This window comes from Pseudohongiella sp. O18 (assembly GCF_021729085.1).
Taxonomy (GTDB): domain Bacteria; phylum Pseudomonadota; class Gammaproteobacteria; order Pseudomonadales; family Pseudohongiellaceae; genus Pseudohongiella.
Genome location: NZ_JAJSAR010000002.1, coordinates 288,358 through 346,028, shown reverse-complemented (window position 1 = coordinate 346,028; position 57,671 = coordinate 288,358). Strand labels below are relative to the sequence as shown.

The 57,671-nt window shown below is 55.9% G+C and carries 51 protein-coding genes and 1 tRNA gene (1 of these 52 running past the window's edge); 11 read left to right on the top strand and 41 right to left on the bottom strand.

Annotated elements, in window-relative coordinates:
• On the top strand, positions 1–65 hold the 3' portion of the coding sequence (locus LVD14_RS08760) for a hypothetical protein (RefSeq protein ID WP_237134635.1). It extends 1,915 nt beyond the left edge of the window; only the last 65 of its 1,980 coding nucleotides appear in the window; its start codon lies off the left edge, out of view; the stop codon is at positions 63–65.
• A 15-nt stretch (positions 66–80) separates the two neighbouring features.
• Here the strand turns inward: LVD14_RS08760 and LVD14_RS08755 are convergent, their stop codons facing one another.
• The 4 genes from LVD14_RS08755 to LVD14_RS08740 form a co-directional block, all read right to left on the bottom strand.
• Complete coding sequence (locus tag LVD14_RS08755; protein WP_237133710.1) at positions 81–1,196, bottom strand: PepSY-associated TM helix domain-containing protein; 1,116 nt, start codon at positions 1,194–1,196, stop codon at positions 81–83.
• A gap of 40 nt (positions 1,197–1,236) precedes the next feature.
• Positions 1,237–3,369 carry a TonB-dependent siderophore receptor gene (locus LVD14_RS08750; protein ID WP_237133709.1) on the bottom strand — a complete coding sequence of 711 codons (2,133 nt, stop codon included), beginning with the start codon at positions 3,367–3,369 and terminating at the stop codon, positions 1,237–1,239.
• 429 nt (positions 3,370–3,798) lie between these two features.
• Entirely contained in the window at positions 3,799–4,377 is a 579-nt protein-coding gene (locus LVD14_RS08745) for a YceI family protein (RefSeq protein ID WP_237133708.1), read from the bottom strand.
• Positions 4,378–4,540: 163 nt separating this feature from the next.
• Positions 4,541–5,590: an alpha/beta fold hydrolase gene (locus LVD14_RS08740; RefSeq protein WP_237133707.1), complete on the bottom strand. Its 1,050-nt coding sequence runs from the start codon at positions 5,588–5,590 to the stop codon at positions 4,541–4,543.
• 242 nt (positions 5,591–5,832) lie between these two features.
• On the opposite strand from LVD14_RS08740, the gene LVD14_RS08735 reads away from it, so the two are divergent.
• Positions 5,833–6,273, top strand: coding sequence for a TerB family tellurite resistance protein (locus LVD14_RS08735; protein ID WP_237133706.1), 441 nt, complete (start codon positions 5,833–5,835; stop codon positions 6,271–6,273).
• 95 nt (positions 6,274–6,368) lie between these two features.
• Here the strand turns inward: LVD14_RS08735 and guaA are convergent, their stop codons facing one another.
• Positions 6,369–7,949, bottom strand: coding sequence for a glutamine-hydrolyzing GMP synthase (gene guaA, locus LVD14_RS08730; RefSeq protein ID WP_237133705.1), 1,581 nt, complete (start codon positions 7,947–7,949; stop codon positions 6,369–6,371).
• Between the two features lie 105 nt (positions 7,950–8,054).
• The gene (gene guaB / locus LVD14_RS08725) at positions 8,055–9,524 is read right to left on the bottom strand and encodes an IMP dehydrogenase (protein WP_237133704.1); all 1,470 of its coding nucleotides are present in this window, start codon (positions 9,522–9,524) and stop codon (positions 8,055–8,057) included.
• Between the two features lie 64 nt (positions 9,525–9,588).
• Here guaB and xseA point away from each other — a divergent pair, with 64 nt between their 5' ends.
• Positions 9,589–10,854: an exodeoxyribonuclease VII large subunit gene (gene xseA / locus LVD14_RS08720; protein WP_237133703.1), complete on the top strand. Its 1,266-nt coding sequence runs from the start codon at positions 9,589–9,591 to the stop codon at positions 10,852–10,854.
• Positions 10,847–11,542, top strand: a complete 696-nt coding sequence (locus LVD14_RS08715; RefSeq protein WP_237133702.1) for a DsbA family protein — start codon at positions 10,847–10,849, stop codon at positions 11,540–11,542. Before xseA ends, LVD14_RS08715 begins: the two co-directional genes overlap by 8 nt.
• 12 nt (positions 11,543–11,554) lie before the next feature.
• Here LVD14_RS08715 and LVD14_RS08710 read toward each other — a convergent pair whose 3' ends face one another.
• Together LVD14_RS08710 and rodA are read right to left on the bottom strand one after the other, a co-directional pair.
• Positions 11,555–13,222 (bottom strand): methyl-accepting chemotaxis protein, encoded by a 1,668-nt coding sequence (locus LVD14_RS08710; RefSeq protein ID WP_237133701.1) that lies wholly within the window; start codon positions 13,220–13,222, stop codon positions 11,555–11,557.
• 96 nt (positions 13,223–13,318) lie between these two features.
• Positions 13,319–14,464 carry a rod shape-determining protein RodA gene (rodA, locus tag LVD14_RS08705; RefSeq protein WP_237133700.1) on the bottom strand — a complete coding sequence of 382 codons (1,146 nt, stop codon included), beginning with the start codon at positions 14,462–14,464 and terminating at the stop codon, positions 13,319–13,321.
• A 153-nt stretch (positions 14,465–14,617) separates the two neighbouring features.
• Between rodA and LVD14_RS08700 the strand changes: the two genes are divergently transcribed.
• Complete coding sequence (locus LVD14_RS08700) at positions 14,618–15,058, top strand: DoxX family protein (protein ID WP_237133699.1); 441 nt, start codon at positions 14,618–14,620, stop codon at positions 15,056–15,058.
• Here the strand turns inward: LVD14_RS08700 and LVD14_RS08695 are convergent.
• The 12 genes from LVD14_RS08695 to iscR form a co-directional block, all read right to left on the bottom strand.
• On the bottom strand, positions 15,055–16,074 hold the full coding sequence (locus tag LVD14_RS08695; protein ID WP_237133698.1) for an MBL fold metallo-hydrolase: 1,020 nt from the start codon (positions 16,072–16,074) through the stop codon (positions 15,055–15,057). The two genes, LVD14_RS08700 and LVD14_RS08695, sit on opposite strands and share 4 nt — an antisense overlap.
• 33 nt (positions 16,075–16,107) lie before the next feature.
• On the bottom strand, positions 16,108–17,379 hold the full coding sequence (locus LVD14_RS08690; protein WP_237133697.1) for an alpha/beta hydrolase: 1,272 nt from the start codon (positions 17,377–17,379) through the stop codon (positions 16,108–16,110).
• Between the two features lie 33 nt (positions 17,380–17,412).
• Entirely contained in the window at positions 17,413–18,873 is a 1,461-nt protein-coding gene (der, locus tag LVD14_RS08685; protein WP_237133695.1) for a ribosome biogenesis GTPase Der, read from the bottom strand.
• Positions 18,874–18,920: 47 nt separating this feature from the next.
• Positions 18,921–20,069: an outer membrane protein assembly factor BamB gene (gene bamB / locus LVD14_RS08680; protein WP_237133694.1), complete on the bottom strand. Its 1,149-nt coding sequence runs from the start codon at positions 20,067–20,069 to the stop codon at positions 18,921–18,923.
• Positions 20,070–20,097: 28 nt separating this feature from the next.
• Positions 20,098–20,766 carry a YfgM family protein gene (locus LVD14_RS08675; protein WP_237133693.1) on the bottom strand — a complete coding sequence of 223 codons (669 nt, stop codon included), beginning with the start codon at positions 20,764–20,766 and terminating at the stop codon, positions 20,098–20,100.
• A gap of 96 nt (positions 20,767–20,862) precedes the next feature.
• The gene (gene hisS / locus LVD14_RS08670) at positions 20,863–22,155 is read right to left on the bottom strand and encodes a histidine--tRNA ligase (protein ID WP_237133692.1); all 1,293 of its coding nucleotides are present in this window, start codon (positions 22,153–22,155) and stop codon (positions 20,863–20,865) included.
• Positions 22,156–22,189: 34 nt separating this feature from the next.
• Complete coding sequence (gene ispG / locus LVD14_RS08665; protein WP_237133691.1) at positions 22,190–23,317, bottom strand: flavodoxin-dependent (E)-4-hydroxy-3-methylbut-2-enyl-diphosphate synthase; 1,128 nt, start codon at positions 23,315–23,317, stop codon at positions 22,190–22,192.
• Between the two features lies 1 nt (position 23,318).
• The gene (locus tag LVD14_RS08660; RefSeq protein ID WP_237133690.1) at positions 23,319–24,188 is read right to left on the bottom strand and encodes a RodZ domain-containing protein; all 870 of its coding nucleotides are present in this window, start codon (positions 24,186–24,188) and stop codon (positions 23,319–23,321) included.
• A gap of 83 nt (positions 24,189–24,271) precedes the next feature.
• On the bottom strand, positions 24,272–25,432 hold the full coding sequence (gene rlmN / locus LVD14_RS08655; RefSeq protein ID WP_237133689.1) for a 23S rRNA (adenine(2503)-C(2))-methyltransferase RlmN: 1,161 nt from the start codon (positions 25,430–25,432) through the stop codon (positions 24,272–24,274).
• A gap of 35 nt (positions 25,433–25,467) precedes the next feature.
• Complete coding sequence (gene ndk / locus LVD14_RS08650; RefSeq protein ID WP_237133688.1) at positions 25,468–25,896, bottom strand: nucleoside-diphosphate kinase; 429 nt, start codon at positions 25,894–25,896, stop codon at positions 25,468–25,470.
• A gap of 62 nt (positions 25,897–25,958) precedes the next feature.
• Positions 25,959–27,125, bottom strand: a complete 1,167-nt coding sequence (locus LVD14_RS08645; protein ID WP_237133687.1) for an IscS subfamily cysteine desulfurase — start codon at positions 27,123–27,125, stop codon at positions 25,959–25,961.
• Positions 27,126–27,162: 37 nt separating this feature from the next.
• A complete protein-coding gene (gene iscR / locus LVD14_RS08640) occupies positions 27,163–27,636 on the bottom strand; it encodes a Fe-S cluster assembly transcriptional regulator IscR (protein ID WP_237133686.1) in 474 nt (157 codons plus the stop codon).
• A 125-nt stretch (positions 27,637–27,761) separates the two neighbouring features.
• On the opposite strand from iscR, the gene LVD14_RS08635 reads away from it, so the two are divergent.
• Entirely contained in the window at positions 27,762–28,628 is an 867-nt protein-coding gene (locus LVD14_RS08635) for a PHP domain-containing protein (protein WP_237133685.1), read from the top strand.
• On the opposite strand, the gene LVD14_RS08630 is transcribed toward LVD14_RS08635, so the two are convergent.
• From LVD14_RS08630 to leuA, 5 genes are all read right to left on the bottom strand, one after another.
• Positions 28,629–29,015, bottom strand: coding sequence for a zf-TFIIB domain-containing protein (locus tag LVD14_RS08630; protein ID WP_237133684.1), 387 nt, complete (start codon positions 29,013–29,015; stop codon positions 28,629–28,631). It lies immediately after the preceding gene.
• Between the two features lie 159 nt (positions 29,016–29,174).
• Positions 29,175–30,242 carry a hypothetical protein gene (locus LVD14_RS08625; RefSeq protein ID WP_237133683.1) on the bottom strand — a complete coding sequence of 356 codons (1,068 nt, stop codon included), beginning with the start codon at positions 30,240–30,242 and terminating at the stop codon, positions 29,175–29,177.
• On the bottom strand, positions 30,242–30,925 hold the full coding sequence (locus LVD14_RS08620) for a zf-HC2 domain-containing protein (RefSeq protein WP_237133682.1): 684 nt from the start codon (positions 30,923–30,925) through the stop codon (positions 30,242–30,244). The genes LVD14_RS08625 and LVD14_RS08620 overlap by 1 nt, the downstream gene beginning before the upstream one ends.
• Entirely contained in the window at positions 30,922–31,497 is a 576-nt protein-coding gene (locus tag LVD14_RS08615; protein WP_237133681.1) for an RNA polymerase sigma factor, read from the bottom strand. The genes LVD14_RS08620 and LVD14_RS08615 overlap by 4 nt, the downstream gene beginning before the upstream one ends.
• Before the next feature lie 198 nt (positions 31,498–31,695).
• Positions 31,696–33,381 carry a 2-isopropylmalate synthase gene (leuA, locus tag LVD14_RS08610; RefSeq protein WP_237133680.1) on the bottom strand — a complete coding sequence of 562 codons (1,686 nt, stop codon included), beginning with the start codon at positions 33,379–33,381 and terminating at the stop codon, positions 31,696–31,698.
• A gap of 377 nt (positions 33,382–33,758) precedes the next feature.
• Between leuA and LVD14_RS08605 the strand changes: the two genes are divergently transcribed.
• Complete coding sequence (locus tag LVD14_RS08605; RefSeq protein ID WP_237133679.1) at positions 33,759–34,235, top strand: Lrp/AsnC family transcriptional regulator; 477 nt, start codon at positions 33,759–33,761, stop codon at positions 34,233–34,235.
• 26 nt (positions 34,236–34,261) lie between these two features.
• On the opposite strand, the gene LVD14_RS08600 is transcribed toward LVD14_RS08605, so the two are convergent.
• The 4 genes from LVD14_RS08600 to queA all read right to left on the bottom strand — a co-directional run bounded on the left by LVD14_RS08600 (position 34,262) and on the right by queA (position 38,299).
• Entirely contained in the window at positions 34,262–35,083 is an 822-nt protein-coding gene (locus LVD14_RS08600; protein ID WP_237133678.1) for a LytR/AlgR family response regulator transcription factor, read from the bottom strand.
• On the bottom strand, positions 35,070–36,137 hold the full coding sequence (locus LVD14_RS08595; RefSeq protein ID WP_237133677.1) for a sensor histidine kinase: 1,068 nt from the start codon (positions 36,135–36,137) through the stop codon (positions 35,070–35,072). Before LVD14_RS08595 ends, LVD14_RS08600 begins: the two co-directional genes overlap by 14 nt.
• Before the next feature lie 56 nt (positions 36,138–36,193).
• On the bottom strand, positions 36,194–37,174 hold the full coding sequence (locus tag LVD14_RS08590; RefSeq protein WP_237133676.1) for a malate dehydrogenase: 981 nt from the start codon (positions 37,172–37,174) through the stop codon (positions 36,194–36,196).
• Positions 37,175–37,240: 66 nt separating this feature from the next.
• The gene (gene queA, locus LVD14_RS08585; protein WP_237133675.1) at positions 37,241–38,299 is read right to left on the bottom strand and encodes a tRNA preQ1(34) S-adenosylmethionine ribosyltransferase-isomerase QueA; all 1,059 of its coding nucleotides are present in this window, start codon (positions 38,297–38,299) and stop codon (positions 37,241–37,243) included.
• A gap of 131 nt (positions 38,300–38,430) precedes the next feature.
• Between queA and LVD14_RS08580 the strand changes: the two genes are divergently transcribed.
• Positions 38,431–38,517: transfer RNA gene (locus tag LVD14_RS08580), tRNA-Leu, on the top strand.
• Positions 38,518–38,550: 33 nt separating this feature from the next.
• Here the strand turns inward: LVD14_RS08580 and LVD14_RS08575 are convergent.
• Together LVD14_RS08575 and LVD14_RS08570 are read right to left on the bottom strand one after the other, a co-directional pair.
• Positions 38,551–39,372: a crotonase/enoyl-CoA hydratase family protein gene (locus LVD14_RS08575; RefSeq protein ID WP_237133673.1), complete on the bottom strand. Its 822-nt coding sequence runs from the start codon at positions 39,370–39,372 to the stop codon at positions 38,551–38,553.
• Between the two features lie 41 nt (positions 39,373–39,413).
• The gene (locus LVD14_RS08570; RefSeq protein ID WP_237133672.1) at positions 39,414–39,953 is read right to left on the bottom strand and encodes a YaeQ family protein; all 540 of its coding nucleotides are present in this window, start codon (positions 39,951–39,953) and stop codon (positions 39,414–39,416) included.
• Between the two features lie 272 nt (positions 39,954–40,225).
• Here LVD14_RS08570 and LVD14_RS08565 point away from each other — a divergent pair, with 272 nt between their 5' ends.
• Positions 40,226–43,366: a TonB-dependent receptor plug domain-containing protein gene (locus LVD14_RS08565; protein ID WP_237133671.1), complete on the top strand. Its 3,141-nt coding sequence runs from the start codon at positions 40,226–40,228 to the stop codon at positions 43,364–43,366.
• A gap of 2 nt (positions 43,367–43,368) precedes the next feature.
• Complete coding sequence (locus LVD14_RS08560; RefSeq protein ID WP_237133670.1) at positions 43,369–44,310, top strand: hypothetical protein; 942 nt, start codon at positions 43,369–43,371, stop codon at positions 44,308–44,310.
• 41 nt (positions 44,311–44,351) lie between these two features.
• Here LVD14_RS08560 and LVD14_RS08555 read toward each other — a convergent pair whose 3' ends face one another.
• Positions 44,352–45,287 carry a hypothetical protein gene (locus tag LVD14_RS08555; protein WP_237133669.1) on the bottom strand — a complete coding sequence of 312 codons (936 nt, stop codon included), beginning with the start codon at positions 45,285–45,287 and terminating at the stop codon, positions 44,352–44,354.
• Entirely contained in the window at positions 45,284–45,619 is a 336-nt protein-coding gene (locus LVD14_RS08550) for a PadR family transcriptional regulator (protein ID WP_237133668.1), read from the bottom strand. The genes LVD14_RS08555 and LVD14_RS08550 overlap by 4 nt, the downstream gene beginning before the upstream one ends.
• A gap of 280 nt (positions 45,620–45,899) precedes the next feature.
• Between LVD14_RS08550 and LVD14_RS08545 the strand changes: the two genes are divergently transcribed.
• A complete protein-coding gene (locus LVD14_RS08545) occupies positions 45,900–48,233 on the top strand; it encodes a mechanosensitive ion channel domain-containing protein (protein WP_237133667.1) in 2,334 nt (777 codons plus the stop codon).
• Between the two features lie 19 nt (positions 48,234–48,252).
• Here LVD14_RS08545 and ccoP read toward each other — a convergent pair whose 3' ends face one another.
• The 8 genes from ccoP to LVD14_RS08505 all read right to left on the bottom strand — a co-directional run bounded on the left by ccoP (position 48,253) and on the right by LVD14_RS08505 (position 57,646).
• Complete coding sequence (gene ccoP / locus LVD14_RS08540; protein WP_237133666.1) at positions 48,253–49,143, bottom strand: cytochrome-c oxidase, cbb3-type subunit III; 891 nt, start codon at positions 49,141–49,143, stop codon at positions 48,253–48,255.
• Positions 49,136–49,279 carry a hypothetical protein gene (locus tag LVD14_RS08535; RefSeq protein ID WP_237133665.1) on the bottom strand — a complete coding sequence of 48 codons (144 nt, stop codon included), beginning with the start codon at positions 49,277–49,279 and terminating at the stop codon, positions 49,136–49,138. Before LVD14_RS08535 ends, ccoP begins: the two co-directional genes overlap by 8 nt.
• Positions 49,276–49,896: a cytochrome-c oxidase, cbb3-type subunit II gene (gene ccoO / locus LVD14_RS08530; protein WP_237134634.1), complete on the bottom strand. Its 621-nt coding sequence runs from the start codon at positions 49,894–49,896 to the stop codon at positions 49,276–49,278. Before ccoO ends, LVD14_RS08535 begins: the two co-directional genes overlap by 4 nt.
• 5 nt (positions 49,897–49,901) lie before the next feature.
• Entirely contained in the window at positions 49,902–51,374 is a 1,473-nt protein-coding gene (ccoN, locus tag LVD14_RS08525) for a cytochrome-c oxidase, cbb3-type subunit I (protein WP_237133664.1), read from the bottom strand.
• Between the two features lie 4 nt (positions 51,375–51,378).
• Positions 51,379–51,972, bottom strand: a complete 594-nt coding sequence (locus LVD14_RS08520; RefSeq protein ID WP_237133663.1) for a Yip1 family protein — start codon at positions 51,970–51,972, stop codon at positions 51,379–51,381.
• A gap of 212 nt (positions 51,973–52,184) precedes the next feature.
• Positions 52,185–53,306 (bottom strand): endonuclease/exonuclease/phosphatase family protein, encoded by a 1,122-nt coding sequence (locus tag LVD14_RS08515; protein WP_317622148.1) that lies wholly within the window; start codon positions 53,304–53,306, stop codon positions 52,185–52,187.
• Between the two features lie 121 nt (positions 53,307–53,427).
• Positions 53,428–54,735 carry an amidohydrolase family protein gene (locus LVD14_RS08510; protein ID WP_237133662.1) on the bottom strand — a complete coding sequence of 436 codons (1,308 nt, stop codon included), beginning with the start codon at positions 54,733–54,735 and terminating at the stop codon, positions 53,428–53,430.
• Positions 54,736–54,739: 4 nt separating this feature from the next.
• On the bottom strand, positions 54,740–57,646 hold the full coding sequence (locus tag LVD14_RS08505; protein WP_237133661.1) for an amidohydrolase family protein: 2,907 nt from the start codon (positions 57,644–57,646) through the stop codon (positions 54,740–54,742).
• Positions 57,647–57,671 lie beyond the last annotated feature (25 nt).

The following is a 57,671-nucleotide window of genomic DNA, read 5'->3' as shown; positions in this document are numbered from 1 at the left end:
TGGAAAGCAGTTGGGGCGCCTCGCGGCGCCCCGAACCAGGTATTCAGGCAGCTCTCTCAAACTGAGATTGCATTCTGCTCTCAGGCGTTTGCCAGCTCGAGTTTCTCACGTCGCTTTTCACGGGCGCGCTGACGCTGGCTGCGACGTTTCCACCACAGGGTCAGACCGGTAACTGACAACAGTACCGGCGACAGACCCAGCAATGCCCACAGCGCTTTTGACAGCAGGCCTGCAAAGTCGCCGAAATGCAGTCGCCGGTAACTGTCGACAATAACCGCGCCGGTGGTGGCTTCACGGATGTCATAGGTAGACAGCCAATCGCCACTGAGCTCATCAAAGGTCACCACACTGGCATACTCACTGGTCAGAATATTGCCGGTAGGCACGTCACCCCAGACCTGGATATCAACGCCGGGCTCGTACGGCAGGGTCAGATAGGTTGCCTCAAAACCAGCTATCCGTTGCTCAGCTGATGCAACAATCGCATCAAATGAGACCTGCTCCCCATAGAGACGGTCAACCATGACGTGGTGCTCACTGCCGTCCGCATGCTCCTGCATCTCATACAGGTATGCCACGACGTTCCACCAGATACCGGTGAAGGCCAGTATGATCAGCACCGGCGATGCGATGACACCGACCAGTTTGTGCATGTCACTGAAGTAAACAACCAGCCGGCTTTTCCAGCGCAGCGTAAAGAAGTTCTTCCAGAATTTGCGGTGCAGGTAAAGCCCCGTCAAACCCAACAGCATTAAAATGGCAGCGAAGAACGATGTCACCAGCATCCCGGCATCATGGAGCAGAAAATTGAAGTGCAGCTCCAGCAGCCAGTCGGTCAGAAACTGATCGTAGAGCTGCGGTTCCTGCAGCACCTGACCTGTGTACTGGTTGAGGAAAACATACGACCAGTCGCTGGTGCCTTTTTCCATGACGTACATCTGATCGGCGCGGCCAGGATCCTGGAACAGGGTCCAGCCAACCGCTTCGTAGTCAGGGTGCGCCTGATTGACCGACGCCAGCAGCGAATCCAGTGGCATACGCTGCGACTGAGGCTCGACGCGAACAAGCTCCCCTCTAAGCAGAGAATCAATTTCATGTTTGAAGACCAGAATACTGCCGGTCACACAAACAATGAGAATTGGCACGACGGCGAGAAGCGCCAGGTAACTGTGTACTTTGAATAGAAGTTTGTTCACGTCAATGCACTCCGCTTAATATGCTAACAGGGCCGGTTTGTCAGAATTGCCAATCCAGCGAAACACTGTAGTTCTGCGGTGCTGCGTAATATGACTGCTCAAACTTGACCGAGCTCAGATACTTCTCATCCAGGGCATTGTCTACGTTCAGAGAGACCGCCAGCGACTCGCTCACGTCATAGCGCGCATAGCCGCCAATGACCGCATAGGCATCCTGACTGATGCGCCCGTAGGCAGAGTCAAAATAGATGTCATCCTGCCAGCGCGCGGCCAGTCCAAGCGCCAGGCGCTGTTGCCATACCGGACGCCAGTCGGCCAGCATCTTGAAGGTATTGCGCGGAATGAATGTGCGCGTCTCATCGCCATTGGGATCTTCCAGCTGCAGATAGGTATAACCGGCCTGCAGCCGCAGTCCCTCAGCCACTTCACCGGAAACTTCCAGCTCGATACCGGTGGAGTCGACGCTGATACCGCGATACATGGCAAAATCAAAATCGTCGCTGTAATCAGTATCGTCGATACCGTCACCGTCGCCGTAACGGACGAATTCCTGCAGGTTTTCCTGCTCAGTCTTGAATACTGCCACCGTGGCAAGCCATGAGGAATCAAACTGCTTTTTCAGGCCCGCCTCATAACTTTTGCCTTCCGCTGAACCCAGCGGCTGCAGATCCATGTCCAGGTAATACTGCGGCTGGTATATGTCACTGTAGCTGGCGTAAAGATTCAGGCTGTCCAGCAGTTCCCAGGTGAATCCGACGTAAGGGCTGCTGCCATCTTCGTCAGAGTCTGTGGAAACACCCCAGCTGACGCCACGATTTTCATAGTCCACCACGTTCACGCCCAGAATCACTTTGAAGCGATCTGTCATCGACAGCAGCAGCGAGCCGTAGAGCCGGTTCAGTTGAGTGTCTTCCTCAGCCGCCTGATAGGGCGTATCCCAGCTTGGGCGCGCCACTTCGTTACCCTGCCAGCCAGGGAATGCCGGCATGGCCTGGAAACCGCTTAGTGCAGTATGGTCCAGGGAACCTGAATCCTGGTCAGCCAGGCTGACACCCAGATTTAGTTCGTGCTCGCGGTCGAAGGCCTGAAAACTGCCCTGCAGTGAGGTATCCCAGATCAATGACTCTTCGCTGGCGTCAAACTTGCCGGGGTAGCTGAGCATGCCCAGCCCGGTGTCGGCATCCAGGCCAGTGTTGGAGTAGACGTAGAACACTTCGGAATTGTCAGCGTAATCAATATGCGTCACTGAACTTTCGACACGCCAGTCATCAGCCAGCTGCCAGCCGAGTTCGACAAAGGAACGCTCTGACAAAGTGTCCCAGTAGGACCATTCCATGGCAGTTGAGGTCGAAACATCAAAATCCAGTTGCTGGCCATTGCTGTAGATCATCGGCGATGCACCCCACAACGGTGCGTCGCTGTTGTTGTCCTGGCGCGTATAACCCAGCGCTACTGTGACTGAATTGCCAATCTGACCGTCAATGACCAGCGAACCCACCGCGCGGTCATTGGCATAGTTGTTCAGCCAGCTTTCGCCATCCTGGGCGACACCCACAAAACGGGCGGCCCAGCGCCCGGATTCGACCAGCGGCGTAGAAATATCGAACTCGGCACGTCGGGTATCCCAGCGCCCTACTGTCAGGCGTGTGCTCATGGCAAATTCATTGCCTGGACGCTTGCGGACATAATTGATGGTGCCTGACGGGTTGCCAAGCCCGGTAATCAGTCCGTTGGAACCACGGATGATTTCGACTTTTTCATAGATTGCGGTATCAATATCACCCACCACCAGTTCACCAAACGGCATACCGACGCCATCCACGTGCATGCTGGTGATATCGAATCCACGCGCGTTGTAATAGGTACGATCTGTCTCGGATGAATCCACATTCACGCCAGTCGTCAGCTTCAGCATGCTGTTGATGTCTTCCAGACCAAAGCTCTCCAGCGTCTCGGTATCCAGAATGGTCAGTGACTGCGGCGTCTCTGCCACATCCAGATCCAGACCGGTGGCGCCGCGGCTGTTACGGTCGGCTCGGATGCTGGTGATGATGATTTCTTCCTGGAATGCAGGCTCATCCTGAGCCGCTATGGCCGAGTGAAGGGGCAGCAGGGAAAATCCGCTGAGCAAAGGAATGAGAGCTGCAGTTCGGTTGGCAGAGATAGTTTTCATTGGGGCGGCACACCTGAGTAACGATTAATACATGAACAAGAATGTCGCGAAATATAGCAGCACAAACATTAACTGTAAAGCGAATCATTCTCATTTGTATTTTCACAAGCAAATGTGCCGAGCCCAGGAAACTTGGCCGCCTGTTCCCTGCCAACCAAAGTAAGCGTGTCAGAAAATCCTCCACCTGCCGTCGCATGGTTGCGGCGAGTGGCGGCTGAAATCCAAGCCAGGAAGCGAAAAGAAATGAAGGAGGTCGTCATGAAACGTTCTTAACGTCTCGGGTGTTTGATTCCGATCTGGTGACAACCCTGCACGACCGCGATCGGATTGATTCATGAACAGGGATGGTACTAGCGCTATCGGCAAGCACAATGGATGTGTCGCCTCCGCAGCAGTCCTGCCGCGGAGGAAACTCCGGATTAAAGCAGCTTATTCAAATACGACGGTAAAGCTCACCGGCACTGCCCGGGAAATGCTGGGCAGACCCGCGATTTCGCGCAGAGCTTCAACACCGGCAGCCAGGGTATGATTATCCGCTGTCACCAGAATTGGTTTCAGTGTTGAAGCCACAACACCGTTCTGGGTTCGCGTCACCAGAATTTCCGCTGGATAGTCACGGGCGTCGCCGCGCAGATCAAGCGACACATCCAGCGTCAAGGCACGGGATTCACCCGGCTCCATCGCGCGCAGATCGGCGATATCAACCGAGCCACTGACCATGGCTTCAGGGAACAGATTGGTTTCGAACAGCATGGCCTGCATGCGCTCGTCACGGATAGGGATCAGGGAATTGATGCTGGCCAGCTCGATGGTGATGCTGACTTCGCCCGAGGCATTGATGCTGCCGGCGAGCCGATCAAAGGTGTGAACTTCGGCGACATGGTCGGCCTTGATGGTTACAAAGCTCAGCTTGGACTGGTCGTTGTCCAGCGTCCACTGGGCCATGGCTGAGGAGCCAATAAGCAATCCGGCCAACAGTACGATAGCCGAGAGCGATTGACGAAGCATGGTGTTCTCCTTCTGCATTAAGGTCATTTGGGTATCATTCGCATGGCGAAGGTTACCTTATTACGACCTGCGGACACGAGCGGTTTCGGCAAAAAGGAGAATCTGAACGGTCTGGCACGGCTGGTGCCGAACAGACATCAGCCGCGCCGGTGACAGAGAGCAGTTATTGCGATGACTGGATCTTGCCACCACTGGCTGAAACAATCAGCTCAACAATGCGCTCAGTGACATTTGGCTCGAGCCCTTCGGTGTGACCTTTGTTCAGCCGCACCACATCGGCAACCACCCGGCCATTCTCGCAATTCGGGTATTCGTAAACAGCCGCTGTTCCTGGACGTGCCTCCATGCCCCATACAGGGAAGCCAGCGCGTCCGCTGTCATAGACCCAGCCTGGTTCGGTATCAATGACCTGCGTTTGCTCACGGGCATCACACTGATAGCGCTGTGCCCAGGGCGAGCTGTCGGGCAGCGATTCAATCTCATACTCTCCAATCGCAAAAATATGGGAGAAGTCGCAGTTGGGCAGCGTCTCTTCCGCCATTCCACGTGGGCGTGAAGGTGGAGGTGTACCGTCTGCCATAGGAGGTCCAAAGTTATCCACAAAGGGTGCCTGGCCGATACGACCACCCGACAGACTGAGCATGCCGTCGACTTTGTCCGCAAAGAAGTCGGTGCAGACAAGGCGACGCGAGGTCATACCGCCCTGGCTGTGGCCGGCCAGCCAGAAGGCGCGGATGTTCTCGGCGCCAAAGGCTTCAATGACCTGCTCGGTGATGGCCTGCAGGTGAGCATCATCCGTTTGTGGTGCCCACACCCGCACGCCACTGCCGCCACCCATGTTTGCCGAACCAGCGGCAGTAGGCGTGGCTACCACAAGACGATGGGAATCTTTGTAGTCCATAGCCGGGAAGTAATGGCGCTGCCAGTTGCCGATGGAACCGGCACCATGAATATTCAGGATGAACGTGACTTCTTCCCCTGGCTGCAGGTCGCATGGATAATCGAGAAAGTATTCCCTGCCGCTGTCAGTCTCGATGACATTGCCAGGCACTGCCGTTTTGCTGGCACAGTCACCGTCGGCGCAATGCACCGGTGGCGGCGTCTGGCAGGTGACACCAAGTACATCTGCGGCCGAGGCCGTGTGGGACAAGGCTAACAATCCCAGTGCGGCCAGCACGTGATTTAGCCGGACTGCCATGCTTCTTCTTAACATACATCCCCCTAAACAATTCGGTATTGGAAGCAAGACTCTACAACTGTGGCAGGGGAATTAGTATGGGCTGCGGGATGAAGTGCAAAAAATTGCGCTCAACTCCCAACTGGAACGCTTTTCAAGAAAGGCTTAATATGGACAGCAGCGCAGATTCTTATTAGTCTGCTGTTTTCCATGGAGCAGGCAAGCCCCATGTCAGAAGGTACTTAATTAATTAAAAACAAGATCCAGACGGAGCCAGCATGAGCATTATCAATTTTGATTCCATTCGCAACCTGATCAGCAATGGAAGTTCCAGTCAAAAGCAAGAACTCTTTCAGGAAGTCCTGCTCATGGTCCTGGCGCGGGCTATTCGTGTTGACTCCAACATCGAGTCTGTAGAGATAGCAAAAGTGAAATCGGTGCTCAAAGAGCAGATCGGCGAGGAATTCAGCCGCGCCGACATCCTCACCGCAGCCTCTTCAGAGCTTTTTGAATCGCAGCCCCTGGTACGCTATCTGTCCAAGGCCACCAAGAAACTGACCGAAAGTGAACGCGTGGCGATTATCAGCTCACTGGCTGATGTCATCCGCAGTGACGATGAGATCCGCTACGGTGAAGTAGATTTCTTCAATCAGGTCGTCATGGCCCTTCGCGCTACCCCGGCGGAAATCGCTGGCCTGCTCTCTGCTGACGACCTCTGAGCAGCATGAACAAGGCTTGAACCTGAGCCCTGAACAACAAGGCACCGATTAATAGCGGCTTATGGCCGCTATTAATCGAGTCGCCTGCCCTGCCCCTACTCCCACTCAATCGTCGCCGGCGGCTTGGACGACACGTCGTAAGTCACCCGCGAGACATCCGCGATTTCATTGATGATGCGGTTGCTGACTGTTTCCAGCAGCTCATAGGGCAGGTGCGCCCAACGGGCTGTCATGAAGTCGATGGTTTCGACTGCACGCAGGCCAATGACCCAGGAATAACGACGACCGTCGCCAACCACGCCCACTGATTTGACCGGCAGGAACACGGCAAAGGCCTGACTGGTCTTGTGGTACCAGTCAGCTTTGTGCAGCTCTTCGATGAAAATTGCGTCGGCCCGGCGCAACACTTCGCAGTACTCGTGTTTGACTTCGCCAAGCACACGGACACCCAGGCCCGGGCCGGGGAACGGGTGGCGGTAAACCATGTCGTAGGGCAGGCCCAGTTCAAGGCCGATCTGGCGCACTTCGTCCTTGAACAGCTCGCGCAGTGGTTCAATCAGCTTCAGTGCCATGTCTTCCGGCAGACCACCAACATTGTGGTGTGATTTGATGACATGCGCCTTGCCGGTGCGTGATCCGGCGGATTCAATGACATCCGGATAGATCGTTCCCTGCGCCAGCCACTTCACATTGGGTATCTTGGCAGCTTCGGCATCAAATACATCTATAAAGGTATTGCCGATGATCTTGCGCTTTTTCTCCGGGTCGTTGACGCCGGCCAGGCGGCTCAGGAATTGCTCCTCCGCGTCAACACGAATGACCTTGACGCCCATGTTTTCGGCAAAGGTCGCCATAACCTGGTCACCTTCGTTGAGACGCAGCAGACCGTTGTCAACAAACACACAGGTCAGCTGCTCACCGATGGCCTGATGCAGCAGTGCTGCAACGACAGAGGAATCCACACCTCCAGAGAGACCAAGCAGCACGTGATCGCTGCCTACCTGTTCACGTACAGTGCGGATGGCATCTTCAATAATATTGGCAGAGGTCCACAGAGCGTCGCAGCCACAGATTTGACGCACAAAGCGTTCCAGAATACGTTTACCCTGCGAGGTGTGCGTCACTTCCGGGTGGAACTGGACGCCATAGAAGCGCTTCTCTTCGTTCGCCATGCCGGCAATCGGTGCGCTGCTGGTTTCGGCCGTTACCACAAAGTCCGGTGGCAGTTTGACGACCTTGTCGCCGTGGCTCATCCACACATCAAGTTGAGCCGTGCCATCGGTCAGGATGCGGTCCTCGATGCCGTCAAACAACGCACCGGGAGCTGGCAGATTGACTTCGGCGTAACCAAACTCGGACTTGTCCGACGCCTCGACCTTACCGCCCAGCTGTTCGGCCATGGTCTGCATGCCGTAGCAGATACCCAGCAACGGTACGTTTAATGTAAACAGGTATTTTGCAGCCTGCGGAGAGTCGGCCAGAGTTGCTGTTTCCGGACCTCCGGACAGGATGATGCCCTGCGCGGCAAAATTGCGCACCTCTTCCTCAGTGCACTGATGGTCCCATATCTCACAATACACACCCAGCTCACGAACGCGGCGGGCTATCAACTGCGTGTACTGTGATCCAAAGTCAAGAATGAGGATTTTCTGGCTGTGAATGTTTTGCTGGGTCATGACAACTGGATTTCCTGAATTGGCATTGCCTGATAAGTAAAACACCGCCGCCAGGGCTCTGACGACGGTGATGAAATACAAGCGTTCATTAGAATCGCGACCGCTCTAGCTCACGCGGTAGTTGGGTGCTTCCTTGGTGATGCTGACATCGTGCACGTGGCTTTCCTGCATGCCCGAGGCCGTGATTTTCACGAATTCAGGCTTGGTGCGCATGGTGTCGATATCGGCGCTGCCGGTATACCCCATGCTTGAACGCAGGCCGCCCATCAACTGATGAACAATGCCGGACATCGTGCCTTTGTAGGGTACCCGACCCTCAATGCCTTCCGGTACCAGCTTCTCAACACCTGAGGCGGCATCCTGGAAGTAACGGTCGCTGGAACCCTGGCTCTGCGACATGGCGCCCAGTGAGCCCATTCCACGATAGGCCTTGTAGCTGCGACCCTGATAGAGTTCAACTTCACCTGGCGCCTCTTCGGTGCCAGCGAGCAGACTGCCGATCATGACAACATGAGCGCCAGCAGCGATGACCTTGGCGATGTCACCAGAGAAACGGATACCACCGTCAGAGATAACACAGACATCGGTATCTTTCAGCGCATCCACTACATTGGACACGGCAGAAATCTGGGGAACACCCACGCCAGTGACTATACGGGTGGTACAGATGGAACCGGGACCGATACCGACCTTGACAGCATCTGCGCCGGCTGCAGCCAGATCACGGGCAGCCTGGGCCGTGGCGATGTTACCGCCAATCACACCAACTTCCGGATACAGACCCTTGATGCGCCGCACCATGTCGATGACGCCTTTGGAGTGACCGTGCGCGGTATCCACGACAATCACATCCACACCTGCCTCGACCAGGGCACTGACACGATCTTCGGTGTCGGCACTGGTACCCACGGCAGCAGCTACGCGCAGGCGGCCCTGCTGATCCTTGGAGGCGTTGGGGAAATCTTCCGACTTGCGGATATCTTTCAGCGTAATCAGCCCGCGCAATTCGAACTCGTCGTTGACGACCAGAATCTTTTCAATGCGGTGTTGATGCAGCAGCTCCTTTATCTGATCATGGCTGGCATCTTCCTTCACCGTCACCAGACTGGGCTTGGGTGTCATGATGGAGTCAACACGCGCTTCCAGATTCGACTCGAACCGGACATCACGGCTGGTGACAATACCCACCAGCTGACGCCCTGTAACGACAGGCATGCCGGAGATGTCATTCTCACGCATCAGGGCGATCAGGTCGTTGATGGAGGCGTCAGGTGCAATGGTAATCGGATCCTTGACCACGCCGCTCTCGAACTTCTTGACCTGCTTCACTTCGCGGGCCTGTTGCTCGATGCTCATGTTCTTGTGAATCACACCAATACCACCCTCCTGCGCCATGGCAATAGCCAGACGCGCCTCGGTCACGGTATCCATGGCCGCCGACATCAGGGGAATGTTCAGTGCGATATTGGCCGTCAATCGTGTTTTCAGACTGACCGATTTGGGGAGCACAGAGGAGTGGGCGGGCAGAAGCAGTACATCGTCGAATGTCAGCGCTTCTTCAGCAATGCGTAACATAAGTTTTCACCTATCCACAAAAACGCGATTATACAGATCACAGTCCCTGAGGTAAACTGCGGCAATGATCAATGACTCTTTTGACGCCTCCCCGACCGCTTCCCTGGATAACACCGTGCTCAGTGTCAGCACTCTCAACCGGCTGGCGCGTGGCCTGCTGGAAGAGTGTTTCCCGGCCGTCATGGTCGAAGGCGAGATCTCCAATCTGTCAGTGCCGTCATCCGGACACTGGTATCTTACGCTTAAAGACGGCCAGGCCCAGGTGCGTTGTGCCATGTTTCGCAACCGCAATATTGGCGTTCGCTTCCGGCCGAGCAATGGCATGCAGGTCATCGTCAAGGGCAAGGTCAGTCTGTACGAGGGGCGTGGCGACTATCAGCTGATTCTGGAGTCACTGCAGGATGCCGGCGCCGGCGCGCTGCAAAAAGCCTTTGATGCCCTCAAGGCCAAACTCAACGCGGAAGGCCTGTTCGCCAGTGCCCGCAAACGCCCGCTGCCGGAACCCTGTCGTCACGTTGCCGTCATCACCTCCCCGACCGGCGCTGTCATCCGCGATATTCTCAGCGTGTTCCAGCGCCGCTACCCGGCCATGCAGGTAACCGTGTTCCCTGTCCCTGTGCAGGGCCAGGATGCCCCCGCTGCCATCATCAGGGCAATTGCCGATGCGAATCGTCTGGCCATGGAGCTGGGTCTGGATGTGATTACGCTGGCGCGCGGCGGCGGATCACTGGAAGACCTGCAGGCGTTTAATGAAGAAGCCGTGGCAAGAGCGATAGCCAGCAGTGAGCTGCCCGTGGTCAGCGCCGTTGGCCACGAAACCGATGTCAGTATTGCTGACTTTGTTGCTGACGTGCGCGCACCGACACCATCGGCTGCTGCTGAACTGCTCAGCCCCGACCAGCAGGCGCTGCTGCAGCGCTTACAGAATCTTCAGTCCCGCCTGGTGCGGACCATGCAGGGGCAAATAAGCCAGCGCCAGCAGCAACTGGAATGGCTGCAACGACGTCTACAGCACCCCGGGCGGCGCCTGCAGGATCAGGCGCAGCGTCTGGATCAGCTCGAGCATCGCCTGGGCCGCTCGATCAGTCGACTCCTGCAGCAAAAGCGTACCTCACTGCACATGCTGGCGCGCAATCTGGACGCCATCAGTCCATTGCAGACCCTGCAAAGAGGTTATAGCATCACGCGTCGGGACGACGGGTCGCTGATCACCAGTGTCGCAGCAGTTTCTGTGGGGGACGTGCTGACAACCCGACTGGCAGACGGCGAAATCATCAGTGAAACCAGAGCGGTCAATCGCAATACGGACAACGGAGGACTCAATGAATAAACGGGAACAGCAGCGGCTGATTCGCGAACAAAAACAACAGGCGGCCGAGAAAAAAGCAGCCCTGCAGAAAAACCTGACCCGTCTGGCACTGGTTATCCTCGTGCCTCTGATATTGATTGGCGTGTTGTACGGTTTGATGGGCCAGGGTGAAGTCTATCCGCCAGATGAAATCGGACCGACAGACCATGTGCGCGGCAACCCTGAGGCCGACACCACGCTGGTGGTCTACGCAGACTTTCAGTGTCCTGCCTGCGCCACCGAGCACCGTGTCATGAGTCAGGCCTGGCCACGAATTGCCAGCGATGTGCAGTTGGTGTTCCGGCACTATCCATTGACCACCACGCATCCATTTGCCTGGACTGCGGCACTCTACTCTGAGGCTGCCGGACGCCAGGGCAAGTTCTGGGAAATGTATGACCTGCTGTTCATGAATCAGGCCTACTGGTCAGGCCTGGCTTCTGTTGAGGCGGAATTTGATGGGTACCTCGAGCAGCTTGATCTGGATGTCGAACAGGCTCACCAGGATATGCAGGACGATACGCTATTGCAGAAAGTGCGCAATGATCAGCGTGGCGGTACCCGGGCAGGTGTGCGATCAACGCCGTCGCTGTTTGTGAATGGGCGCCAGGTGCCGGTACCACAAAACCCGGTCGACATGATTGCCCTGGTCAACAGCGCCAGCGAGTAAGGCTGACGCAAATTACAGATCCAGACCCAGACGGGCGGCCGGCAATCCCAGGAACAGGCCGCCCCAGTACTTGCCATCAATATGGATCGGCACCGACAGGTTGAACATCACCTCGCCGGTGTCGCGCAGGTAGCTCTGCAGACGGAAACGACCCATGTACGGAATATCGCGATTCTGGAAGAAACGCATATGCCGGCTCTTGGCCAGATCGATTTTCGGATCGCCTGTCGGCTCCTGGGACAGCTCACTGCGGTGAATCGCCACATAGCCCTTGCTGTCCAATGGCAGACAGTAAAGCGAACCGTCCTGTTCACTCGCCCACTGATCGATAAAATGCTGACATGCTTTCTGAAAAGCTCTGGCATAGGAAACGTCATATTTGATCGGATTGGTGCCGTCAATCGGCTTGTGATCACGGTCAAACATATTTACGCCACTGCGCTGCAGGGTGGCCAGCGCCGGTTCAATCTGGTCACGTCGATGTTCCAGAATCTCCAGCACTTCCTCAAGTTCACCTCGCCCTATCCGGAACTGACATAATTTGTGCAGCGCTTTGTCGGTAGAATCGAGCAGTTCATGTGTCTGCGCGTTGTTCTGTTCCATGTCCTTGCGGATGCGATGACCCAGATCACGTATTTCATGGCTGCGGCTACGAATGTCGTTGTTGTTGACGGATAGTTGCTCCGCGGCGGAGCTGGCCTGCAGCAGGTCAGCCTGACTCGATTCAAAGCCGTCCATCATCTGATGGAAGTCATTGGCAGATTTGTCGATTGAGGTTCGTGCCAGCGCTGTCTCGCTGATCATTTTTTCGGTGCCAGTAGAGGTCTGGGACACAACGGCAATCATGTCTTCAAGCAGGGCACCAATTTCATCGGCGGAACCCCGAACTTTTACGGCCAGGTCCCGCACTTCATCGGCCACGACTGCAAATCCTCGACCCTGTTCCCCCGCCCTGGCTGCTTCGATGGCAGCGTTTAGCGCCAGCATGTTGGTCTGTGCTGCAAAGCCCTGAACGGTACTAAGGATGACACGAATATTTTCTGATGTGCTTTCCAGCTGCGCCACGGTGCCATGGAACTGCTGCATCATGTCGCCGACGCCGCTGATCTGACGATTCGCCTGCTGCAATTCACCGACAGCCTGCTTGGCAGTGGTCAGATTGCGCGAGTTCAGATCGGCAATATTGCTTGTCCAGCGGGACAGCTGCTCGATCGCCGTTGCCGTTTCTTCGCTGGAGTTATAGATGATCTCGGAATAGTCTTCCTGCTTGCCGGCATCGACACTGGCCTGCTCGGCAATCTTGCGCCCCTGAGCAGAGGTCAGCGTTACCCGGATACTGTGGTTGCGCAGATCTTCCAGCGCAGCGCGCAATCGCTCCATAAACTGGTTGAACAGTTTCGCTGTCTCAACGCTGCGCGCATCACCCGATTCACGCATGCGCAGAGACAGATCACCCTGTGCCTCGTTCACGGTTCGCAACACCTGCAGCAATTCGTCGGATACCGCTGTGCTGCCCGGTCTCATCAGCATGCCGGTCAGCGCCAGACCCAGTGTCGCCAGTGCCAGCACCAGCCACATAGCTCCACCTTCAAACAGCAAAATACCTGACACAAACAACACGAACTGAATCGCCATCAGCCCCAGAACGGGCATGGCTGGCAGCTTTACATTCGAAATCATAACGACACCTTGCTCCCCTGCAATTAATCGTTGTCACAATTACATAACGGCAGACGGGAACAAAAACTTGAGAAAAATCGAGCGCCTGAAGAAGTATCAGGGAGGCAGCAGGCGGCGATGGGTATGAATAGACATCAGAATGCCGAATCCGACCAGCAGCGTCACCGCAGAGGTACCACCATAGCTCACCAGCGGCAACGGAACACCAACCACCGGCAACAGGCCGGACACCATACCCATGTTCACTACTACATAGATACAGAAGGTCAGTCCCAGGCTGATGCCCAGCAATCTGGAGAAGGTTTCGCGGGCCTGCCAGGCAATAAACATGCTACGCCCGACAATGAACATGTAAAGCGCCAGCAAAATGGCGATACCCAGGAATCCAAACTCTTCACCGATGACCGCCAGGATGAAGTCGGTTGATGATTCCGGCAAAAAGTCGAGCCGTGACTGGGTGCCGTTGAGCCAGCCTTTGCCAAACAGCCCGCCAGAGCCGATGGCTATTTTTGACTGGATAATGTTCCAGCCGGCGCCCAGCGGGTCAGCTTCAGGATTGAACAGGGTATCGACGCGGCGGCGCTGATACGGTTCGAGGACAAACATATACATCAATGGAGCTGCCACCATGGCGGCGATTACTGCCGATGAGACGATACGCCAGGATATACCGGCGAAGAACAGCACAATGATGCCAGCCATGCCAACCAGAATTGCTGTTCCCAGGTCGGGCTGGTTGGCGATCAGCGCACTGGGTATACCAACAATTACCAGCGCGATCAGGATATCGGTATAGCGCGGTGGCAGGCTGCGTTTGCTGAAGTACCAGGCCACCATGATGGGCAAGGCCAGTTTCATGATCTCCGAGGGCTGAAACAGGCCCAGCCCGGGGATGGCCAGCCAGCGCTGTGCGCCATTGCGTATCGAACCAAAAAACAGCACCAGAATCAGCAGCACAACGCCCGCAGCAAATAGCGGAACTGCCCAGTAGTGGAAGGTGCGGGGCGGCAACTGCGCAATGATCAGCAATGCCGTGAAGCCGACGCCCAGACGAACGCCCTGCCTGACTACCGAACCCATATCTTCACCCGAGGCGCTATACAGCACGACCATGCCCAGCAGGCTGAGCATCAGCAATGCGGTCAGCAACGGCAGATCCAGGTGCAGACGCCATGCCAGCGTGCGTTCCTGAGGGCTGAGATCAAATCGGGGATTGGTAAAGCGGCGCAGCAGCTCGGCCATGCGTGTCGATAATCCTGAGGCGTCAATCAATCGAAAAAGGGTAGCCCATTGCCGGGATTAAGTCTATGCTCGCTGCGAGCAGGACGGGACATGCATGTCCCACCGTTGACTTCAGTAACAGCGACTACAACAAGCTCTCAAGGAACCTGAACAATGGCAATTGGCAAATCTCTGGAAAGACTTTTTAATGCAATCGCAGATAACTGTCAGACCCTGTCGTGGACCATCATGCGGATACTGGCGGCATTGATGTTCATGACTCATGGCTGGCCAAAACTGTTTGGCGACAATGCGCAGCCAGTGCTTGGCGGCATGGACTTTTTCGGCATCGACCTGATGGTCAACATGCTGTGGATCGCCGGCGTGATTGAGGTATTCGGCGGCGCACTGCTGGTGCTGGGCCTGTTCAGTCGTCTGTCGGCAGGACTGTGTGCCCTGCTGATGGTCATGGCCTATGCGACAGCCCATCCGGCCTGGTTTCCGACGCTGAACAATGGTGAACTGGCGGCGATGTACTTCGTGGTCTTTTTTGTTCTGTTTGCTTTCGGACCTGGCAAGCTCAGCGTCGACTCTCTGATCCGCGGCCAGCGTTAGCCGCCAGAGCCGTGAGGAACTGACTGCGCCAGCCAGTGCAGTAGTCCCTGCGCATTGAGCTGCATATCGCCTGCCAGCTTCTGGCGGATGACGGACGGCGGTACCGTGCACTGACGGGCCGCCAGTTCATCCAGACTGTGCTGCATGAGACGCGACTGAAGGCGGCGCTGCATGGCATCGGCCAGCGCCTCAGCATCGCTATCCACCTCATCAAGCCTGCGACTGAATTCGGCGCCGATCTGACGCGCCAGATTGACATAGACATCTATTTGTTCGTGCAATAGCGCTGCCAGCTCGGCGGGCTGTTCGTGCATCCCAAAATGCGTCAGAAATACCCGCTCTACAGGCAGCTTCATCAGGCGGTTCAGTGATTCATGCCAGGCAGCCGGGTCAAACTGCACTGGTGTACTGGGTGGAAAGATAAAACGGCTGCCACGGCCAGTGTTCAGCTCCGGATAGCTGACGCCGAATGTGTCGCCGGTGAACAGTCCACTGCTGTGTTCATCCCATACCACGTAATGGTGGCGCGCATGGCCAGCCGTGTTCAGCGTCTGCAATCGCCGCGAGCCAAGGTCAAAACTGTCACCATCCGCGGCAATACAGACTCGCTGCGCGGGCACCGGGACCAGCTGACCAAACGCGGCATCGTAGGCCTCTTCGCCGTACACGGCCATTGATCCGGCCTGCAGTTTCTCCGGCGTTATCATATGGCGGGCACCGCGCTCATGAACGACCAGCGTCGCCTCTGGCATTTCAACCATCAGCGCACCGGCACCACCGGCATGATCCAGATGTACGTGCGTGGGCATAATCCAGCGCACCTGCTCCGGTGAGATATTGTGATCAGCCAGTGTCTGCATGATTCTGGGCAGACTGTTGCGAGTGCCGGTATCCACCAGTGCTGCTTCGCCATCATGTTCGATGAGATAGCAGGCTGCCAGACCGTCACGGAACAGCCCGGTATCGATACAGGCAATCTTGAAACCGCAATCGTGCCAGACGCTGGACTGACTCATGTCGTTTTATCCCGTGTTTATTGCTGTTTCCTGTTATTCCTGACCAAGGAAACGCAGGATTCGACTCATCATATCATCATAAAACGGGTTAAAGGTGGTTCGACGCAGCAGGGTACCCGGCTGTTCGATGCCCAGCGATTCGAGCAGATGCCGCTCGGCAAAAATGCTGCTGTCATCATCCTGCTGGCATTGCTGTCGCTGTTCGGTCTCAGCCGCGTAGTGCAGACACTGGCGGTAATAACCCTGAAAACCATAGTGTGGATCGTCTGGCGGCAGCGTCAGACCCACATGTGACAGGCTTCGCACACGATAGTCATTAGCACTGACATCAACTCGAGTAACACCGCTGCAGTCGGGTGCCTGCAGGGCGGCCGAGTCATACCACAGCAGCTGCCGCGATTCAGGACTGAGCTGCTGACAGAAAAACTGCGCCGCATCCGGCACACTCACGGTTTCGTCGGCATCGCTGACGACCATCATCACGGGGACGTCGAGGGGCTGCCATTGCTGCCACTCAAGTTCCTGCAGAAGCCGATAGAATTGGCCGCCAGCAGGCACGGAAAAGGATTCATACTTGGCCGCATCGCGTTCCTGTTCAATGCCCGTCCAACGGACAAGCCAGCCCAGATACGGAGATAGCCGCACCGTAAATCCCGGCAGCCCCAGCGCTGGTGACATCAGGATCAACGAGTCGACCTGCTGATCAATGACATTGCCGGATTCACGTTGTCGATTGAGGAGATCGATCGCCAGCGTGGCGCCTGCTGAATACCCCACCACAGTCAAGGAATCAACCTCGCCTGCAAACGATTCGACGCCATAACGTGCCGCCTGCTGCCAGTCGCGCCGGGTGGCCTGTGCCAGATCGCCAGGTGCCGTCCCGTGACCGGGCAGCAGCAGCGCACGCGCTACGGCGCAATTATCGGCTGCGACCAGATCGCGGGCCATCGCGGACAGCAAATAGGGTGAATCACTGAGCCCGTGCAACAGCAAAAACCCTATCGGGCGTTGTCCGGGCGCGCAGCCGGAGCGGCTCTCCAGCTGGTAGGGACTGCGCATTGCTGCCACCTCAGCCAGCGAATAAGTCTCGCCAAACGGAAGCTGATCTTCAGTAAAGGTTCGCTGCAGCGCAGAACTGACCTGTGTGCGGCTTTGTTCCAGGTATTGATCAAAGGGTGTAGCAAGCTCAGGCGCCGACACAGAAAAGCCGGTCGGCTGCAAATGCGCCGGGTCCTCACTACAGGCGACCAGTGTCAGCAATATGACAGCTGACAGGTTCAAACGGGCTGTTTTACTGATAGGCATGCGTTGCTCCAGCCGCACGTCAGGGTTTTGATATCAGGAGCTCTTTCGACCACCGCCGGGACCAGCAGGTCGACGGCGCGGAGTCTTGCGTTCATCCGCGTGTGTTCCGCCCTGCGCGCGGTTTTTGGCAATTCGGCGTTTCTGGGCAACCTGCTGCGGGGTCATACCCTGCTCGTGCTGTGTATATGGATTGGCATCACTGCGCAGTTCGATGCGAACAGGTGTGCCCTCCAGCTTCAGCACTTCCCGGAATGTTTTCTCCAGATAGCGCTTGTAATGGTCAGGCAGCTTGTCGGTCTGCTTGCCGTGAATCACGATGATCGGCGGATTCTGACCACCCGCATGGGCGTATTTCATTTTGATGCGACGACCATTGACCATTGGCGGTGCATGATCGGTTACCGCATCCTGCAGAATCCGGGTCAGCTGGTTGGTGCTTAATTGCCGTTTCGCGGACTCGTAGGCTTTTTCAATGGACTTGTACAGATCGCCAACTCCAGTGCCATGCAGGGCAGAGATGAAATGAATGGCGGCAAAATCCACGAAGGAGAAACGGCGCCGGATGTCACTCTTGATGCGTTCCTTCTGCTCGGTGTCCATGCCGTCCCATTTATTCAGGGCGATCACCAGGGCCCGCCCGGCGTCCAACACGTAACCGAGCAAATGCAGATCCTGCTCGACGATGCCGTCTCGAGCATCAATAACCAGTACGACGACATTGGCATCCTGAATAGCTGTCAGCGATTTAACGACTGAAAACTTTTCCACCGTTTCGTGCGTTCTGCCACGGCGACGGATACCCGCCGTATCAATCAGCGTATAACGTTTACCGTGCCGTTCGAAAGGAATGTAAATACTGTCACGTGTAGTGCCAGGCATGTCGAACACGACCACCCGCTCCTCACCCAGCATGCGGTTGACCAGCGTGGACTTGCCGACATTGGGACGTCCGGCAATGGCAATGCGGATGCCTTCTTCGACGCGCTCTTCTTCAGACAGAGGCTCAGGAAAACGCTCCAGCACCGATTCGATCAGCTTGCTGACACCGCGCCCCTGTGAGGCAGTGACCGGATATATCTGCTCCATGCCAAGCCCGTAGAAATCCCCAAGGGCTACGTTCTCGTCAATGCCGTCGACCTTGTTGACTACCAGGCAAGCTGGCTTGTCGAGTTTGCGCAGGTGCTCGACGATCTGAATATCAGCCGGATTCAGCCCTGCCCGTCCGTCCACCAGCAACAGCACAACATCGGCCTCTTCCATGGCCAGCAGTGACTGCGATGCCATGGCAAAATCGATGCCCTGCTCGCCACCTTCCAGACCACCGGTGTCGATAACTATATAGGGTTTACTGGCGCCTTTACCCTCACCGTACTTGCGATCACGGGTAAGCCCGGGAAAATCGGCAACCAGGGCATCACGACTGCGAGTCAGTCGATTGAACAGCGTGGACTTACCCACATTGGGGCGACCCACCAGGGCGATAACGGGCTTCATAAGATTTCCAGATGCAAGTCAGGGCCTGTCAGACACAGGCCCTGGAATCAAGGCAGGCGTAAGGCGCTAAGACGCCCGCTGTTTGTAAATACGTAAAGGTTGCGGCCTTCGGAGATAATTTCGCCGCGAATACCTGATCGATCAATGCGTGTACGGGCAACTATCTGGCCATCGATCTGTGACAGCACGTGCAGGTAACCCTCAAAGTCACCGACCGCCAGGTAGTTGTTGAACGTTACCGGGCTGTTCACTTTGCGCAGTCGCAAATCGTCGTTTTCCCAGACAGTTCGCTCGGAATTGTTCTGTACGGCAAACACATGGCTGTTGGCATCGACCCAGTAAATATTGCCGAGGCCCAGTGCCAGTGCATTGTAACTGGAGCCTGCCATACCCCAGACGATACGACCTGTCTGTACATCCAGTCCCATCAGGTTACCCTGAAAGCTGCTGACATACACGATACCACCAAACAGCGTCGGGTTACCGTCGATGTCTATGATCCGTTCAATATCGTACCGCCCCTGCGGAATGGCGACACGCTCTTCCCAGAGCAGGTTGCCATTGGTTATATCCACTGCCGCAATCAGGCCGTTGGCAAAGCCGGCAATCACCCGATTACCGGTGATCAGCGGCTTACTGGTGCCACGCAGTGACAGAGCCGGCACCGTGTTCTCGTAAATCCACAGTCGCTCACCATCGCGTGCATCGTAACCAATCAACCGCCCATCAATGGTCTGGACAACTACGCGCAGGCCGTCAGTCTGGGGTGCGGCCAGGACTTCGCTGGTCGCCGCAGTGGTCCACATCTGTTCACCGGAACTCTGATTAAAGGCCACCACGCGGGCGTCCAGTGTTCCCACCAGTACCAAGCCAGAAGCTGCGCCAACGCCACCGGTAATCGGCAGATCAGTGCGCTCGCGCCACAGTACGCGCCCTGTCTCCTTATTGATCGCCATCACTGTGCCATCGGCACTGGCCGCATAAATGTTCTGACCATCAATGGCGGGTGCCAGACGGTTGTAGCCCTCACCCTGACCATCGCCAACATTGACTGACCAGACACGTTCGAGCTCAAACTGCTCATTGATGTCAGTCAGTTCACGCGGTTGTTCGGTCTCGTCGTCAGAGAAAAGACTGCAGGCACTGATCACTCCGGCAAGCGTAAGCAACAGCGCCAGCTTTATGGCTTGGGTCATAGTCTGATGGCCTGAATCGATGGATTAATCAACGGCTGCCCTGCAGTTCGGACATTTTCATCTGCAACACCGGGCTCATGTTGCCAGCGCCCTGGGCAGACTCGTAAGCCGCCAGTGCCTGTTCATGATTGCCCTGCGCCAGGTAAATGTCACCGCGCAACTCGTCAAATTCGGATTGCAGAGCCTGGCCGTCAACAGTACTGATCAGCGCCAGGGCTTCATCTGTTTCGCCACTGGCCAGCATGACCTGTCCAAGACGCAGCTGTGCCAGCCGGATCAGGGTTGGCTCGGTGCTGTTGAACATGCCGCTCTGTGTGTTAGCCAGCAGCCATTCCAGCTCCTGGCGTGCGGTGGCAAGATCATCCGTTTCGACCGCAAGCCGGGCCGCAAACAGCGCACCGTAAAGTGCATAGACGCTGCTGCTGTGTTCGTTCTTCAGCTCTGCTGTCAGTTGACGGATTTCGTCGTGTCCTTCAGCCGGTATCAGTTCACCCGGGTTGGTGACCGCCAGAGTCGACAGGCGGTCGTAGACAGCGGACGCTTCTGCAGCGGCCGATTGTTGACTGCTCTGCCAGAACTGCCAGCCGAAATAAACGGCGGCGACCACTGCTATTCCCAGAGCCAGCAGGCGGCCACTTTCATGCCACCAGCGCTTTAGCGATTCGAGGGTTTCTTCTTCTGCTGCACTTAAAGCCACAAACCAGCTCCTGTCCAATCCAATCCGACCCCACTGCTTCGCAGTGCGGGCATACTCAATTTAAGGCAGGCATCGTGTCCTACCGTTATCCTGCTGTCAAGCGCTTGCGTCTGGCGTGGCCAGGCGGCGCAGGGCGACCAGCAGACCAGCTTCATCCAGCTCAAAGGTATCGCCGGCATCGTCCAGTCGTCGCAGCCGTGCCGAAAGCCCATCACCTTCTACTGCATCAATGATGACAGCTGCACTGGCGCCGCTATTATATGCTTTCTTCAGCTGGCTGTTGAACTTGCCGCCGCCACAATGCATTGCCAGCCTGAGTCTGGGCAATTGCCGCCGCAGTGATTCCGCCAGCATCATCAGCGCGGACTGCGGCACTCCCTCTGAGCCCAGCAGATAGACATCCAGCGGCTGCATCAGGGAGGCAGGCACTTCGCCAGCGCTCTGCAGCAGCAGCACCAGGCGCTCCATACCAAAGGCCAGGCCTACAGCCGGCGTACCACGCCCACCCAGCTGCGCGACCAGCGAGTCATAACGACCACCAGCGCAGACCGTGCCCTGGGCACCCAGCTCATCCGTTATCCATTCGAAAACCAGATTATTGTAGTAATCCAGCCCGCGCACCAGCCTGGGGTTCTCAGTATAGGCCACGCCGTTGGCATCCAGCAGCGATTTAAGTGTCTGATAATGAACCGCTGTTTCTTCCGCAACATACTCAGACAGTTTAGGAGCATCTGCCAGGATCGTCTGTGTCTGGGGCACTTTGCTGTCCAGAATGCGCAGGGGATTGCTGTGCAGTCGCCGCTGACTGTCTTCATCAAGCTGGGCTTCATGTGACAGCAGGAAGGCTTTCAGCGCCGCGCCATAGGCTTTGCGATCTTCTGAAGTGCCGATATTGTTGATTTCCAGCCTGACAGCATGCTGCAGACCCAGTGCACGCCACAGCGCGGCAGATACCAGAATGATCTCGGCATCAATATCCGGGCCGGTCATGCCAAAGGCTTCGACACCTACCTGATGAAACTGACGGTACCGTCCCTTCTGCGGACGTTCATGGCGGAACATCGGACCACGATACCAGAGGCGCTGTTGCTGGTTGTACAGCAGGCCGTGCTGCTCGGCGGCGCGTACACAGCCAGCGGTGCCTTCAGGGCGCAGACTGAGTTCATCGCCATTGCGATCGGTAAAGGTGTACATCTCCTTTTCAACGATATCGGTCACTTCGCCGATAGAGCGTTTGAAAAGCTGGGTCTGCTCCAGCACCGGGAATCGAATCTCGCGATATCCGTAGCCCTGGACGATCTGCGAGACCACCTGCTCAATGTATTGCCACAATGCCGTGTCTGCGGGGAGTATGTCGTTCATCCCGCGAATTGCCTGGATCTTGCTCATAGATTTTCCAGCGACTCCTTGTCCAGTCTGCTCATCAGCCGCGAGCGATGATGCCTGCCGGCGCCTGCTCTGCCTCGGCCCTGAGTTTCTCTGCCACTCGCGCCCGCACCATGGCCTCAAGTTCATCCACCAGGGTCGCATTGTCCACCTTGTGGTGCGGCTTGCCATCGATATAGGCCAGGTTGTTGGGGCTGGCACCGGTCAGGCCGATCTCTGCCACTTTGGCTTCGCCCGGTCCATTAACGATACAGCCGATGACCGCAACATCCACGGGCGTAATAATGTCCTCAAGCCGGGCTTCAAGCTGATTCACGACACCAATGACATCAAAGTTCTGCCGTGAGCAACTGGGACAGGCCACAAGATTGACGCCTTTGCTGCGCAGCCCCAGGCTCTTGAGAATATCGAAGCCGACGCGAATTTCTTCCACGGGATCGGCCGCCAGCGAGATGCGGATGGTATCGCCGATGCCGTCCATCAACAGTGCACCCAGACCGATTGCCGACTTGACGGTGCCAGAGCGCAGACCGCCCGCCTCAGTGATGCCAAGATGCAGAGGCTGTTCAATCTGGCTGGCCAGTGTGCGGTATGCCTGCAGGGTCATGAATATTTCCGATGCCTTCAGACTGATCTTGAAGTCCTGGAAATCAAGTTTGTCGAGAATGTCGATCTGCGTCAGAGCCGATTCCACCATGGCGTCGGCAGTCGGTTCTTTGTACTTGCGCAACAGCGTCTTGCCCAGAGAGCCGGCATTAACACCGATGCGCAGCGGAATGCCCTTGTCGCGCGCAGCGTCTATGACTGCCCGGATGCGCTTTTCGCTGCCAATATTGCCGGGATTGATGCGCAGGCAGTCAACGCCATATTCGGCGACCTTCAGCGCGATCTTGTAGTCGAAATGAATATCCGCCACCAGTGGCAGGTCTACACGAGCCCGGATCTGGCGGAAGGCTTCGGCCGCTTCCATGCTGGGCACCGAGACCCTGACGATGTCAGCACCTACATTGGCCAGCCGTTGAATCTGGGCTACGGTGGCGTCCACGTCACAGGTTTCCGTATTGGTCATGCTCTGAACGGAAATCGGAGCACCACCACCCACAGGCACACGCCCCACCATGATCTGGCGGCTTTTGCGGCGTTTGATTGGCGATTCACTCATCATGTTACTGCATCCCCACACTCAGTCGGGCCGAGTCATCACTGCGAATGTTATTGCTGATATCCAGCGCGCGACCATTATAAACAACCGACGCGGCTCTGGCGTTGCCAAGATTCAATAAAAATGGCGCGGTGCCGGTGATCTTTAGTTTTTCACCCTGCTGGTGGGTATCCTGATAATTTTCTTCACCGCCACGGTGCTCCAGCTCTACCCAGCTTTCGTCGCTGAAGATGATCTCCAGTTCGTCAGAGCCTGGCCATGCCAGAGCCATGACTGACGCGTCACTGGCCGCTTCCGGCTCTACCGGGCTGTTGAACACCGGCACTTCATCTATTGGCTGATCTTCAATCAGGGCATTGCCCACTTCAGTTTCGTTGACCGCATTGCGCACGGCCTCATCCATCAGGGCATTGTCGACAGGCGGTGTCTCATCGCTCTGATTGATGAACCACAACGCGACTGCCATCACCACAAAAGCTATGCCAGAGACGATAATCCATGGCCGGTTTTTGTCACGACGCCGCCGCGTGTAGCGCTTGATGGCTTCTTCTTTACGGGCAGCCTTTTTATTGGTGAATTCATTGTATAGCTCGATCATCTGCTCTGGGTCGAGCTGCAGCACGCGCGAATAGCTGCGGATATATCCCTTTACGAACACATCACCCGGCAGCTTGTCGTAGCTATCGGATTCCATGCAATTGATGTAATGCATGGTCAGATTCAATTGTTCGGATACCTGCTTCAGAGACAGCTCCAGCGTTTCACGCTGCGTTCTCAGCAGATTGCCGGGCGTCTGGGCGGGAGCCGAGGATGGTGGCTCGACCTGCTCTTCAGACAGACCGGATTGATCCGATGTTTCGTCGTGTGTATTCATTGAATCCTATTTGGGACCTGTTTATTGAGAACCATGTTAGCTCGGCGCCTGACCTGATACCTGCACCGGCGTGCGATCAGTTGTCAGATTACGTTGTGCACATCCAGCCGATTGGCGGCCGATAACTCGGCCGCTTTGCGGTAACGTGCACTTCGCTTGGTCTGGTCAGCCACTTCGCCAACCAGCTGACCACAGGCCGCACCTATGTCGTCGCCACGCGTGGTTCGCACTGTAACAGTGTAGTCAGCCTGTTGCAGGATTTCCCTGAACGTGTTGACCGACGAATTGCTTGGCCGACGGTAATCCGACTGCTCAAACGGATTAAACGGGATGAGATTGATCTTGCAGGGAAAGTCCTTCAGCAACGCCGCCAGCTCTCTGGCGTGCTGACGATGATCGTTGACGCCGGCGATCAGCGTGTACTCAACAACCGGTACCCGTTTATCCGGCAGACTAGCCATATAGTCCTTAACACTGCGCAGAAGTTCCCGGATAGGGTATTTTTTGTTAACCGGCACAATCTGGTTGCGCAGCTCGTCATTGGGTGCGTGCAGCGAAATGGCCAGCGATGCATCGGTATAATCTTTCATTCGGTCAATGGCAGGGACAACACCTGCGGTGCTGACCGTAACACGACGCTTGGACAGACCGTAGGCATTGTCTTCCATCATCAGATGCAGTGCATCCATGACATTGTCGAAATTGAGCAGAGGTTCACCCATGCCCATCATGACAATATTGCTGACCGCCCGATTGCTTTTACCGGCGCCTGCGCGAGGTTCGGCAAAACCATTGAGACGGTGATTGGCCCACCAAAGCTGACCGATGATCTCTGCCGTGGTCAGGTTACTGTTAAAGCCCTGTTTGCCGGTTGCGCAGAAACTGCAGTCCAGCGTACACCCTGCCTGAGAAGAAATGCACAGCGTAGCTCGACCAGCCTCAGGAATATAGACTGTTTCCACCCGGCTGCCACTGGCAACCTGAACGATCCATTTATAACAGCCGTCGCTGGACAGGTATTCCTGAACAACGTTTGGCAGGCGGATCTCCGCGTTGGTCTTGAGTTTGTCGCGCAGACTCTTGCTGATGTCTGTCATCGCATCAAAGTCGGTGACACCACGCTGGTGTATCCACTTCATCACCTGCACGGCACGAAACGGTTTCTCATCCATGGAGACAAAGTAAGCCTGCAGCTTGGGCAGGCTGAGTCCCAAAAGATTGGTTTTAGTGACCGTTTCGCTCATCAGTGATTTCCCGGATCGCTCAGTGCCGCTGCTAATCAGCCGCGCGGGCAGATCTCTGAGTCATTGAAAAAGTAGGCGATTTCGCGCGCCGCAGACTGTGCAGAATCGGAACCGTGCACGGCATTGGCATCGATGGATTTGGCGAAATCAGCACGAATGGTACCTGGCTTGGCTTCTGCAGGGTTGGTGGCACCCATCAGCTCGCGGTTCATGGCCACTGCGCCTTCACCTTCCAGCACCTGAACCATGACCGGGCCAGAGGTCATGAACGCGATCAGATCCTTGAAGAATCCGCGCTCTTTGTGCTCGGCGTAGAAACCGCCAGCGCTCTCGTCGGTCAGTTGCACCATCTTGGCAGCAACGATGCGCAGGCCGGCTTTCTCGAATCGGGAGTAGATCTCGCCGATCACATTTTTGCCGACTGCATCAGGTTTGATGATTGATAATGTACGTTCAGTTGCCATTGTTCAGCTCCACAGCATTTCGCGTCTTAAGTCGCGTGTATAAAAGGCGCGCATTATACTGGTTATCGTGGCTGTAATTCTACAGCTCTGAGACGAGGCACCATTTCCAGCACGGCTGCGATGGCCGTATCGATGTCCTGTTCGGTACTGAAGCGTCCTACCGAGAAGCGCAGCGCCGCCTGGGCCAGCTCGTCAGGTACGCCTATGCCACGCAACACATAGGAAGGCTCCATGGTCGCCGACATGCAGGCAGAGCCGGACGATACGGCGATGCCACGCAGCGCCATCAGCAGTGACTCACCGTCCACATCGGAAAATGCGACATTGATGATGCCGGGTGCATGCTGCTCCGGATGACCGTTAAGCTTCCAGCCATCCAGCTTCGACAGCCCTTCAAGAAACCGTTTGCGCAGCGCCGTGAGGCGGCGGTGATCTGCCTCCAGTTCTGCTGCAGCATACCGGAAGGCATCACCCATGCCGGCAATCTGATGCGTCGGCAGCGTGCCCGAGCGCATACCCCGCTCATGGCCACCACCGTGAATCTGCGCGACCAGATCGACCCTGGGCTCACGACGCACATACAGCGCGCCAATACCTTTGGGCCCGTAAATCTTGTGCGCCGACAGCGACAACAGATCGATGGGCATCTGGCCCAGGTCTATTGGCAGCTTACCCGCGCTTTGTGCCGCATCCACATGAAATATAACGCCTTTACTTCTGCAAACCTCACCCAGAGCATTAACATCGTTGGCCGTTCCCAGCTCGTTGTTGACGTGCATCAGCGACACCAGGATGGTATCCGGGCGAATGGCCTCAGCCAGGGCCGCCGGCTCAATGCGCCCGGTGTTGTCAGACTTCAGGTAGCTGACCTCAAAACCAAGAGTTTCCAGGTATCGACAGCTGTCCAGGACGGCTTTGTGTTCGATGGCAGAGGTAATGATGTGTTTGCCGCGATCGGCATGAAACTGCGCCACACCCTTGATGGCGAGGTTGTCTGCCTCAGTGGCGCCCGAGGTCCAGACAATCTCACGAGGGTCACAGTGCAGCAGATCTGCCACATCGCGGCGGGCGTTTTCGACAACTTCTTCTGCCTGCCAGCCAAACAGATGCGCACGTGAGGCGGGATTGCCGAATTGACCATCCAGCGTCAGGCATTTAGCCATGCGCTCGGCTACCCTGGGATCAACAGGGGTAGTGGCGGCGTAGTCCAGATAGACGGGTAATTTCATCAACTCTCCTGAATACAACCCTGATTACAAGCTGATATCAGGACGACAGGCGCATGTCGCGAACGATCACTTCCCGCCGTTCATCCTGACTGTCGGCTATGCGTTGAACGTCATGACGGCTCATCAGGTCGGCCAGACTGATACCGCCCAGAAACGTGTGAATCTGCTGACTCAGATCCTCCCACAGATGATGTGTGAGACAGATCTCGCCCTGCTGGCAGTTGCCCTGCCCCTGACAACGAGTGGCGTCAACCGACTCATCCACAGCGTCGATGATATCCACGACTGCGATATCGGCGGTGCTGCGCCCGAGTCGGTAACCACCACCGGGGCCGCGCACGCTTTGCACCAGTTCACGCCGCCGCAGGCGGGCGAAAAGCTGCTCAAGGTAGGACAAAGAAATGTCCTGCCGCATTGAAATGTCCGATAAGGTCACCGGCTCGCGACCCGCATGGATAGCCAGATCCAACATAGCGGTCACGGCATAGCGGCCTTTTGTGGTCAGTCGCATACGCTAAAAAATCCATAAAGAATGGGTAGCCAGCTGTTTGACGATTATGGAATACCACAGTAATTTAATCAACTATTCGGCCGGGAGCGTTTACACCGGCCAGCAGCTGGCGTAGTCTGCACGCCATGATAGATCTGCACTCACATACCCGCTTTTCTGACGGCCATCTGGATACCGCCACGCTGCTGCAACGCGCCTCATCGCTTGGCATCCAGCAATTGGCCATTACAGACCATGACTGTGTGGATGCCCACCTGCAGATTGCATCGGGTGCGGTGGATGTACCGGATCAGCTGGATATCATCCCCGGCACAGAGATTTCCACACGCTGGGACAACCAGGAGGTGCATGTTCTTGGCCTGATGGTGGATATCAACAACGCCACGCTCTCTGAGCTGCTGGCACAACAGCAGCAACGACGGCAGGAACGCGCTGCGAAGATTGGTATTCAGCTTGAGCGTGCCGGCCACTGTGGCCTGCAGACCTGGCTGCAGTCACTGGGCTGCACTGCGGTAAGCCGCGTACATGTGGCAGAGTTTCTGGTGCATCAGGGTGTTGTCAAAAGCAAGCAGCAGGCCTTCAGCAAATACCTGGCCAAGCGCGGACGCGCGTACGTGCCGGCAGAGTGGTGCTCAATATCAGAAGCAGTCGAGGCGATTCAGGCTGCGGGCGGCGTCGCAGCGCTAGCACACCCGGATCGTTACCCGCTAAGCCGCCCCAAATTTCGACGACTCATTGATGAGTTTGTTGACGTGGGTGGCGACGCCCTGGAGGTCAGCTACTCGAACCTCAACCAGGACATGCTCAAAAATCTGTCGGTCATTGCCGCTGATCGGAAGCTGTGGGCCACTGTCGGCTCAGACTTCCACTCACCCGAGCACACGTGGATGGATCTGGGCAAGGTGAGACGCTTACCCGAGATATGCAGGGACCAGGGGATCTGGCGACATCCAAGATGGACACAATTCGCCAGACCCGCGGCTGAAGACTGATTAGCGACGACGGATCGCTGCGATCACACCCTTGAAGATATCCATCAGGGTTTCGTGTTTGTAGTCGGTAAATTCTCCGGCATCCATGAACATGCCATGCTCTTCGCAGGCCTCGTATTCAAGGTGGGGCTGTTTGCGATCGTTCAGCTTCTGCATGGATTTGCCGCAGCGCGGGCACTGAATATCACGGACTCGATTGTAAGTTTTGCCTACACGTGGATCGCCACTGTCCAGAAAATCAGACATCCAGGACTTTTTAAGCTGCTCTGCCTCACCGTTGTCAAACCACAGGCCCTGACAACCGGAACACTGATCGATCACGACGGTGCCATGCAGCACCTCAACAGATCGCTCTATCATTTTGGCATTACATTTCGGGCATTCCATTTTATTCTCCTTGTTGTGCAGCGCCCCCATGCTGTGGAGGACTCCTTGCATCAGGGCTTATTGTTATTGCGTCAGCGAGAAAACGCTGCGTGATTCCATTCTATAAGATTACTCTGGCGGCTAACAGCGCCTGAGCTCAATTCATCGAGTACTTCTGCGTCAATAGTCGTAGGTCAATGCCCGCTGCGCCAGGGCTTCACCGGTCAACTCGCCCTGCTGGCATCGCTGCAGGTCCTGCTGATCGATGACATGGATACGATCCAGCCGCTCACCACTATCCAACTGCTGCCCTGTGCCAACCAGAACCAGGCTGAGGTGTTCACCGGACGGCAGCTGCCTGAGGCCAGCAGCATAATCGCACACAGTGCCAAACAGTCGCTGCTCGAATGCAGCCAGATCGCGCTGCCACTGTTGCTGCTGCTGATCACGCAGTGCCTGCTGTCGCTGTCGCAACTCGGCCATCTGCTGTTGTGACCGTTCAGCCAGCGCCAGCATCTGCTGTTCAATTTCTTCACGCATGGACTGCCAGCGCTCCAGCGTGGCGTCATCTGGCAGCGCCTGCGCCTGCACTGCCTCTTCGCGCACTGCGTCGCGCAGTTGCATGGCCCGGTCCAGCTGGGTGTTCAGTTCTGCCCGCAGGGACGAAAGCTCACTGGCAATTGCCCGAACCGCATCAGCATCCAGTAGCTCAGCCTGCTGCAGTTGCTGCACCACGGTTGCCGCCTCCGACAGAGAGCGCTGAATGGCAGGCTCAAACTCGAATGACGACAATGCCTGCAGACGCCCCCGATAGAACTGTGCCACCTCATCGGTGCGCAGGCTGAGCGCCATGGCATCACGCACTGCCTCGAAGTCGGGACGCTCGACAACGCCGCGCTCCAGCATGACACCCAGCTGTTCACCAAGCTCGCTAAGCGACTGACTGAGCGTGTCCATGGATGCCTCGGGCCAACCACCGCGCTGCAATGGCGTGGTCACCTGCAACACTACGCCCTGCCCCTGCAGATATCGCCCGGTGACATCACCATTGCGGGGGCTGAAGATTCCCTGACGCTGGTTCAGGTCGAGACTTTCGCGAAGCACACCACTGAACACGTCAACCGGGCGACGCATGTCATGACCAGCTGCGACATCCTGAGAGTTTTGTGCCGCGATGCTGCCAGCAGTCAGAGTCAGCGCCGCCAGCAGGGCCACCGATGTCAAAGGCCGTCGCAAGATAGGTTCCATTACTGAGCCTCCTGATACTGAACAAACGATGCCAGCTGCTGCACGGAATTGACTGTCTGGTAATTGCGGTTCAATAGCTGCCTGAATCCAGCCTCCATCTGGCGCATGTCCTGCTCGCGCTGTTGTTCGATGTACTGCACAAGCTGAACCAGACTGTCGGCACTGGTTTCGCCGAACTGTGCCAGGGCCTGTTCTACCATCTGCTGATTGGCGAGCTGTTGCTGCTCGGCAAAATCGGCCAGATAGTTGTCGAGAGACTGAGTCTGCATCGTTGCGCCATCTCTGCCCACAAAACTCAGCTGCCAGCCCTGGTCATTTACGTTGATCTGCACCTGGAACACGACCGCGACGGCCATGACCAGCGACGCCGCCAGTGGCCCCCACTGCAACCAGCGCGCCCGGCCGGCAGATTCAGCGGCCGGTCGTTGACCGCCCTCGTCATGCCGACTATTCGGCGACGACGCCATACCTTTATCCTGCTGCATGATCCTGGCAGGTTTCCACTGCGGCACTGGCTCATCGCGCCATTGCGCAAGCATGACTGCCGCCGGTGACAGCTCGTGAACCGCCTGCTGACAGTCAGCGCAGCCCAGCAAATGCTGGTCAATTTGCTGCCGGCGTGCCGCATCCGCATGATCGTCGAAATAGTCGGCGATTAAATGGGGGGTCTGATCACAGCTCATGGCGTGCTCTCCAGTAAGGATTTCAGTTTCTTCAAGGCCGCGTAGAAGCGCGTTTTTGCCGTGTTGGCGGAAATAGACTCAATCTCGGCAATATCATCAAACGTCAGTTCCTGAAAAATTTTCAGCTCCACAACCAGGCGCTGTTCAACTGGCAGTTGCTGCAACACACGCTGGATGCGAGCGTTACTCTGTTGCTCCTGCAAGTGACGATCCGGAAGCTCAGCTTCATCATCTGCCTGAGGCACTTCGGCATGCACCTCATCATCCAGCGTCGTCACAACAGGTCCAGCCTGCCGCCGCCTGGCCATATCAACCGCCTTGTTGTGGCCTATGCGAAACAGCCAGGTAGTCAGTTGTGACTGGCCGCGAAAGTTCTCCAGGTTGCGATACAGACCCAGAAACACTTCCTGCATCAGATCCCTGGCGTCGTCCGGATTGCCGGTAAACCGCAAACTGAAGTTGTACACCTGCCTTTCATGGCGGCGAACCAGTGCATTCCAGGCTGTCAGCGAGCCGTTCAGCGCGGCAGCAATGAGAACCTCATCACTAGTGTCTTGGATTGTCTGTTTCATGTGCCTGCTGGATTGGTCGCAGTGGAGGAAGAAAAAGTTTGGCTTGTGCCGGAGAGAAGTATGCTACGAACTGGCATGCAATGAACAGTGATGATGCCCTGCCGGACTGAACCGCAAGGCTGTGTACATACAAAAACGCCCGCGGCAACGAATAGCACCACGGGCGTCTGTTTAAAAGGGCAAAGAGCCCGGTAAATTTCAGGCAGCGTTGCGTTGCCGCGCTTCGTCAATCAGTTGACCGGCAGCACGCAGCAGCGCATTGAGCGAGGAGCTGACAATGTCCCGACTGATGGCCACACCAGTGTAACGCTCCAGACCATTCTTCAATTGAATGTAGGTAACCGCCTCAGCATCAGCACCCTGACCCAGAGCGTGCTCACCGTATTCCATGATTTCGAAATCAATGTCGGTGGCTTTTTTGATGGCTTCAACGAATGCATCAACAACACCGTCGCCTTCACCTTCAATATCCAGCTCCTTGTCAAAGCAGTTCAGTACCGCCTTAAAGCGTTCGCGATCGCCCACTTTTTCAAATTTAAAATTTTGCAGCTGTACATCCTGATGACTGCTCAGGTAGGTGTCCTTGAACAAGGTCCAGATCTTGTCCGGCGCAATCTCCTGGCCGGATGTTTCCGCCTCCTTCTGCACCACCCGGCTGAAATCAATCTGCAGCCAGCGCGGCAGATTGAAACCAAACTTGCTCTGCAGCACGTAAGCGACGCCGCCCTTGCCTGACTGACTGTTGACCCGAATCACATCCTGGTAGGTACGGCCGAGATCCCGCGGGTCTATCGGCAGGTAGGCAATCTCCCAGGTTTCGCCTTCTTTATACAGGTCGAGACATTTCTTGATGGCATCCTGATGGCTGCCTGAGAATGCAGTGAACACCAGATCTCCAGCATAGGGTTGGCGCGGATGCACATCGATCTGTGTACAGGCTTTGCTGACGGTGCAGATCTTGTCCATGTCGCTGAAATCCAGACGCGGGTCGACACCCTGGCTGTACAGATTCATCGCCATGGTGATGATATCCATATTGCCGGTGCGCTCGCCGTTGCCCAGCAAGGTACCTTCAATACGATCTGCCCCTGCCATTACGCCGAGCTCGGCAGCGGCGACTGCACAACCACGGTCATTGTGGGTGTGCAGACTGACAATGACCGAGTCGCGCCGGTCTACCTTGCGGCAGAACAGCTCAATCTGATCGGCGAACACATTGGGCGTTGCCATTTCAACAGTGGCCGGCAGATTGATGATACAGGGTGAGTCGGGGGTCGGTTGCCACACATCAATGACGGCATTACAGACATCCACTGCGAAGTCGACCTCGGTACCGGTAAAACTTTCGGGCGAGTATTGAAATACCCACTCGGTTTCTGGATTAAGAGCCGCGTGACGTTTAACTTCGCTGGCCCCGCGGACTGCGATATCAATAATGCCCTGCTTGTCGGTTTTGAATACTTTCTGACGCTGTACTACCGAGGTCGAGTTATAGACATGGACAATCGCACGCTTGACACCTTTCAATGCCTCATAGGTGCGTGCGATCAGTTCAGGCCGAGCCTGGGTCAGCACCTGCACCGTCACATCATCGGGAATGCGGTCTTCTTCGATCAGATGACGAACGAAATCGAAGTCGGGCTGTGACGCTGAAGGAAATCCTACTTCAATTTCCTTGAATCCTATCTCCAGCAACAGGTCGAACATCTGTTTTTTCTGCGCTACTGACATTGGCTCAATCAGGGCCTGATTGCCATCGCGCAGATCCACACTGCACCAGCGAGGCGCAGTTGTGATCACCTGATCCGGCCAGCTACGGTCCTTAAGACCCACAGGTGTGAATGCAGGGTATTTACGATGATCGAATCGATTGTGTTCCGACATGCGGTGACTCCAGTTGCTTTCTTCTAACGCTTGACGCGATTGCCCGTTGCTGTTGCTACCAGTGTGAAATCCATCTTACTGGGTCCGTGCCCTGTTCCGGCAGGCGAACTGACGCTGGTGGCGTCAGGATGTCAGTGTGGCTGAGCGGCGCTCTGTTTAAGCTTCGACTCCATCACTGCCCATCTGGCCTGGCACCCGACAGAAGGATCATTCTGTCTGGGTTGGACTCCGAATCATGTTCGGCCGGATGTTGCATAGAATAGTCGGATGCCTTGAGTGATTCCACCACTAATTTACGCCATATTTCGATATTATTGGACTTTATAACTACAATTATGATTTATTGTGGATATATTCACCAAGTAAAGCGAAATACCATGGATTTAGACAAGCTGGATCGACGAATTCTTCAGGAACTGCAGCGAGACGGCGCCATTACCAATCTGGAACTGGCAGAGCGTGTTGGCCTGTCGGCAACCCCTTGCGCACGCCGCGTTAAACGGATGCAGGATGAGGGCCTGATAGAACGTCAGTCCACCATCCTCAGCGCCTCTGCCCTTGGCCTTAAACTCAGCGCGCTGGTGCAGGTAAGCATGGATCGCCACACACCGGATCGCTTTGAGCGATTCGAGTCCGAGATCCTGAAACACCCTGAAGTCATCGAATGCCTGCTGATCACCGGACAATCGGCAGATTATCAGTTAAAAGTGGTGGTGCCGGATATGGACTATTATCAGGAGTTCCTGCTCAACACCCTGACCCGTATTGAGGGAGTTGCCGATGTCCACTCCAGCTTCATCATGCGCAAAGTACTTGATACCACGGCCCTGCCCCTGACACATCTGAAAGGATGACAGGCGTAAATCAGCTCAGACTGGCATCAAAAGAAGTGTTTGACCTTGTCTTTGTAGCTGCGGCTCATTTTCAGCGAGGTACCGCAGCTCAGGGTCAGATGGAACTCGCCATTGATATGTGAGGACACTTTCTCTACCCGATCAAGATTGACGATCGTGGAGCGGTGAACACGTTGAAATACGCCTGGGTCGAGTTGTGATTCAAGTTCTTTCATGGTCGTACGCATGATCAGCGTATCGCCTTTCACATGTACACACATGTAATCGCCGGCAGCATCAATCCAGTCAATATCGCGCACCGATACAAAGGTCGTGGATGAACCGTCCTTGATTGCCAGTTTTTCGCCATAACGCATCATCGGATTGCCGCTGCTCATCAGCTCAACGATGGCCTGTTCCGACTTGCCCGTCAGACTGATAACAATATCCAGAAGCTGGCGTTTCTCCTGATCGTCGCGCCCATGATCCAGGCGCTCCCGCACTTTGTTGACAGCCTGCTGCAAACGCTCGACTTCGATGGGTTTTAACAGATAATCGACCGCGTGAATGTCAAAGGCATTCACCGCGTACTCGTCATAGGCCGTCACAAACACAATCAGCGGCATATTATCCTGCTGAAGCTGCTCAACCACGTCGAAACCCGTCATACCCGGCATCTGAATATCCAGAAACATCAGATCGGGTTCCTTTTCGGCGATCATCTCCAGTGCTTCGCGACCATTCTGACAACTGCCGACGACTTCGACGCCGTCGATGTCAGCAAGACGCAGTTCCAGACCCTGCCTGGCCAGAGCCTCATCATCAACAACCAGGGCACGTATCAACTGTTTGGAATTATCTGGTTTCATAGGGAATCACTACCGTTACCTTAAATCCTTTTGGATCCTGTGGAGAGAACAGAAACTGGTGCTCGTCACCGTAAATCTCCTGCAATCTGTCACGGATATTTTTTAATCCTACCCCAATGGACGTCGGATCGCCCACGGCACCGGGGCCATCGTCGGCGACCGTAATACACAGCTTATTGCGATCACACGGCGACGCGCTGATCCAGATGGTACCGCCATTTTCGTGACGTGCAATGGCGTATTTGATGGAGTTTTCGACCATCGGCTGCAGCAGCATGCTGGGTACCAGTGCCTGACGGACGCTAGCGGCCAGATCATATTCAACCCGCAGGCGTTCTTCAAAACGGACCTTTTCTATATCGAGATACAGGTTAACGCTGGCCAGCTCATGCTCAAGCGTGACTTTGTCCAGAGGGTCGTGCTCCAGTGAGTAACGCAGGAACTTGCTGAGACGGGTCACCATCGCATTGGCCTGGTCGGTCGACTGCACCAGAATCAGCGTCGAGATGGCATTGAGTGTATTAAACAGAAAGTGTGGATTGAGCTGATAGCGCAGCATGCGCAGCTGTGCTTCGTGCGCCAGAGACTCTGAGCGCAGACTTTTTTCGCGCTCGTAATGGAACAGCTGATAATACTTCATCATGAAGTACAGCATGCTCCACAACAGCAGCAGTGACATGGATATCGGCAGCCAGTTGCTGAACGTGTTCCAGCCATAACCGGTCAGATCCACACTGGCGCCAAAATCGGAATCGGTAATCAGCACCTTGATGGGTCGCCAGGCCTGCGAGGCCAGCCAGCAGCCAAGCATCACCGCCAGAAAACGGACATACACCGGCCGATCCCAAACACTTCGGTACAGATAACGCAGCGCCGTGGTCAACGCCATGCCTATCAGGGCATCAACGACAAAAACATTGACGCGCTCAAGAATGTATTCGCGAGGAACAAATGTGAGGTCGCGCAGCACCAGCATCACGATCCACGTCATCCAGCCCAACAATTGAAAGGACCAGAAACGCAGTTCACGACGCCAGTTAATGCGGATGTTCATGTTGCGGACTCGAGAATGCGGCGATGACTCACACAGTCACCGCCGCCAGCCCGGAATCAGGGAAGCAGGTGCGCAACACCGTTGCGTTCTTCTTCCAGCTCCTTCTCGGTTTTTTGCATCAGGCCACGGCTGAAATCACTGATATCCAGACCCTGTACGATGGTGTACTGACCATTGTCGCAGGTGACCGGGAATGAGTAGATCAGGCCTTCGGCGATACCGTAGCTGCCATCGCTGTGAATGCCCATGCTAACCACCTTGCCATTGGTGCCCAGGGCCCAGTCACGCATGTGTTCGATGGCCGCATTGGCCGCTGATGCAGCTGAGGACAGACCACGCGCCTTGATGATGGCGGCGCCGCGCTGCTGAACATTGGGGATGAAGGTGCTTACCAGCCAGTCCTGATCAACCAGGTCGGCCGCCTTTTTGCCAGCCACTGTAGCGTGGTTGATATCCGGGTATTGCGTAGCGGAGTGGTTACCCCAGATGATGATGCCATCAACGTCAGTGCTGTGCTTACCTGTCTTTTCGGCCAGCTGCGCGATGGCGCGGTTGTGGTCGAGACGAGTCATGGCCGTGAACTGACCGGGTTTGAGGTCTGGTGCGTTACGGTATGCGATCAGCGCATTGGTATTGGCCGGGTTACCAACAACCAGCACTTTAACATCGCGGCTGGCATTGTCATTGATGGCCTTGCCCTGTGCCGAGAAAATCGCAGCGTTGGCTTCGAGCAGATCTTTGCGCTCCATGCCTGGGCCGCGGGGACGTGCGCCTACCAGCAGGCAGTAATCGGCGTCTTTGAATGCAACATTGGCGTCATCGGTCTGAACGATGTCGTGAACCAGCGGAAACGCGCAGTCTTCCAGCTCCATGACGACGCCTTTCAGCGCTTCCAGTGCCGGTGTAATCTCAAGTAACTGCAGGATGACGGGCTGATCTTTGCCCAGCATCTCGCCTGCAGCGATACGGAACAACAATGAATAACTGATCTGTCCTGCTGCCCCGGTGACAGCAACGCGAACGGGTGCTTTAGCCATGATAAAACCCTTGTAAAGTCTGTATTTAAGGTGTTACTTGAAGATTAGAGGGGGCAGAGTATACCACTACCGAATGAACATGGCATCGCCGTAACTGAAGAAGCGGTAACGCTGGCTGATTGCCTCAGCGTAGGCAGCCATGACCTTCTCACGCGACGCAAAGGCACTGATCAGCATCATCAGCGTCGACTTCGGCAGATGAAAATTGGTGATCATCGCGTCCACTACCTGAAACTGGTAGCCAGGGTAGATAAAGATATCCGTATCGCCCTGATAGGGATTTATCGTCCGCTCCACATCGATGTCGCCGCCCGCCTTCAGCGCTGCCGATTCGAGGCTGCGAACCGACGTTGTGCCAACGGCAATGACACGCCCGCCGCGGGCACGGCATGCCGCGATCTGCCCGCAGACGCTCGCCGGCACATCAATCCACTCACTGTGCATGCGATGCTCAAGCACATTTTCGCTACGCACCGGTTGAAACGTGCCCGAACCAACATGCAGCGTGACAAAAGCCATGTCGACGCCTCGCTGTTTGATTGCATCAAGCAGGGGGTCGTCAAAATGCAGTCCAGCCGTGGGTGCCGCGACGGCGCCCGGATTGCGTCCATAAACTGTCTGATAACGGCTCTGGTCCGCCTGCTCATCAGGTCGATCAATATAGGGCGGCAGTGGCATATGGCCGTAGCGATCCAGCAGATCAACTGCCGGTGCATCTGCAGGAAAGCGCAGATGAAAAAATTCGCCCTGTCTACCGAGCACTTCCACAGTCAGCCCGGCATCGTTGTCACTTGCCTCCAGTATCAGCTGCATACCGGGGCCGGGTGATTTACTGGCACGCACCTGAGCCAGCGCTTCGTGTTCGCTCAGCAGCCGCTCAATCAGAACTTCAACCTTGCCGCCGGTTGCCTTTTGCCCATGCAGGCGAGCGGGCAGCACCCGGGTATCGTTAAATACCAGCAGATCCTCGGCCTGCAGCATGCTCACAATGTCGCTGAACACGTGGTGGGAAACAGCGCCGCTGTTGCGATCAAGACACAGCATGCGACTGCCACTGCGATTGGCCGCAGGGTAGTGAGCGATCAGCTCGTCAGGCAGTTGATAATCAAAGTCGGATAGTTTCATAAGGGCGGCAAGTTTGCCCGATTCGTCGAAGCTTGCCAAGCTCTGACAGCACCACAGGAGGCTGCGAAACAGCCATTGTCAGATGTTGCAATGTTGTTATAATGGCGCCCTTCTGCACAAGCACACATCCTGCCGGAGTGGTGAAATTGGTAGACACGTCGGATTCAAAATCCGATGCCCTTAAAAGCGTGCCGGTTCGAGTCCGGCCTCCGGTACCATCTTTCTTCTGCTTGCTCCGATCCACAGACTATCTAGACATCCTGAAATTTCGGTGCTCTTTTCTGAAAGTAGGCCGCCACTGCTTCGTTCTGGTTGGCTGAACCAATCAGGCGATGAATTTCTTCCCGTTCGGCCGCAAACTGTTCTGCAGCCTGCTGCCTGAGCTGTCGTGTCAGCAAACGCTTGGCAGCTCTGACCGCATCCGGACTGCGACTGGCAATTTCTGCAGCCAGCGCCTGCGCTTCCACCAAAGGCTCATCTGACAGCCGTGTGACCAGTCCCAGGCCATGCCCTTCCGCTGCCGTCAGCACACGTGCTGTGTATACCAGTTCGCGCGCGACATCCGGCCGCACCAGACTACCCAGCATCAGTGTACCTGTCATGTCGGGGATCAGGCCCCAGTAGACTTCGCGGACTGACAGCTGGGTGCCCGGGTGGGCAATCCGAATATCTGCGCCCAGTGCGATCTGCATGCCTCCGCCGAGCGCATGTCCATGCAGTGAGGCGATTACAGGCACCGGCACTTCCTGCCATACCCAGCAGACCTGCTGGGCGAGATGCGTGATGCTGTCACTGGACACCATGGTGCCGATTGTGGAGGTCTCTCCGTCGCGCTCAGACATTCCCTTGAACGAGGCAAAATCGAGCCCTGCGCAGAACGACTCGCCTTCTCCGGACAAAACAACAGCTCTCAGTCCTGACATGGTTTTCAATGCTTCGCCAGCCGCCGCCAGTGACAAAAACAGATCATCGTCCAGTGCGTTGCGCTTGTCCGGTCGGTTCAAGCGCACATGGGCGACCCCGTTACTCAGACTCACTGCGACTCTGTTTTCCCTGATACCCTCAATATGCATGACCTGGCCCCTTACTGATTCTGCCTGGATGAATGACTGATCTAGTTAACTGTCTGCAGCTCTTCCAGCGCAAACTCGTACTCGCCTGTTTCGGCAGCGACATAGACGGTTCCACCGGAAATGGTTACTGACATATCCATGGTTCGCTGCAAGACCTCGGCCAGTTGCTGAAGAGGCGCCCAGGGGAATCGACTGACCGATACCCTGAGCCCGGCGAACTCTTGTTGATGCTGGCTCCACCAGACAGCAGATTTAGTGTTGAAAGCATAAACCTTGACGTCGCGCGCCAGACGGCTGGCCTTCTTGATGCGATCGAAAGCCGGCTCACCCACATCGATCCAGAGCGCAATACCGCCATTAAGGTCTTTTGCCCAGACGTCAGGCTCATCTGTGTCACTGAGCCCTTTGCAGAAAGTAAGTTGCTCACTGGCATTGAGACAGTAAGCCAGCACGCGGACCAGCATGCGTTCTAGTGTCTCTGACGGGTGCCTGGCAACCGTCAGGTTCAGGGAATCATAATATTCCCTGTCCAGATCACTGAGGGCAATCGTGAATTTGTGAATACTGGGTTTTGTTGCCATGAATTGCCTGCCAGTGCTGCGAACGAAAGTGTCTTGCCCCAAATAATACCTTTAATCATCTGGACTGTCCCTAGTTGCGATCGCCCTTCCCGTCACCAATCTGTCATTCACAAAAAATTCATTGAGCTGCCACATAACCGCCACTGATCTGTCACCAAGTCAGGCTAATCTCCATGGCTTCCGGCACCCAGCCGGATCGTAAAACATTACTTCCGGCCCTCTTCGGAAATTAGAAATCAGTCTATTTCAACCACGCCTTTGGAGTCCATAACATGAACAAGCCATTCCCACACATGGCGGAAGTCCCGGTCTCTGTGGAGACCAGCAAATCCCTTAATATTCCAGGTTTCGGCAAACGACCACTGGCAATGCTAGTGCAGCTTAGTGTGACCGGACTGCTGCTTGGAGCGGGTTCTGCAGCCATAGCACAAACCCCGACAAGCAACGCCATTCCTGAAATTCAGGAAGTGGTGGTGACCGGTTCAAACATACGCCGTGCAGAAAACGATGGCACCGTGCCTGTATCAGTTATTGGCGAAGAAGCCATGGAGGTCAGGGCAGCTGTTCTGCCCGTTGACCTGCTGACCTCGTTACCGTCGGTGGTAAACCTGCCAGAAAACGAGACCCGCCTCGGGTCGTCTGGCGCCCGCGGCGACAACGCCAACATCAATCTGCGCAATATGGGTGCCACTGCAACACTGGTCCTGGTCAATGGCAGACGCATGTCCATTAACCCGATGACGGCGGGCCTGTCGCAGGCAGTCAACGTGAACCAGTTGCCAACACAAGGGGTTGAGCGCATTGAAGTGCTGCGCGATGGTGCATCCTCAATTTATGGTTCAGACGCCGTTGGCGGTGTCATCAACTACATCATGAAGCGCGAGATTGATGGCGTTGAAGTATCGCTGCAGCAAGGCGGCACTGAACACGGCGGCGGTGAGAACACACAGTTGGCACTGACCTTTGGTTCGACCGACCTGGCTAACGGTCGCGGCCGTTTTATCGGCAGCATTGAAGCTTTGAACCGGGATAGCATTGCCCTGAGTGAACGGGATTTCAGTCGTACTTCCTTTAACAGCGACAAGGTACCAGCCCCGTTCAACAACCTGGGCGGCAGCTTTGATGGACGCTCTGCGCGAGGCTACTGGCCCACTTTCCGAATTGGCAGCAGCACAGCGAACAACTACTTTAGACCAGTGAACGGCGCACCAACTTTGACCAACAGCGCCCCTTCACGTGCCAATAATCCCGAATTTTTCCTCGACCTGAATCAGTTTGGTTTCGCCTCACCGGAAGTAAAGCGCGGCAATGCCTACCTGGCTGGTGAATACGACATTTCGCCTTCTGTCACCGTATTTGCCGAAGCTGGCTATTACATGGCTGAATCAACCATGAAACGTCAGCCACTGGCATTGAATGCACCAACCTCAGACAAGCTGATGGTCATGCCGATCGACAATCCCTACAACCCTTACGGATCTCGTTTCTATCACCCTGCCGGCCTGGCGAACGCAGATGGTACGCCGCGACTGACTGGTCAGCCACGTACTGTCAGCTTTACTCAGATGACGCTGGCCGGGCTGTCACCAGAACTGATCACAACTGAATCCGATGTTGTACGCTTTGCTACTGGCCTGAAGGGGTCGTTTGGCGCCACCTGGACCTGGGAAACATCGCTGTTCTACAACCAGGTCAACGGCAATGATGAAGCCTACCCTGACGTGCGCGAAAGCCTGCTTCAGGACGCCATTGGCCGCACAGATGCCAGTGCCTACAACCCATTCGGTTACACATTTCGGGTCCAGGGCAACGCTGTCGTCGCCGACGCACCCTACAACAATCCGCAGGCGACCGTAGATTCATTCAGCGACACTTTTGCGCGCGAAGCACAAAGCTATATCGCCAGCTTCGACGCAAAGACCTCAGGCACTCTGTTCAGCTGGTGGGGTGGTGATGTCATGGCTGCGTTTGGCGTTGAACACCGTCGCGAAGATCTGGAAGACATCCGTCCCCCTTTCAGTGGTGAGAACCCTGCAAGCTCGGGACTGGATACAACCAACAATGATTTCCTGCTTCACCCGCCACGTCCTGATGTATTTGGCAGCCGTGACGTCACCAGCGCCTTTGCTGAAGTGATGATACCGCTGATTAATGAGGATGCAGACATACCGCTGATGAACCGACTGGAACTCAATGTGTCGGCTCGCACCGAACAGTACAGCGACTTTGGTAATACGACCAAACCAAAAGTTGGCGTCAACTGGAAACCTGTTGACTGGTTGATGTTGCGCGCCTCGCGCAATGAAGGATTCATGGCGCCCAGTCTGGCAGCTCTGTATACCAGCCCGCGCTGGACCATCACCGCTGGTGCTGGCGATATTGACGCCTACCGCAACCCCGCACTGAATGAAGGTCCCTACGTCATGCGCACCTATTTTGGTGGCAACCCGGACCTCATGGCCCAGGAATCCAAGGGTGACACCGTAGGACTGGTATTCGATGCGCCATTTATGGATGGTCTCACCATGAATGTCGACTGGTGGCGCATTCGTCGCAGCAATCTGCTGGGCCAGCGTAGTGTGGCTCAGATCAATGAAAGTGACACCGCACTGTTGCGCGCCTACACTCAGCAACAGCTGGCCGCAGGTGTGCCTGCTGACCAGATTGATCTGGGCAGTGGCACTGCAAATTATAAAGGCGATCGCGATGTCGAGCGTTTTGCGCTGACACCCGAAGACCGTGCAGCGTTTGCCGCCTACAACGCAGCAAACCCGAACAACCCTGTCGCGCCTGCCGGACGCATCTTCTCGCGCAACCGCCCCTTCCTGAACCTGTCGACCAGCGAGCACAGTGGTGTCGACTTTGGCTTCCGGTACGAACTGAGAGGCCTGTCGTTTGGTGACATGGTTTTCAGTTCCGAGTGGGCCTACCTGAACAAGGCTGAAGATACGCTGGCGCCAGCTAACGTCGAACCAACCGTCAACAACCAGCTGTATGGCAATGGTGCAGCGAAATGGCGCAGCACCAGCAATATCTTCTGGCGCAATGGCGCATGGAATGCGGGCCTGGGTATCTATCATGTAGGTGAGACACATGACACTGGGGCAACAACCACCCAGGCCGTGTATGAGTCTCTGGGCCAGCCCGACTACATCGAGCCGTTCTTTACGCAGGGTAGAACCGTTTATCGCCGTGTAATCGACAGCTTCGTCACCTACAACCTGACTGTAGGTTACCAGTTCGATAACACTGCCTCGCCCCTGCTGCGCGACACGCGCGTGCGCGTGGGTGTCATCAACCTGACCGACAAAGAACCACCGCTGTCCTCAGACAATTTTGGTTATGACCCATCTGTCAGTCAGTCACTGTTGTCCGGCCGCAGCTGGAACATTCAGCTTACCCGGAGGTTCTGATTATGCATAATGACAACTCAATGCCCGAGGCGACTGTCACTCGTCGTCAGGTCTTGCTGACACTGGGCGCTACCGCAGGTGCGCTCGCCATTGGTACCGGAGTATCAAGTCTGGCACGCCCTGCCGCTGCTGCTGCGTCAACTGACGCGGCAGCAGAAACAAACCCTGGTCTTACCAAACACGGCCTGGTCGCTGACGAACTGCAACGCTGGCAAATCAGCCATGCAAATCAGGGCGTGGCAGTCGATGCAGATCACTTCTACGGTATCGGCAATCATGCACTGGTCAAGCATCGCAAGGACACAGGCGCACTGGTCGGTGAATGGATGGGTCCTCGCGACGGCGCCATCATCCACCTGAATGCCGGCTGGGTCGACGGTGACAAACTGGTCGTGGCGCACTCTAACTTTCCGCAACTGCCAATGGCCAGTTCACTGGAAACCTATGACAGAAACAGCCTGCAACCCGTGGCGACCTACAGCCTGGGTATACGCCTTGGATCGCTGACCTGGGCAGTCCGGCACCAGGGATTCTGGTGGGCATGTTTTGCCAACTACAACGACAATGGAACCACTCCGGGATTTGATCAGCGCTGGACGCACGTGGGCAAGTTCGACGATAAATGGCAGATGCTGGAGTCATGGCTGTTTCCGCCCCAGATCGTTGCGACCTGGGGCGACAGTGCCTGTTCCGGCGGAGACTGGGGCGACGACGGCTTACTGTATGTGACCGGCCACGACGCGGCCGAACTTTATGTACTTCGCCTGCCCCGACAGGGTGTCACGCTTGAGTATGTGACCACCATTGATGTGCCCTTTGAAGGTCAGTCATGGGCCTGGGACCGCAATGCCCGAGGCGAGCGAATCATTTATGGCATCAGTCGGGCACGACGTGAAGTCATAGTGGCGCGCATTCCGGAACTACCTTCGACTCTGCTGGGCTGATCTGAGCGATCAGGGTTCATGGACCAGGCGGCGCTGATACGTCAGCGCCGCTGTACCACTTTGTAACCCTGCACCAGTAGATCCGCCAGCAGCCCCAGAACCCAGATCCAGAGAACGATTGTGCTGACGCGCAACAGACCTTCTGGCAATTGTGGATATGCCTGCAGCAGGGCCTCCGCGGGCATTGACAGACAAAGCGCGATGCCAAATGCTGTCAGTGCGTCTGCCACCATGATCATTGCGCGCTTGCCCTTGGTCCAGTGGGGTTTGAACAGAAGAACAAGATACACGGCAAGTACCACTACCGCCTGAATTTTCAACCAGCCGATGAGCGTGATAAAACGATTATCCTGTTCACCGGACAATACCGCCGCACTGAATTCTGGTGACAACCGGTGCAGTATGACCAGCCATACTGCCACCAGAATACTGACCAGGATGCTCGAGAGCAGCGTCTCGCGCTCAGCCATTGCTGGTGGCAGCGAATCCGGATTCCATCGCTGCAGTGTGCCGGCATTTACCAGGTAGCGATCCGCAATATGAAATCCCAGCGTGATGAACACCAGCCAGTTCACAGCAAATGACCAGGCCTCACTGAAGCCAAACCCCAGATTGACAGCACGCTGCTCAGTCATCACCCCCCATGTGACATCCGCCACGATGCTCCAGACAATTGCAACCACATAAATGAGTGCAGTCGCAGCCAGCAGATAAGTGACCACTTTGCGATACAGTGGATATAAAGCTGCACTGACCAGTGCACCATTGGCGCCATAGCGTGTAGCTACCTGCATGGGATGTCCAAACTCCCGCAGCAGGTCATGCCACTCCGCGTCAGTCAGCGGCCGTTCGCGATCCGCCTCAAGTTCAAGCACTTCCTCTTCCAGTAACGACTGCAGTTCTTCCGCGACATCATCGCGATTTTTTGCTGGCAGGTAGCGCTTGATTTCTGCCACGTAGCGATCGATCCAGTTCATGATGATGACTCCTGTACGGTGTGCATGACCTTATTGAGTGTCTGCCATTCCTGCTTCAATGCATTGAGAACCTTCTGTCCATCTACCGACATCCTGTAGTAACGTCGCCGCCTGCCCTGTTCATCACTCCAGCGACTATCCAGCAGGCCATGACTCTCAAGCCGGCGCACCAGCGGGTACAGGGTGCCCTCTTCGATGGCCAGTCCGTCAGCCTGCAGTTTTTGACGTAGCGAGTAGCCATAGTGCTCTTGACGCAACGCAGTCAGGACAATCAATGCCAGGCTGCCGCGTCGCAATTCTAGGCGCATGGCCTCCAAACGATCTTCACTCATGTGCTACCTCTCTAAAGGACTCTGCCTCAGGGCTGCTGCATTACATGATCCAGCTCGCGAGAGATCCGTACTTAACCTGGTACCCGGCTTCTACTGATTTTTCAGGCGTCAGCAGAGCCCGGCATTCGCTTACTGTGCGCGACACAGTAATAATGCTGTACGTCACACAGTATTGTCAAGCGCATTACCTGAAGCCGCAGATTTGCCAATTGGCCTGCCAGACCTTAGGCTTGTTCAGCATCTGCAACATAGAAAACAACGACCACATGGAGATCGCATAGTGACGCATCTGACACCGGCCAAAATAATCGCCATCATTGCCAGTTTCTGCATACTGATGGTCGCTGGCCTCGCCAACGCACAGCCGGCGCTGTCAACGGCCGCAGAAACCGCTACCGAGAACGACTCCGGCACTGACAATTCCTATGCCTACCTGGCAGATATCCTCGAGGATCAGCAAGCCAGAGAGCAGCTAATCAGTGACTTGCGTGCCCTGGCAGCCGGCGAGGATCCGACAACAGATGAATCTTCAGCCGAGGAAGAAGCCTCTGGCTCTCCGGTGCAGGAAATTGCTGGTGCCACACGTGAGCTGGCACAGAATCTGGTCGCTGAATCCATGGAGGCTTTCCAGTCAATAACTGACCTGGTCACTGGCGAGCAGGCTGTGCAGGTCGACAACCTGACCAGTGATGCCATGGGGCTGCTGCTTGTCATCGCGGCGGCTGTGTCGCTATTCCTTGTGTTGAGACTGATGGCTCGACCGGTATTCACCGCGATTGATCGCTGGGCACTGAAAGATACCGGCGGCAGTCGTATGCTGCACAAATCAATTGCCGTGGGTGGTGCCGCCCTGCTGGATCTTGTAGTGATCCCACTCGCCTATGTGGGCGGCTACCTGGTTGCGCTGTTTGTACCTGGCAACTCTGGCGAAATGGACATTCAGCAGTCGCTGTTCCTGAATGCGTTTCTGATCATCGAAATCACGCGCGCACTGATCAGAGTATTGTTTGCCGCCCGAAATGACGGTCTTCGCATGCTGCCGCTGAGCGCCGAACAGGCGCATTACTGGCACGCCTGGCTGTCCAGGCTGGTTGGTTTCATCGGTTACGGCATATTGTTTCTGGTGCCGCTGGCCAATGAATTACTTACGCCTGCCGTCGGCAAATTGACTGCCCTGATTGTGATGCTGCTGGCGTTCCTGTACGCACTGGCCATTCTTCTGCAAAACAAATCCCGCATCACCGATAAACTCACAGAGCTTTCCCAGAATGCAGAAATGACATTCAATCGCGTCTTGCTGGGCATGCTGAGCAAAAGCTGGTTCGTGGTTGCAATTGCCTATCTGGCAGCGATGACACTGGTGACCATCGCACGCCCCGAAGATGCTCTGCCCTTTATGTTGCGTGCCTCATTGCAGACGCTGGTGGCAATCGGTCTGGGCCTGTTCCTGTCAGTGGTGCTGGGTCAGCTGGTGGGTCGTGGCTTCCAGTTAAGTGATGAAACAAGGGCACGTTTCCCCTTGCTGGAAGACCGGCTTAATGGATTCCTGCCTGCGATCATGAAGGGTGTCAGACTGGTCATCCTGATTGTTGTGCTCGGCTTTGTGGCGGACGCCTGGAGCCTGTTCAACCTGCCCGCATGGCTGGCATCGGATGCCGGCATCAACACACTGGGTACAGCCATTTCTGTAACCTTGATCATCCTGCTGGCACTTGGTGTATGGATTGCCCTGGCTAGCTGGATAGAGCAGCGACTGAACCCTGATTCTTCCCGTGGCGGACCCAGCGCGCGTGAGAAAACCCTGTTGACGATCTTCCGCAATGCTGTGTCGATCACCCTGGTTGTGATGACCCTGATGGTCGTACTGTCAGAAATCGGTATTAATATCGGCCCTCTGATCGCAGGTGCCGGGGTGCTGGGTCTGGCCATTGGTTTTGGTGCCCAGAAGCTGGTGCAGGACATCATTACTGGTGTCTTTATTCAGCTGGAAAACGCCATCAATAGCGGCGATGTCGTAACAGCCGCCGGTATTACCGGCGTCGCGGAAAAACTCACCATCCGCTCCCTGGGGCTACGAGATCTATCCGGCACCTATCACCTGATCCCATTCTCATCGGTAGATACCGTATCCAACTACATGCGTGAATTTGCCTATCATGTAGGCGAGTACGGAGTAGCCTATCGTGAAGATATTGATGCGGTGATTGTAGAACTGCGCAAGGCCTTTGAAGAGCTTATGGCCGATGACGATTGTAAAAACGACATTCTGGAGGAAATCGAGGTCAATGGTGTTACCGCCCTGGCTGACAGTTCCGTCAATATTCGCGTTCGCATCAAAACCCTGCCAGGTTCACAATGGCGTATCGGACGCGCCTACAACCGGCTGGTCAAGTATCGTCTGGATGCAGCTGGCATAGAGATCCCGTTCCCACACATGACGCTCTATTTTGGCGAAGACAAAGACGGCAATGCGCCGGCAGCGCCGATCACCATCCACTCAATTGGTGAGCAGAAAATTGTCAGCGACAACAGTGAACCTAAAAAAGTTGATGACAAGCGCGCTGAGACCAATGCCAAAAAAGGCAAAGACTTCGATGATGAGGATAACCAGTAGGTCACATTATCCGGCAGGCTTACTGCTCGCGTGTTAACCATGCGACCAGTAAGCGAATCTGCGCGTCATTCAGGCGATCATTAAATGCTGGCATTACACCCGTCCGACCAGCGGTAATGGATGCCAGCACGCTCGCGCGGTCGCCGCCGTATAGCCAGTCATCGTCTCGCAGGGAGGGCGCGCCGAACAGAACATTACCCTCTCCCTGTGCGCCATGACAGGCGACACAGTAGGTCATGTAAACCGCACGCCCTGGCATCTGGTCAGAATCGCTGCCATCCATCGCCATTACATAATCGACCAGGGGTTCTAGCTGGCTTTCTTCCACGACGCCTGACCATGCAGGCATGGAAGCGCGACGGCCACTCCTCAGAGTCTGTTCCACCTGCTCGGCAGTGGCGCCCCACTGCCACTCCTGATCGGTCAGATCAGGAAACATTGACAGCTGACCGCTGGCATCACGTCCATGACATGCTGCGCATTCACGGGCAAACAGGCGCGAGGCGGTATTCATGCGCCCTGAGCTGGACTGCAAATCATCAAGCGAGGTGGCCAGAATCTCCTCACGGACTGGTTGAAACTGGTTTTGATAGTGCTCGTAGGCATTGCTGACCCGGGCGTCCTGCGACCAGTTCAGCATGCCACTGAAGGAGCCGAGCCCCGGATACAGCATCAGGTAACCGACAGAGAATACGGTGGCGCCGAGAATCAGCCAGAACCACCACATGGGTGCCGGGGCGTTGCCCTCCCGCATATCGCCGTCCCACACGGGTTCGTTTAATTCTTCTTCCGGCTCATGCGGCGTCGGCGAAAAATACACGCTCCAGATCAGCCACCCGACCACGGCCGCCGACACCAGCGTCAGCACCATGATCCAGCCACTCCAAAAATCTCCGGGCATATCAGCCATTGTAGTTCTCATCCTCCAGCGGGATTCTGCTGATTTCCTGTGCTCTGGATTTACCCACGCCCGCTGTCAACCACACTATCATTGTCACCATAAAAAACATGACCAGCATATCGCCAACGAATATGAAAAGTGTCATGGCGCCTCCTCTCGAGAAACAGCACTTCCAAGCTGCTGCAGGTAAGTGACAAGCGCGTCGAGTTCTGTCAGTCCTTCCAATTGTTGTGGAGCCGCCTCAATCTGCTCCTGCGTGTATGGATGGCCCAGACGCTGCAGGACCTGCATCTTTTTCTGAATATCACCCACCCCGGATGCCGGGGCGTGTTCCAACCATGGATAGGCTGGCATGATCGATTCCGGAATAACTGACCTTGGATCAAGCAGATGGACACGATGCCAGTCATCAGAATATTTGCCTGCCAGGCGATGCAAATCCGGCCCTGTGCGTTTAGACCCCCACAGGAAAGGACGGTCATAGACAAATTCGCCCGACCGTGAGTAGGGCCCGTAGCGCTCGACCTCTGCGATCAGTGGCCTTACCTGCTGCGTATGGCATACCGAGCAGCCCTCACGAATGTAAATGTCGCGCCCCGTGAGTGCCACAGCAGAATATGGCTGTGTGCTGCCAGTTGGTGTTTCCAGAGATTCCTGGTTTAGCACGGGTAAAATCTGCACCAGCCCGCCGATGGCAGATACCACGAGAATCCCGAAAATCAGTAGCCCGGTGTTTTCCTCGAGCTTCTTGTGCAGAGACATGCCAGTCATCGTTTCACCTCGTAAAGCGGGTCAACGTCGGGTGCACTGACTTCGACTGGATCCCGCCCTCTGATGGTCATGAACAGATTCCATGCCATCAGGCAGGTGCCCAGCAGAAAGATCAAACCGGCCAATAGTCGCAGTCCATAATAGGGAGCCATGCCTGCCATGATGTCGGTAAAGTTGAAACGCAGTTCACCCGTTTCATCCAGGTTCAGCCATAGCAGTCCCTGAGAAACGCCGGCCGCCCACATCGCCATGATGTAAAGCATGGTGCCGGCCAGTGCCAGCCAGAAATGCAGATTGGCCAATGGTGTACTGTAAAGCGGACGTCCCGCCATTCTTGGTATCAGAAAGTAAAATGTGCCGTAGGTGATCATGGCATTCCAGCCCAGCGCACCAGAGTGCACATGACCGATGGTCCAGTCAGTAAAGTGACTGACCACGTTAACGCTGCGAATGGCCATCATCGGACCTTCAAAAGTCGCCAGTCCATAAAACGCCAGTGCCAGCACTATAAACTTCAATGCCGGGTCTGTGCGCAGCTTCTGCCAGGCGCCACTGACGGTCATGATGCCGTTGATCAGGGTTGCCCACGAGGGTGCCAGTAGAATGATGCTCATTACCATACCCAGCGACTGCACCCATTCCGGGATGGCGCTGTAATGCAGATGGTGGGGGCCTGCCCAGATGTAAGTGTAGACAAAGGCCCAGAAAGCAACGATGGATAGTCGATAACTCCAGATCGGGCGACCCGCCTGCTTGGGCAGGAAGTAATAGACCATGCCGAGAAAGCCGCCGGTCAACAAAAAGCCAACAGCATTGTGACCGTACCACCATTGAACGACGGCATCCTGCGCGCCAGCATACAGCGAGTAGGACTTGCCCAGCGTCACCGGCAGAGCCAGGTTATTGACGATGTGCAGCATGGCGATAACGATGATCAGACCGCCATAGAACCAGTTGGAGATGTAAATGGGTCGGATACGACGTTTTACCAGGGTACCAAAAAACACAACCCCAAATGACACCCACAGTATCGCGATGGCGATATCAAACGGCCATTCCAGCTCAGCGTATTCCTTGCTGGATGTCCAGCCACCCAGCAGCGAAAGTCCACCCAGCAGCACCGTCAGCTGCCAGCCGTAACAACAGAACCAGGCCAATCGGGGCGCAAAGAGTGACACATGGCTGGTACGTTGCACGCTGTAGAATGCCGTCGCCATCAGCGCAGAAACGCCGAACCCGAAAATGACGCCATTGGTATGCAGCGGACGCAGACGTCCAAATGAAAGCCAGGGCTGCCCAAAATCCAGCCAGGGCCACAACAGCTCCGCCGAAATGTAAACCCCAGCGCCCATCGCCACGATCGCCCAGACAATGGAAAACTGCACCAGACGCAACACAACTTTGTCACGATAGATTTCTGCCTGTACAGCCTTCAGAGTACTGATACCTTCTTCGTAAACAGCTGCCATCCGGTCAAACTCCCAATGAGGGGCCGATGCCGGCCACCCACAACCACATACTCAAACCCAGCAGTGACACCGCCGCCACCAGCAACCAGCCCACCAGCGCCGACGCCATCAACATGCCACGCTCCGGAACCGTTTCCAGCACCGTGGCAATGCCCGAATACAACAGGTACATGCTCCACATCATCGCGGGAATCAGAATGACAACATTGAGAAACACGTGCGGAAAAAGATGGGCGAGACTGGCGAAGGCCAATGGCGCGCCAACCATTGTGACGAATGCAAAATGCCGCCCGAGGTGGCGGTTTGCACCATAGGTGGTTGCCATCCATTGGCTGATCAGCGCCGTGGATACAAACCCGAACACCAGTGCAGCAAAGTACCCCGCACTGATCAGTGCCAGGCTGGATGCCGGCAGCATAAGCGGTTCATCCGCACCGAGGCGCCAGCCAAACTGGTAGGCGCCCAGCCAGGCAAATACAGGCGGCATCAGCAACAGCCAGATCGCATAACGAAAAAGAATCGTGAGTGCGCCTGGCTCACTCGATGAAAGCTGCCGACAGGTTTCTCTGGGCATAACCAGAGCACGCAGCGGCAACATTGTAGGGACGGTTCCTTGCATATTGGACACAACCAGCCTGCCAAGAAGTTATCCACGCCATTGTATCGGACACCGTGCCGCAAGCATTGATCCATGTCAACTATCGCTCATTCAGCCGGATCATGGCGACATACTAAAGTCCAACTCATATCCCGGATCTGGAACGACTCGAAACGTTTGCAGGGTTCAGTCCGCACTACCTGTCAGAAGTATTACCCGAGGGCTGAATCGCCCAGTCCACGACTTTTCCTGAGCTGTTTGCCATCATCGATAATTTCGCGGGCTTCGTCACGCTCTTCGCCATTCGCACTGGGTTTGTCATTACGATCTGACTCGGATGGACGGAAGCACAGAGTCGCCAGGATCGGGAAATGATCAGACCCGAAGTAGTCTAGTCGCTGCATGCGCTTGTGCAGAAAGTGTTCGGTGCAGAACACATGATCGAGGGGCCAGCGCATGAACCAGTACCCAGCGTGGAATGTATTGAACATGCCCCTGCCCCGCCGTGGATCAAGCATGCCACTGGTGCGGCGAAACAGCCGTGTGGTTCGCGACCAGGCGACATCGTTGAGATCACCGGCAACTATCGCCGGCTCCTTGTCGCGATAAACCTGCTGACCCACCAGCAACAGCTCGGAATCACGACACAATGACTCCTCACTTTCATTGGGCGCCGGCGGCCGGGGATGCAGCGCGTAGAAGCGCACGCGTTTGCCACCCGGCAGTTTTACCCAGGCCCGAATCGACGGAATGTCATCTTCAATCAGGTAATGAACTTTGGCGTCTTCCAGCGGCAGCCTGGAGTAAAGATGCATACCGTACAGATTGTCCTGGGGAACACGGACAATCGAGTGCCAGTCGCCGAATGCTTCATCGAGCTTCGACTGCCACCACAGATCAGACTCTACCACCAGCAGAATGTCGGGTTGATGCTGCTTCACCTGATTGATCAGGCCTTCACTATTGCGATTGGGCGTCAGCACATTTGCGACCAGCAGTGTTACGCAGTGCTCGCCAGACACTTTTCCATTAGCGTCCTCCATTTGAGTAGGCCACCACCTTGTCCAGGGCAGAATGCGCGACAGTTGATAGATCATCACAATCAGGCCAAGCGCCCATGTCCATTGCGACAACGCCACACCCGCCAGCGTTTGGGTGCTGTCCAGCAACAGGCCGCCGACCACCAGGATGCACGCCACAGCAGCGATCTGCACGCGGGGAAACTCGCAGGCGCGAATCCACCACTCATAATGTGACAAGCGACCCAGTGTGGAAACCAGACACAACAGAATGGACAGGCCAAACATCAACCATGCCAGTATTGTAATAAACAACCGCTACCTCCATGGAGCCACGCCCTTCCTTCAGACGCTAATCTGTTGACGGCCTGTCCTGATCAATTATTCCGTGCAGCGTGGAGACTGCGCCTCTCTTGCTGCACCGATGAACCACTGATTACTCGATAGGCTGACCTGCGTAGCGTTCGTAGAACCGCTCGTACAGCTCCTGCTGCATGCCCTGCAGCTCCAGTAACCTGCCCTGAATAAAGGCCTCATCAAGCTGATTGGTGCGCATATCCAGCGCGTCACCAGCCGCGATGAAAAACGTTGCATCTTTGCCCACGACCAGCGTGCCCACGCGGTCATCTACATCAAGAATTCGCGCATTGTGCTCCGTGATCATGGCCAGTGCGGTTTCCCTGTCCAACCCATAGCTGGCGGCGGTTCCGGCAAAGAAAGGCAGGTTGCGCTGCGAATCCAGAGCTGTCTCGCCACCACCAATACCCACCAGAATACCGGCGTCGTGCAATTGGAATGGGACCTTGAAAGGCTCGTCAACGTCGTACCAGGACTGCGCGGGCAAACCATGTACTGATTCGTAGATCACTGCCACCGATTCCTGCAGCAACAGATCCTTGACCTTCATGGCATCGCGGCCACCAACGATGACAATTTCTGGCACTTCGTAGTCCCTGGCGAATTGAACACTGTTGACGATGTCACGTGCGTCGTTGGCGTGAATGAACAGTTTCGCCTCGCCAGACAGAACATTCTGCATGGCGGCCAGATTCAGATTCACCGGCGAACCTGTGTAGGTGATCGCATCCTGAAACAGTGCGTGCAACACTTGCACCTGATTGGCGTAGTCTTCGTTGTCCACGGTCTCGAACTGACCGGAGATTTCATTACGCTGACGCCGGGTTCGTGCGGGCCAGTGCATATGCATGGCGCCGTCAGCAGAGAGCAATGTGTCCTCCCAGTTCCAGCCATCAAGTTTCATTACGCTGGAACTGCCTGAAATCAGACCACCCTGTGGCGTAATCTGTGCAGTCAGGATGCCATTAAAACGAAATGTCGGAATCAACTCTGAGTCGGTGTTGTAAGCAATTGCCGAACGAACGCTGGCATTGATATCCCCTGTTTCCACCACATCATTGGTTGCCCGGATATTGCTGACCTCGGACAGGCCCAGAGACGTGTTAGGCAAAATAAAGCCGGGATAAATATGACGCCCCTCCACATCTATCACCTGGTGATTAAAAAATGCCGGACTGTTGGCGTCAGTACCAACGTAGGTGATGACTCCCTGGTCAAAGGCTAGTACGCCGTCCTCGATCACCGTGCCATCTCCCACATGTATGACAGCACCGGTGATGGCTATGGGCTCTGACTGGTCCGGAGCCGGCCGCGGAACAATCGCCTGCAGCATTGAAACGGCCAGCACAACAGGTACAACGCGCACTACTCTGTTTATGATTTTCATGCGATTACTCCTGTTCACTCAAGATGACATTGATGATGCGCTCTCGTTCGCTGGCCATGTACTGACGCAGCTCGCGGTCACGTTCGCGGTCGAAATACGGGATGCCATCAACCCAGGTAGTCTGCGCCTGCGCGTAGACGGACAATGGATGCTGATCCCACAACACAACATCGGCATCCTTGCCTACGCGGATACTGCCCATCCGATCATCCAGATGAAGCAGCCTGGCTGGGTTCAACGTAATCATCTTTAATGCATCAGACTCACTGACACCGCCATACTTGACCATCTTGCCGGCCTCCTGATTCAGGCGCCGGGACATTTCGGCATCGTCCGAATTCAGTGCCACAACAACACCGGCCTGCTGCATCAGTGCGGCATTGTAGGGAATCGCATAACGCACTTCCCACTTGTAGGCCCACCAGTCCGAGAAAGTGGAACCTCCGGCACCATGCGCAGCCATCTTGTCGGCGACTTTGTAACCTTCCAGAATGTGCGTGAAGGTATTAATGGTGAAATCAAAACTGTCCGCAATATGAATCAGCATGTTGATTTCCGACTGCACATAAGAGTGAGCCGTCACGTAACGTTCGCCGTTTAATACTTCCAGCATGGTTTCATCAACCAGATCGCGGCGAGGTCGGATCGCATCCCGACGTGCGCTGTTGGACAGAGAGTTCCACTGTTGCCAGCGCGATTCATACTCACGCGCCTGGCTGAAGGCATTGGCAAAAACCTGTTCCACTCCCATGCGGGTCTGCGGGTAACGAATGGACGCAGGGTTGGTGCTGCGTTTGACGTTCTCACCCAGTGCGAACTTTATAAATCCTGGAGCATCCTCAATCCGTAATTCTTCAGGTGTTCCTCCCCAGCGCATTTTGATCAATGAGGACTGACCGCCGATGGGATTCGCTGAGCCGTGCAGCTGCTGAGCCGCCACTACCCCGCCGGCCAGATTGCGATAGATGTTTACATCCTGGGAGTCCACGACGTCTGTCATGCGCACCATACTTGAGTTAGTCGCCACTTCGTTGATACCAAACAACGCGATGTGAGTATGCTCATCAATAATGCCGGGCGTCAGGTGCATGCCGGATCCATCAACTACTACCGCATCACCGGCCTGCAGATTGTCACCCACGGCCGCGATGCTTCCATCACGCAGCAATACATCCGTTACCAGCGTGCCGGCATCTTCGTTGGTCCAGACTGTCGCACCACGTATCAGCGTTGCCTGTTGCGTCGGCAATGTCTCACTGCCATAGGCAGCAAAAGGGTAGATGACCGGCGAAGGCAGCTCTGTCGACATCTCTGCTTCGTCTTCAGCATCTGCCTCCTCGCCGGCTGGTAATTCTCCGGTTCGCGCCAGCGTCCAGCCGCTGCCTTCCCAGCCATCCTCGGTCGGCCAGCCACTCAGACGCAGGGTCTGCGCTTCACCGGGCATGCGCAGCGTCAGATTAATGAGATCCTGTGCAATCGTCACGCTGGCGCTTGCTCCTTCAAGAGCTGTGTCGCTGCCGCCGTCCAGCACCTGTGTGCGAAGACGGCCATCAGCCAGACGCAGCGCCAGATCCACCGTCGCAGTCTGCGTTGCCAGTTGATATCGGCCTTCCTGTTCAGTCAATGGCTCGGATACCACATAGCGCGAGCCGGCTACCCAGGTCTCAAGCAGACGGGTATCCGTGTCGAACAACGGCCCATCGCTGACAACAAGATTGGCCAGCGCGCCAGCGCCGATGTGGCCAAGCCGTTGCTGTTCACCGATAAGTGCCGCAGGAACGCTGGTCAGCGCCGCAATGGCCGCCGCCTCCGGCAGTCCGGCATTCACCGCTTTGCGCAGATTGGCAATAAATTCATCACCGGATCCGGCGCGGGTAATGGCCATCTGTATGCCCTGCTCGTGCAGCAGGCGCAGATTGTAGGGTGCCAGCTCCCAGTGCTTGAGCTCTGTGAATGACACATCGTCGGCTGTAAAAGGATCGGCGACCTCCGGTGTTTCCGGATAGTCGACAGAGACAATAAGCGGTGCCCCGGTGGCTGCCAGTCGGGCAGCCTGCTGATAGGCGTCAGTGCCTACCTTAAGGATATATCGGGTGGAAAATTCTTCAGCAACACGGTGCACGGCCAGTGCCTGGTGCCAGTCGTCCACTTCCATGATCTGTGGCAGCGACTGCGTGCGCAACCAGCCCTCCAGTGACTCATCGGCGAATGGGCGTGGATCATGCTGAGCGTACCACTCAGCATCCAGGTAAGTTTGACGCAGCAGTGCTATGGCACCCATCAGCGAGACGGGTACGGTCTGCCTGGAGCTGCCTTTATCCAGTGAGTAGTAGGCCGCCACATCAGACGCGAGCACCGCTTCATTGGCGTTACTGTGGTCTAGATTGACCAGAACGGAAGTACCACGGGCAATGCCATCGGCCATAAAGCTGGCTACCGTCGTGAACCCCTGCCGGCGCAGCGGAATCTGGTCGTCACGTGCCGGTTCGAACGCCATGACTGCTCGGTAGTGCGATTTGATGGCATCGTTGACATTCAGCGCACGGGGGCCGGATTCAACCACTTCGGCACCGCCACCTCCGGCTGGCCGAGCCGGCGCTGGCAAACCATAACCACTGTACAGGTCGATAAACCCGGGATAGACGTAGCGACCGGGCAGTGGCATCACAAAATAGTCTTCCGGTATGTCATCTTCGCTGGTGACTTCAACGATGGAGCCATCACGTATCAGCACTGCCGCATCCGGTCGGTACTCACCCTCGCCCACATACACTGTCACCCCGCTCAAGGCGATGGCGGATCGTCGATTATCGACCACGCCATTGGGGGTGGCGGTTTCCTGAGCGACACTTGTCACCGTCAGGCATAACGCCGCAAGTCCCAGCGCCCGTACCAGTATCGTAAGACTCATTTTGATGTGCTCCTGTTGTTCTGCT

Excerpts from the sequence above, each read along its gene's own strand:
- LVD14_RS08750 (WP_237133709.1), bottom strand. The coding sequence starts at position 3,369 with ATGAAAACTATCTCTGCCAACCGAACTGCAGCTCTCATTCCTTTGCTC.
- LVD14_RS08745 (WP_237133708.1), bottom strand. The coding sequence starts at position 4,377 with ATGCTTCGTCAATCGCTCTCGGCTATCGTACTGTTGGCCGGATTGCTT.
- LVD14_RS08740 (WP_237133707.1), bottom strand. The coding sequence starts at position 5,590 with ATGTTAAGAAGAAGCATGGCAGTCCGGCTAAATCACGTGCTGGCCGCA.
- LVD14_RS08735 (WP_237133706.1), top strand. The coding sequence starts at position 5,833 with ATGAGCATTATCAATTTTGATTCCATTCGCAACCTGATCAGCAATGGA.
- guaA (WP_237133705.1), bottom strand. The coding sequence starts at position 7,949 with ATGACCCAGCAAAACATTCACAGCCAGAAAATCCTCATTCTTGACTTT.
- guaB (WP_237133704.1), bottom strand. The coding sequence starts at position 9,524 with ATGTTACGCATTGCTGAAGAAGCGCTGACATTCGACGATGTACTGCTT.
- xseA (WP_237133703.1), top strand. The coding sequence starts at position 9,589 with ATGATCAATGACTCTTTTGACGCCTCCCCGACCGCTTCCCTGGATAAC.
- LVD14_RS08715 (WP_237133702.1), top strand. The coding sequence starts at position 10,847 with ATGAATAAACGGGAACAGCAGCGGCTGATTCGCGAACAAAAACAACAG.
- LVD14_RS08710 (WP_237133701.1), bottom strand. The coding sequence starts at position 13,222 with ATGATTTCGAATGTAAAGCTGCCAGCCATGCCCGTTCTGGGGCTGATG.
- rodA (WP_237133700.1), bottom strand. The coding sequence starts at position 14,464 with ATGGCCGAGCTGCTGCGCCGCTTTACCAATCCCCGATTTGATCTCAGC.
- LVD14_RS08700 (WP_237133699.1), top strand. The coding sequence starts at position 14,618 with ATGGCAATTGGCAAATCTCTGGAAAGACTTTTTAATGCAATCGCAGAT.
- LVD14_RS08695 (WP_237133698.1), bottom strand. The coding sequence starts at position 16,074 with ATGAGTCAGTCCAGCGTCTGGCACGATTGCGGTTTCAAGATTGCCTGT.
- LVD14_RS08690 (WP_237133697.1), bottom strand. The coding sequence starts at position 17,379 with ATGCCTATCAGTAAAACAGCCCGTTTGAACCTGTCAGCTGTCATATTG.
- der (WP_237133695.1), bottom strand. The coding sequence starts at position 18,873 with ATGAAGCCCGTTATCGCCCTGGTGGGTCGCCCCAATGTGGGTAAGTCC.
- bamB (WP_237133694.1), bottom strand. The coding sequence starts at position 20,069 with ATGACCCAAGCCATAAAGCTGGCGCTGTTGCTTACGCTTGCCGGAGTG.
- hisS (WP_237133692.1), bottom strand. The coding sequence starts at position 22,155 with ATGAGCAAGATCCAGGCAATTCGCGGGATGAACGACATACTCCCCGCA.
- ispG (WP_237133691.1), bottom strand. The coding sequence starts at position 23,317 with ATGATGAGTGAATCGCCAATCAAACGCCGCAAAAGCCGCCAGATCATG.
- LVD14_RS08660 (WP_237133690.1), bottom strand. The coding sequence starts at position 24,188 with ATGAATACACACGACGAAACATCGGATCAATCCGGTCTGTCTGAAGAG.
- rlmN (WP_237133689.1), bottom strand. The coding sequence starts at position 25,432 with ATGAGCGAAACGGTCACTAAAACCAATCTTTTGGGACTCAGCCTGCCC.
- ndk (WP_237133688.1), bottom strand. The coding sequence starts at position 25,896 with ATGGCAACTGAACGTACATTATCAATCATCAAACCTGATGCAGTCGGC.
- LVD14_RS08645 (WP_237133687.1), bottom strand. The coding sequence starts at position 27,125 with ATGAAATTACCCGTCTATCTGGACTACGCCGCCACTACCCCTGTTGAT.
- iscR (WP_237133686.1), bottom strand. The coding sequence starts at position 27,636 with ATGCGACTGACCACAAAAGGCCGCTATGCCGTGACCGCTATGTTGGAT.
- LVD14_RS08635 (WP_237133685.1), top strand. The coding sequence starts at position 27,762 with ATGATAGATCTGCACTCACATACCCGCTTTTCTGACGGCCATCTGGAT.
- LVD14_RS08630 (WP_237133684.1), bottom strand. The coding sequence starts at position 29,015 with ATGGAATGCCCGAAATGTAATGCCAAAATGATAGAGCGATCTGTTGAG.
- LVD14_RS08625 (WP_237133683.1), bottom strand. The coding sequence starts at position 30,242 with ATGGAACCTATCTTGCGACGGCCTTTGACATCGGTGGCCCTGCTGGCG.
- LVD14_RS08620 (WP_237133682.1), bottom strand. The coding sequence starts at position 30,925 with ATGAGCTGTGATCAGACCCCCCATTTAATCGCCGACTATTTCGACGAT.
- LVD14_RS08615 (WP_237133681.1), bottom strand. The coding sequence starts at position 31,497 with ATGAAACAGACAATCCAAGACACTAGTGATGAGGTTCTCATTGCTGCC.
- leuA (WP_237133680.1), bottom strand. The coding sequence starts at position 33,381 with ATGTCGGAACACAATCGATTCGATCATCGTAAATACCCTGCATTCACA.
- LVD14_RS08605 (WP_237133679.1), top strand. The coding sequence starts at position 33,759 with ATGGATTTAGACAAGCTGGATCGACGAATTCTTCAGGAACTGCAGCGA.
- LVD14_RS08600 (WP_237133678.1), bottom strand. The coding sequence starts at position 35,083 with ATGAAACCAGATAATTCCAAACAGTTGATACGTGCCCTGGTTGTTGAT.
- LVD14_RS08595 (WP_237133677.1), bottom strand. The coding sequence starts at position 36,137 with ATGAACATCCGCATTAACTGGCGTCGTGAACTGCGTTTCTGGTCCTTT.
- LVD14_RS08590 (WP_237133676.1), bottom strand. The coding sequence starts at position 37,174 with ATGGCTAAAGCACCCGTTCGCGTTGCTGTCACCGGGGCAGCAGGACAG.
- queA (WP_237133675.1), bottom strand. The coding sequence starts at position 38,299 with ATGAAACTATCCGACTTTGATTATCAACTGCCTGACGAGCTGATCGCT.
- LVD14_RS08575 (WP_237133673.1), bottom strand. The coding sequence starts at position 39,372 with ATGCATATTGAGGGTATCAGGGAAAACAGAGTCGCAGTGAGTCTGAGT.
- LVD14_RS08570 (WP_237133672.1), bottom strand. The coding sequence starts at position 39,953 with ATGGCAACAAAACCCAGTATTCACAAATTCACGATTGCCCTCAGTGAT.
- LVD14_RS08565 (WP_237133671.1), top strand. The coding sequence starts at position 40,226 with ATGAACAAGCCATTCCCACACATGGCGGAAGTCCCGGTCTCTGTGGAG.
- LVD14_RS08560 (WP_237133670.1), top strand. The coding sequence starts at position 43,369 with ATGCATAATGACAACTCAATGCCCGAGGCGACTGTCACTCGTCGTCAG.
- LVD14_RS08555 (WP_237133669.1), bottom strand. The coding sequence starts at position 45,287 with ATGAACTGGATCGATCGCTACGTGGCAGAAATCAAGCGCTACCTGCCA.
- LVD14_RS08550 (WP_237133668.1), bottom strand. The coding sequence starts at position 45,619 with ATGAGTGAAGATCGTTTGGAGGCCATGCGCCTAGAATTGCGACGCGGC.
- ccoP (WP_237133666.1), bottom strand. The coding sequence starts at position 49,143 with ATGGCTGATATGCCCGGAGATTTTTGGAGTGGCTGGATCATGGTGCTG.
- LVD14_RS08535 (WP_237133665.1), bottom strand. The coding sequence starts at position 49,279 with ATGACACTTTTCATATTCGTTGGCGATATGCTGGTCATGTTTTTTATG.
- ccoO (WP_237134634.1), bottom strand. The coding sequence starts at position 49,896 with ATGTCTCTGCACAAGAAGCTCGAGGAAAACACCGGGCTACTGATTTTC.
- ccoN (WP_237133664.1), bottom strand. The coding sequence starts at position 51,374 with ATGGCAGCTGTTTACGAAGAAGGTATCAGTACTCTGAAGGCTGTACAG.
- LVD14_RS08520 (WP_237133663.1), bottom strand. The coding sequence starts at position 51,972 with ATGTTGCCGCTGCGTGCTCTGGTTATGCCCAGAGAAACCTGTCGGCAG.
- LVD14_RS08510 (WP_237133662.1), bottom strand. The coding sequence starts at position 54,735 with ATGAAAATCATAAACAGAGTAGTGCGCGTTGTACCTGTTGTGCTGGCC.
- LVD14_RS08505 (WP_237133661.1), bottom strand. The coding sequence starts at position 57,646 with ATGAGTCTTACGATACTGGTACGGGCGCTGGGACTTGCGGCGTTATGC.